Raw genomic sequence first — 57,546 nt, 5'->3', positions numbered from 1 at the left:
TCATCCGGATTGTCCAGCTGGCGATTTTCATCGGATTTTTCAGTCTATGGGAGCTTTCGTCTAGGACGGGAGCCATTGATCCGCTCCTCTTTAGCTCCCCCACTCGTATTTTCAACCTCTTTCTTACGAAGTCAGCGGACGGATCACTCTTCGTGAATACAGGCATCACACTGTTCGAAACGGTTCTTGGATTTATACTCGGGACACTGTTCGGAACCCTCCTAGCCGCCCTGTTCTGGTGGTCGCCATTCGTCTCAAAGGTCATGGATCCGTATCTTGTTATATTAAATGCCATGCCTAAGGTCGCCCTTGGCCCCATTTTGATTGTCGCACTCGGACCGAATATGAGCTCCATTATCGCGATGGGAATCCTCATCTCTGTGATTATTACAACCATTGTTGTATTCACAGCATTCCGGAACGTCGACCAAAATTATTTAAAAGTCATTCAATCGTTTGGCGGATCAAAAAAACAGGCGTTTTTGGAGGTTGTTCTTCCTGCATGCTTTCCTACGATCGTTTCCACTTTAAAGGTTAACGTGGGGCTTTCGTGGGTAGGTGTCATCGTGGGTGAGTTTCTCGTTTCCAAACAAGGGCTAGGATACATGATCATCTATGGCTTTCAAGTATTCAACTTCACCTTGGTGCTGCTCAGTCTAGTCGTGATCGCCTTTTTGGCCACGATCATGTACCAGTTAGTCGAGCAAATTGAAAAAAAACTGATCCGAAGCCGCTAATTAAACCATGCAACAGCAGTCAGACCAGTTCTTTCTCTTTTAAATAGTGTAAACTTTCGAGGAGGACCTGGTCTTTCATCATAAAGCTGAACTTCTTGTCCGTCTGCAAAGCATCCGGAAGCGCTTCAAACAATACAGGTCCATTTGTTTCATAATAACGCTGCTTGATCAGCAGTTTGTCTACGATAGCAAAATAAATATTTTTGACGATGATTCCGCCTTTGCCGTCAACATGATATTGCCCAATGTAACGCAGTTGTGCTACGTGTCCTCCTGTTTCCTCAAACACTTCTCTCACCGCAGCGTCATCCGCTGTCTCACCAGGCTCAACTTTTCCGCCCGGAAACTCAATTCCGCGTCTTGGGTGTTCAGTCAGAAGCCACTGATCCTTAAAACGGCACAGCACCCATACATGCCTAGGGTCTCGTGAAAAAGGATGATCGGTGAACGACAGCTGTACTTGGTTGTCATAATAATCTTTGAAAGTGATAATCTCCATTTTCCTGCTCCATCTGAATCATTTCCTCTATTTTAATTAAGCTACGTCATAAAGTCCAATTTAAGATAGCGTCTGTTACCAATAGTATGGCTCGATTCAGAGCAAAACACACACCTTAATGCACATTTAAGAAAGTGATCTTCCATTGGTTATTTATTCGCTCTGCCCCAGCGGTAATTTCATAGGAACCATACAGGTCATTGTTTACTTTCTGTGACATGTGGTAGGAATCTTCATTGATCTTGGACATTTCAAATTCCTTGCCTTGTTCAAACCATGGTGGAAGTTCAGTCGGTATAACATACAGACTGCCGCCTTTTTCCTGATACAATCCGTTCACATAATACTCAGCTACTTTCTTGCTAGAGATTTCGCTCAGTTCATTCACGAGTTCAGATTTGCGATTATATTTCAGCACCTTATAGTTTTCATCCGTTTCCTGCTTCAGCCTGTTCATAAATTCAGCCGTTATCGCCTCAGGATTAAGTTCAGCCCTTTGGGGAGTATCTTCTGCTATCGCTGTTTTTTCTTGGATTCCGAGTGTATGTGATACATTGGACGAGTCATGAATAATGTTAGGTGACATAACGAACAGAAAAGCGATAATAGCCAAAATCGCAACTAGCTTTTTCAATGAAGTCCACCGCCTTATCATCGTTTTATTACTATAATGTATTCCTTGTCCCACAAGTTCTAAACCCTTTTTTCAAGAAAAAACAGATCATTTCTTAAAATCCAGGAGACTTTCCGCTCTTTCTGCCTGCTTTTCCAACTTCGTAAAGACCTGTTGCAGCAAGTCCTGCAATTGCACCAGACCATATTCTCATTTCCGCTCCCATATTAGCAAAAGGAAAACCAAGCAAACCTGCTGAAATACCTGTAAAAAAGCTGAATAAGGGTATATATTTCTTACGGATCGTAATCGTTCGCTTAGCGAGCTCCACCAAACCCGTTACGAACGGAGCAAGAAACGATGCAAACAGCAGAACGTCCTTCATAGCCTGACCTCCTATTCCAATAAAATGAAAAGTAATGTTTTAGTATGTATTCCCCTTTGAAAATAGGTTTCCTTCTCTTTCATGCAAAGACTTTTAGCCCTCACACGACGAATTTCGACGCATACACTATATTTGTTGGAAATAGTGTTATTCCTTTTGCATTGGAACATACTATGGAAAAAGAATGGAAGACTGGAGTGAATAACATGGGCGAAAAAGATGATTTATATCTTATACAGCTGGAGTCCAATAAAGTCTCTTGGTGGGAATACGCCAGAAAAGTGGCACCACCTAAAAGACCAAACGAATACTTAACCTACTGGTCCTTTCTGAGAAACAAAGGAAAGCTTCCAAGGAGAATTGTTAAAGAAGCAGAATGGCGAATGGAAGCAAGGCGCAAAGGCTTGCTCGATTCTTAAAGAATAACGTTAATTTTAAAAAAATCCCCGCTATCCTTTGGATACGGGGTTTATCGTTTTTAAAGACGGCTGTTATGTAGCTTTTTGTACAGTTTATACAAGTTCTTCGCCTTCTCTTCGTCCATAGAGGTGTTTCCGTTCTCAAGGTCTGTCAGTTCTGCATCCACGATCTCTAACGCGTACCTTTGATTGACCACTGCTTCCACGAGCCACTCTTTTTCCTGTTCTGTTAACCGCAAGCTTTCCATTGCTTTCACCCCTCTAAGCTTTCTTCCTTCATTATACAAGGCAAGCTTCAGAAGTTCTTTACGAAAATTCTGGTAACTTTTAAAAAGTGGTGTTTGTCAGTTGTTGACGAAACAACCATACTTTATCACTACTTGCTTAGAAAATGAGTCCTTCATCCTAACAGATCCTCATCCACGCTGTTGTTTTTTCTCCATTCATTCTCAAGTTCAGACAACGTCCAGTCCTGCAGGTGGCGATGATCTTCCATCCCCATCATCCCTTTATGCAGAAGCTGTTGTATGAGAAAAGCCTTACGTCCTTCAACCGCTTTTCTGAGTGCGCCTTTTTCAAATTCCATGTGCAGTTCACTCCGTGTTTTTTTCTTCAGTATGAACACTATACGAACACGGCATACCTGAATGTTGATGATTCGTCCACATGATGTATTGTCACCATGAAAAAGGCCCCGCCACAAGAGGACAGGGCCAGACGAACAACATTCACGAGACAGATTTTTTCCATTGTTCATATACAGATGACGGAGCGTTCCAGCAAAGCCATGAAACCATTGTCTTGATTCCTTGCTGACTGACATGCCAATATTCATAACGCCTTTTTGACAGATTATCATATATGCCTGATGCGTTTACCCAGCCGTCCATCTAAACCCCTCCTCAAATGATATGAAATACTAATTCTTCCTGTACAATATGCTTCCCTTTTTTTCTTGTTTGCTAACTTGCGACAAAAGGTAACAATAATACAGGAGCTCGTGTTTAATGTGTGTCATTTTAACCAAATTATTCCGAAAGGAGGGGGATTCTTGAATTCATTTTTTTCACAGCCAACTTTACAACTTGCCCAATCACTTATCGGCATGGAGCTTGTCCATGAAAGCAAAGAGGGGATTACTTCTGGCATCATCGTTGAAACCGAAGCCTATATGGGTCCAGAAGACCGTGCTGCTCACTCATATGGAGGAAGGCGGACAAAACGCACCGAGGTGATGTTTGACCAGCCTGGATCCATTTATATGTACTTTATTTACGGCATGCATGTTTGCTTCAACATTGTCTCTGGACCGCCTGGGAAGCCCGAGGCGGTGCTGATCAGAGCACTCGAACCAGTGTCTGGCATAGCGTTGATGGAGAAACGAAGATATTCCAGTTGGAAACGTTCACCTGCTCAAGCAAGAAAGATTATGCATTTAACAAGCGGTCCCGGCAAGCTTTGCCAGGCAATGGGACTTGGCTTGGAATTATACGGCTCCAAAATGAATAAAGGCCCCGTGTTTTTAAAAGAAAATAAAAAAATCCCCGCCAGCATGATTGAGGCAGGGCCGAGGATAAATGTTCATTATGCAGGTGAGGCAGCCGAATACCCATGGAGATTCTGGCTGAGAGGCAGTCCTTATGTCTCAAAAAGCTGACTGCTGCGGCTCGAATAAGTATTCGCTCCTTGTATGTCATCATAAGAAACAGAGTGGGGACGGCTCTCTTGTATAGACTTTAACGTTTCATTTACAGAATAGATCATGGCGATTACCTGGTGCTGTTTGTTTTTTTGCCTGTATTCGAATATCAAATACCAAACAGCTGTATAAAGAGCTGTTTTCAGAAAAAATTCTGCATTTAAAGAGCCATTATGCGCCCATTCGGTTGCATAAGTTAAAAGTACACCTGATAGAAAGGCAGCACTTATCGTAGATAGAAAGGAAGAGCTGAGTGTTCTTCTGCGAGCTTTTAAATACAGAAGAACATCGTTCAGTTCTTCTTGATTAAAACGAAGCAAACGGCTTTTTGCCGCTTTTGCATTATCTATGATTCCTTTTGACGTTTCAAGATCCCATACGTGTGAAAGGAACAGTTTATATTCCGCTGTATTGGAAGAAGGGACGAGCATTTTCTTATGTACAAAATTATGAAGCGAATAGAATTCTACCGCTCTTTCAGCAATGCGCAATAGAAGGAAGAAAACGAGGATGGCTGCTGCAAAACGAAAGGCAAAATATCCTGATAGATGTTCCCCCAATTTATATATGGGATAGAGCACGTCCAATGCTTTAACAGAAAGAAGCTTTAATGTAATTTCGAGAAGTTCAGTCAAACGATCCAAGAAATCAACCCCTGTAATATTCTTCATTAATACTACCATGAACAGCTACCTTTATGGGATAAATTTACTCAGATTTTTACTGTTAGCTCATCTTAATGTATCAACATTTTTATTAACCTGTTCTTTTACACAAGCAAAATAGTTGTCATTTAACGTGAGTTTAAATAAAACCTGGCTGGCTTCAAGCCTTTAACATGGCAGTGTCGAACTCCTTTGCAGTTAAAAAGTTATGCTTTTAAAAGTAAAAATAAATAAAAGCCGCAGAAATCGCTGCGGCTTTTCATTTCATATTATTCATTCATGGCGGATTTAATCTTAGGTGTCTCAATGACGCCATGTTTCTCTTCTGTCTTCGCGACAATTACAGCACACGCTGCGTCACCGGTAATATTAACAGCCGTTCTCATCATATCAAGAAGTCTGTCAACACCGAGAATAAGAGCGATTCCCTCTACAGGTAGCCCAACAGAGTTTAATACCATAGCAAGCATAATTAGGCCGACTCCAGGCACACCTGCCGTACCGATACTAGCTAGGACAGCCGTTAATACGACTGTCAGAAGCTGAACCATTGTCAGGTTCTGATCATAAACCTGTGCGATAAAGATAGTCGCTACACCCTGCATAATCGCTGTTCCGTCCATATTGACGGTGGCACCTAATGGCTGTACGAATCCACTGATAGGTTCAGGTACATCCAGGTTATCCTGAGCCGTTTTCATCGAAACAGGCAAAGTGGCGTTTGAGCTTGACGTACTGAATGCTACCGACATCGCAGGTGCGAATCCTTTAAAGAACCAAATAGGGCTCTTTCGTGCAAATAATGCGATGGAACCGCCATAAGTGACAATACTATGAATCACTAATGCTGCAATGACAATCCCCATATAAAGCCCCATTGCCTTCAGTGCGGGGATTCCTTGTCCTCCGACGGCTGATGCGATAAGCGCGAAAGCTCCATATGGCGCGAAACGCATAACAAGATTAACAAGGAACATCATGATATCGTTCCCTTGCTCCACAAGATCCAAAATTCCTTTCGTTTTGCTGCCAAGCATCGTTAAGGCGAAGCCCACAAAAATCGAGAAAACAATGATTTGCAGCATGTTGCCTTCCGTCATTGCCTGAACCGGGTTAACTGGAATCATGTTCAGCAATGTTTCAGAAACAGGAGGAGCTTCCTCCGCTTTAAATTCTGCACCCGAAGTATCAAACGTTCCCACATCACCTGGTTTAAACGTAAGTGCAAGTGCGATACCAATAATAATGGCTAGCGTAGTTGTTCCTAAAAAGTAGCCGATAGTTTTTGCCCCGATGCGTCCAAGCTTTTTGGGATCTCCCAGACCCGCAGTACCTAGAACAATGGAGAAAAAGACGATCGGCACAACGAGCATTTTAATCAGGTTAAGGAAAATGGTGCCGACAGGTTTCAAGAAAAATTTATCGACTTCCGGAAAAATGCTTGGAGCGGCAAGGTTTAGTATGAGACCTGCTGCGACACCAAGAGCGAGCGCGATTAAGATTTTAGACGATAATTTCATATACATAACCCCTTTCGTATTTTTATACAAATCTGCGAAATTGAGAGGCATAGTGCGCTAAATAAAAACCCCCGAAAATTGAGAGACTTTTCGCGGGTTCACAAGCACATTTAAGGCTTAATCCTTCTCTCGAGAACGCTTACGAGGTTAGCTGTCGGATTAGGAAATGAGAATATCCCCTTTGCAAAAAGCAAATTCATCCCAGGCTTTTAAAGCCGTATTGATTGGTTCCCCCGTTCAAAAATTTGAATAATCATTCAAACTTGACTCAGCGATTGCAGTATGACGTATGTGCTGTCATTTTACCGTTTTTGTCGAATTTTTGTCAAGAATGCTTTTATGTAAACTATTCCCACATCCGCGCGCGTCGCATAGGAAACACTTTCCTATAGGTCTATATACCTTATTACCCCTATAACGAAACATCTATATCGAAAACTGTTAAGAGTATGTGTTTATTAACCGGAGGAGGAAAACATACATGAAAATTGTATTTTACGAAAAAGGCGATCTTAGCATCATAGTAGGTGCATCCCGTCTTAAAGGTGAATTGACTATAGAACAAATTAAAACGGAAAGCGAAAAAAAGGCCAAAGAGCTCGGCAGTCTGTTGGGCCGTGAGATCGGATTTATGATCGATATGAACGGAAAGCTTGAAACCCCGATGGGCAAATAAAAAGAACGGAAAAAGCGGCCATGTCAGCACTTTCTGACATGGCCGCTTTTTTTAAGGAGACCAATGCTTCGCGACCCATGTTCCCATTTTCTCATACCCTCTTGTATTGGGATGGATCGAATCCGAAAAGTATAAAGGCTTCGATATGTTCACGAAAAGCTTTTCTGTCGGAATGTATAGAGATAACGCTGTTTTATCCGCCACCTTTTTGATGGTTTCATTCCATGATTGAATGATGGGTCCATTTTTCGTATCATATCCATCCCCGAAATAGGGATTATACAGCCCCAATATATATAGTTTGGCAGATGGATTTTGTTTGCGGATGATGGCCGTGATATCTGTCAAATTTTCTTCCAGTTTTTTCTCGCCCTCACCCATTTTGTTCAACGGAAGCTTTTTAAAGTTCCACTTGGCGGTTTGCCTGTAGTCGTTCGTACCAATAAAGACAAATACCGTGTCTGCTCTCTGGATCGAGCGGAGAACGGCTCCGCTGCCCAGCTGGTGAAGAAGCTGATCGGACCTCTGACCGCTGATCCCGAAATTATTTAGCGAAACTGGTCTCCCTGTTCTTCTCTCCATCGCATCGGTCACGAATCCAATGTATCCTTTTCTTGAAGGGTCACCCACTCCGTAGGTGAGGGAATCACCTAGTGCGGTAACCCGGATTGGCTCGTCCTTTTTTTCTTTATATTGGCTAAAATATAAACTTCCGAAAAAAAGAGCAGCTAATATTCCTCCGGCAAGCATCCATCTTTGCAATTTGGTCAATTGATACTCTCCAATCGTGCAATTTTTATTGTCTAAATTAAAGCAACAAAATGGAGAAATATCAAGCAAGTATGCTCTTAAAGCCTGTAATCCTCCGGGGATCCTTCATAGTTTTCCCAAAGGTTGGCTTCGTCATAGTCAAACGTGTCTTTTTTTACAAAAATCTGCAGCAAAGCGACCACTCCTCCGCATAACAAAAATGCCGGCAGCAAAGAAATCATAAACAGTCCCATTCAATCCCCCCTTGTCTAACCATATATATTGATGTTCTCCGCCAATTATGAATCACGACTTGAATTAACGGATACATAGCCATTTTGGCTGGCCGGCTGCCGTTTATCTGAATTTTTTAATGTTTAGGAAATGTATACTTAAAACGAATGAAACCAAAGGATTAGGGTATAAAAGGAATGTAGGATTAAAGGGGGAGAACGATGGGCTTTTTATTTATTTTTCTCTATTTCATCATCATAGCGGCCGTTATTGAAATCAACGTCATCATATTCAGACTGACTGGACTTGAAAAAGAAGTCTCTCGCTTCCAAGTGATTTCCATGCTGACTGGAACAGGCTTCACCACAGGAGAATCTGAACTCATCCTCGGACATCCAGTAAGGCGCAGGTTAAGCATGTTTCTCATCTTATTCGGAGCCTTTTCACTGGCCGTTATCATTTCCTCCATTTCGAATATACTCGCCGACGAGTTTCGTTCGCTGGAACTCGCCTTCATTGCAGCCGGTCTGTTCATCATCATCCTTTTTCTGCTCATACCTGCTGTTAAGAAGAAGCTGGAACGGCTATTAAACCAAACGATGGAAGAAAAGTTCGATTTAATTGATTTACCTATACGGGATGTACTTTTAAAAGAAGATAACGATCATTTAACAGAGGTTTACATACATGATGGCTCTCCTTATATCGGAAAGAGCATTTGCGATGTGGAAGAGGAAGGAGATCATTTATCCATTCTTTTTGTGACACGAGGAGATCTGATTATAAAGAAAAAAAAGGAGGCTTCAAAACTTCAGGAAGGCGACAAATTACTAATCTTCGGTGATAGAAAAACGATTGAGGATTTATTTAAAGAGAAGAACGATGAGAAGGACAGTGCGCATTAAGCCGGCTGTCCTTCTTTTTCCACACTATGTTTTATAAAACTGCTGCCTTTTATTTTTTTCGCAGCCGCTTTTTGCTCGGCAGCGATAGCGGACAGTTTCGTCATGGACACTGTACAATCAGAAACATTTAAAAGAACAAGAGAGATGGATGGAACGAAGGGCAACTCTTCTAAGTCCAGCTTTGTTAAGATCTCTTCTGTGAATGGCAGCAGCATTTTATTAAATTCCTCTAGTAAAGCAAGGCAGATTTCATCTGAGCGATGGTTCATCGTGATCATGATAAAATCATCTCCGCCGATATGGCCAGAAAAATCAGATGACGTGCCTGTCGAGTACATGACCTCCTCAATGATACAACCTACTTTTTTAATTAATTCATCGCCTAACGAAAAACCGTAGCAGTCATTAAATTTCTTAAATTCATCTAAATCGGCGTAAATGAGTGTGAATGGCTTTCCTGCCTGCAGTTTGCCATTAAGCTGATTTTTAATTTCTTTATTGCCTGGCATGCCTGTCAGCGGACTCGCATCCTTCAATTTTTCATTATTTAGCGATGTTAAATGGTCAAGGATCATCTGGATTGAAACGGTTCCGATATACCCGTTCATATCATTAACGATAATATAATCATACATTTGTTCCGTATCTCGAGTCACAGCCTTTTGTGCTACTTCTTCAATGGATTCGTCCGTCATGACAACAAGGAACTCTTTATCCATTAATTTAGAGACCGGCTTATCCCAGAACAACGACATGCCATAAGGTTTGGCTAGCTGGCGGTTCAGCTTATCGCGCATCACAAGGCCGACAGGAAAATTTTTTTCCGTTATCACCGCTCCTGCTTCCCCCGATACCGTATCAAGAATGGTGGAAACATGCTTTACCCGTTCATCTGGCCGAAAATCCTGGGAGGTTTGAGCGAGGCTGCCGATGGTCCAATCATTTCGTTTACGAACATCCCCTTTCTCTTTTTTCTTCAAAATCAATTTCTCTGCCTTCTCATCCACTTTCTTAGGAGGAAAAGACGGTTTAGCCAGAAAGAACCCTTGGCCATATTCCACGCCCAAATCGCAAATCATCTTCAGCTCTGCGCTGTTCTCAATTCCTTCAGCAATGACTTTACTGTTCATTCTTTTGGCAAAGGAAACAAACGTCTCCATCATATTTTTCTTAACGATGTTGTTATGTATATCCTGAACGAGTGACCGATCAATTTTGATATAATGCGGCCGCAGCTCGGAAATAGCCTGCAGAGAAGAATACCCTGCCCCTGCATCATCAATCGCAATTTCAAATCCTTTTCTCTTAAATTGATCCAGCGCTTTTTTAACGACAGAAAAATCATGTATTGCTGTTCTTTCTGTAATTTCAAAAACGATGTTTGCATTGTTGAGTCCACATGACTGTACAAAATCCCTCATCGTATCAGGCTGGAAGGCAGGATCAAAGATGACCGGTGCAGAAACGTTTATGAACAATTTCTGTTTCGGCAGCAAAAACAGCTTCCCTCGATGAAGGGCCAGCTCTCTGCATGTTTTCTCCAGTACATATAGAAGGCCTTCATTTTCAGCGTATGAAAACAAATTTAGAGGCTGAGCAAAGTGCGTATCTCTTTGCCCCCTGCTTAACGCTTCATAGCCATATGCTTCTGATGTAGTCAGCGAAACAATCGGCTGAAAATGAGTTTGAATTCGATTGTGGATGATCAAATCCTGAAACGCCTCTTTTAGCTGTCCATTTTCTACTTCCAGCGAATTCAGCTTTGCCTGTCTTAGCAAGAACTTAATTGAAATATAAACTGCTCGTTCTAAAGTGGTCATTCCTTCAGTGAGCAGGATCGTATAGCTTTGATGAAACTTGATCGTGATGCCAGTATGTGAATAATAGTACGCAATCTGTTCGTGAAGGAAAAGGTTAATCTTGCCTACAATGTCCTTAAGCCTTTCGTTCATGTTCAGCCGCTTATCCAATTTCACATAAATGAAAAAATCATCCCCTACAATCCGATGGATGTAAAAGATTTCTGGATGCTTTTGTTTTAATAAACTAAAGGCATGCTCTAAGAGCTGAAGAATATCTCCAGCCTTTTTCAGGCCGTGTTTCCTCTCAATTTCTGTAAACTTAATAATATCCAGATAAATTATGCCAATTTCGTTCTCTTTTACATGTTCAGATAAATGCTTTACCATTTCATTCTGTACTAAGTACTCCATACTAAAGCCCCCTTTTGGATGCTCCTTTCATAGTATCAAAGTACTATTTCCCTTATTGTCTATTATTGTAATTTTTATGTAAAAATAAAGGCTTCTTAAAGTGAAAAAACCTCCTGATGGAGGTTTTCATTAGTGTATGTGTTTGATATGCGGAGGAACAAAAGTCAGTAGCAGAGAGATGATCTTATTGTACTGTTCCGGTGATACATCAATTCCGTCGTTTTCAAGTATTTCTTCTTTCAGCTGAATAATGAAATCGGCACGCTCTGGCTCATATTCATAAGCACAATACTCAATCGTATTCAATAGTTGCAAAAGCTGGTCGTTCCTATTCGTTATATAATATGTAGGTTTCAACCGAAACACCCCCTGGTATTAATTATTAGGGATATATGGTCATTTTCCTACAAAAACAATTCGTCAAATGCCGACATATCTTACTTTTACTGGATAATCAAGCCTTAAAGCCTATTGCAAATGTAAAAACGTGTCGAAAAATAGGTTTAAAAGAGTGTTTTTGTCTATTTATGTGCGTACTAAAAGTTTTAAATGCGTACAAAAATACCACTAATATTTTAGTTGAATAATTTCGATAGAGCAGCAAAGGGGGATGGTGTCTGGTCACTCTCTGGTTTGCTTTGGTAAACGAGCTTCTCTGGCTCAAACATTTTAGATTCCAAATAAGAGGTTGGATTTTTCATCAAGGTAATCTGCTGGAAGATCGTTTTAAAAATTTTAACGGTGTTAATGGCATCATCAAGTGCACGGTGTTTATTCCCATCCTGTGCAGCCCCAATTTTCTCGAGAGCTCTTGATAAACCATAGCGAAAGCCCTTTTCACTTTCATGCAGCATGCTGAAACTGAACTGCAAATCGTTATGATTGACGATCCATTCTGTATTGGTTTGGTGGAACGTTGAATCTGTAATCAAAGCCCACTTATCCTCCGGTCCCCACGAGCATAAATAATAATCATCTGATCCAATCCATCGCCGGAACATCTTTACCGCTTCCTCAAATGACGGAGCGTTTGCCAAGTCTTTGTTCGTGATGCCCGTTAAGCTCGTAATCCGGCTGCTCAGCTGGTCCGCTTTTGGACGGATAAATGTTTGGAACTGTTCCTTCTCCTGAAGCCCGTTCTCCGTCTCCACAACCTTAACGGCTCCAATTTCAATAATTTCTGACAGCCTGTTTGTCATTTCCAAGTCATAAATGATATATTCCACGATTCCACCGCTTTCTCTGCCCGTAACATCTTTACATGTCATATTTTAGTAGAAAAAAGCTGATTAGAGAAGAGGCTAAACGTATTCTCTCTAAAGAATATGTAGCTTAGCGCTGTATATTGCCTGTCATTGCAAAAAGGAGAACCCTTTTCCAGGTTCTCCTTTACAGCCGGTTCGTTGTCTTGCCATGAAAAGAATGTGTATGTCCGCTCACTTCAGTCAGCTGTGCTGATACTAAATGATAATGGCCGCCGCCTCTTAATGGGATTGGCGAACTTGTGTATCCTTTAAATGTGTGGCAATGTCCGTCTTTCCCTTTACATTCTCCTTCAAAATAGTGAATGTGATCATCCATTCCTCCGACCATTGGAGAAGTGCTGATGGCCAGTTCATGAGTATGGTCACTGCCGCCAGATGTTATTGATTGAAATTTATGGATATGAGGTGCCTGCTGCTGCCAATACAATCTTCTTTCCAGCCTTTTATCCAAGAAACTCCCCCCTTTCTAACACATTATTCGGGATGTTGAAACTTCGCTACTGCATTCTTTTCCATTGAGGATTACGGCTATTGCTTGTAAGATAAATAAATAGCACGAGAAAAAATGAAGGATAAGAGGGATTAACATGTTGAATAAGCTCCTAATGCTAGCCCTGTTTGCTATGCTTCTGTCAGCTTGTGAGGATAAGACAGAATCGGCTGCTATAAAGTCTCCCGAGAAGAATGTCAGTCAATCAGAGTCTGAAGCAGGCCGTAAACCTGATTCTGACAAAAAAACAGATGCGCCGTCAGATGAGACCACGGTTGTAGACGAAGAAGATGAAGAACAAACGAAGGTGAACCATGCCCCGCTCTCCAGTGATTACATTATTGCAGCAAGCCAGCTGGCGGGCTTAAATATGCCGGCTGCTGAAGCGTTACTTGGAAAGCCGGAAAGAGAAGAAACCATCCAATTCCGCTATGCAGGAACGAACGACTTTGTGCCTGCGGTAACAAAGCACTATATGAATGGACAGGCAGCGGTTACCTTTGTTGAGAAAACGGCTGCGCGTATCGTGTTCACCCCGAGCGGCCCGATCCCATTTGATGACGAGCTTAGTAAAGCCCTTGAACAGGCAGGCATTCCAGGAGATGCTGAACCTAAAGAAGAAACCGGCACAGCCTCCGTTTTTGAGAATGTAGGCGGTGTTTACTCGGTCACAGCATTTAAAAAAGCCGAATTGGTAGATTACTTGTATATCATCTTAGAAGAAAAATACAAATAGACTCCTTAATTCGTATATAGCGGGCACAGCAGGACAGTGATGCATTACTGTCCTGCACAGAAGAAATTCAGCAAACTATCTATTCTCAGGACAAATAAACTCCTGCTTTGTGTGCTGAAATCCGCACTTGTCCCCGTTTCTCCCATTTTGCTCTTCGCATATAGTATAGGGAGGAGAAAGAAGGCTTCTCACTAGCAATAGGAGAGTGAAATAAGTGGGCAAGTATTATTCTAAGAATTTTACTTTGTACGTTGTGCTGTTCATCCTGCTTGTGATTGTAGGAGCCGTTACTTGTGGCGGCGGCTGCAACTATGGCGGAGTCGTCTGCTATCCAGCGTACGGATATATGAGCGCTTACCCAGGCTACTGGACGTAAGCAGCACACAAAAAGCTCCGTGAAACGTTCAAAAGGTTTCACGAAGCTTTTTTCTTTTTTAGTTTAATTGGCATCTCATTATGAGGTGTACGGTAATAAGAAATTCTGTCAAGAAATTAATGTGCATATAGTGCAGCCGGCTTCCCTCACAATCTCGTGTTTCCTTCTTCTTTCAAACCGAGTGCAGGATAGTCGGCGATGATGGTTACGTTCGGGTGGGTTATTAATGCGGTGGCAGGAACCTTCTCATCCGCTTTGCCTTCAAGCAATATGTTGACCGCAAGCCTTTTACTCTCGCCTGAAGCGAGCAGGAGGATCTCCCTGCTCTTCAAAATGGTTCCGATACCCATCGTGATGGCATGTGTTGGCTGTTTCACGTTCAAAAAATAGCTGGCGTTGGCAGTTAATGTTGACGCGGTAAGCTCTACAACATGTGTTTTGGAAGAGAACGGCGTCATCGGTTCGTTAAACCCGATATGTCCGTTCTGCCCGATGCCAAGCACTTGCAGCTCCACTTCACCAAGCTGCTCAATAACCTTTTCATACCGTTCACATTCCAGCACCAAATCCTCTGCTTCACCATCTGGAAGATGACAGTTTTCCGGCAATATTCCAAGCGGTTCAAAGACATGCTTCTTCATATAAGAATGATAGCTTTCGGGATGCTCTGCTGAAATGCCAACATACTCATCAAGATTTACCGTTCGGACCATTCGGAAAGACAAATGTCTTTCTTTCGCGTTTGCCACCAGCTGCTTATACGTACCAATAGGAGTCCCTCCTGTCGCAAATCCTAGCACAGCATTAGGAACGCTCTGAACTTTGGATTGAATGATTTCTGCTGCCAGACGGCTCATCTCTTCGTAATCTTCAACCGCAATCACTTTCATCTTTCATTCGCCTCCTATTTCATATGCCTTCTTTCCGCAACAATATGTCGCCAGCACGGCTCCATCACTTCGTATGATGGTGAGATCAGCATCTTTTCCTTTGGCAAGGCTTCCTTTTCTATCAAAGATTTGGAGCTCCTTCGCTGGATTCTCACTCGTCATCTTAGCGATTTCTTCAAACGAACAGCCTGTGAACGTGATGACATTTTGAACCGCATCATTCATGGATAATACACTTCCTGCTAATGTCCCATCTGAGAGCATGGCTTTCCCGTCTTCAACCTTAACTGCCTGCCCGCCAAGCGTATACATACCATCACCGAGACATTTCGCACGCATTGCGTCTGTAACGAGGACAAGCTTGCTCGATCCTTTCAGCTTGTATGCCATTTTCACCATCTCTTTGTCACAATGAACCCCATCAGCAATGATTTCAGCCATTATCTCGTCAAGGAGCAGAACGCCGCCTGCGGTCCCGGGGTCACGATGATGGATCCCTCTCATCCCGTTGTATAAATGAGTACCATGTGTCACACCTGCTTCCACACTCTTTACCACCTCGTGATAGTCCGCATCAGAGTGCCCGATCGACGCGATAATCCCCTTACTTTGTAGATAAGAGGCAAGCTCATAGCCGCCTGGTTCTTCCGGTGCGAGCGTAACGAGCTTGACGTGATTTTCAGCCGCTTCATTATAGCGCCGAAACGTATCGACATTCGGAGCAATTATAAAATCCTTCGGCTGCGCACCAGCACGTTTTGGAGAAATAAACGGACCTTCGAGATGAATGCCAAGCAGTTCTGCTTGTCCAGTTGGCTGATTTTTCATATACGCAGCTGTTTTCGAAAGGGCATTCGTGATCACGTCCTCTCGTTCGGTCATCGTTGTCGCAAGAAATGATGTTGTTCCTTCTTTCGGTAGCGCCCGGCTTATTTTATGCAGTGCTTCTTCTGTTCCGTCCATCACATCAGCACCAGCCGCCCCGTGTATATGAAGGTCAATCATTCCAGGCAGCAAAACCGATCCATCAGGTAGATCAACGGCAGCGGTTAGTGGATCAATCGTGTCTGGCTTTTCTTTTCCTACATAGGAAATCGTGGAACCCTCAACTAAAAGCCAGCCTCGTTGCACTCCTCCCTCCATCATCATATCCCCTGAAAATAGAATAGCTTTCGTCATACTCACACTCCCTCTATAAATATTGATTTATCAACGGTTTGAGCCGTTGGTGGGGTGTCTAATAAATATTTTTCGACACCTACGCTAACAGTATTTTTTAAATATGTGATTCAATGACAGGTAGTGGGTACGCTCCGCGGTCACTACTGGATATTTATGGTTGTAGTGTTCATGAGATATGTGATGCACAATGGATCTCTGCGTAGCTTATGATGACGTACCCTCCCATGTCTCTTGGCATCTAAAGTGCCTACATTCCTTCGTTCGGTCTAGTCATAAGGCAGAGGCTGGCTAAGCTCCTTTAGGGACTCGCAGTCGAAAGTGTGTATAATGCCGGCTTCTCCGTGTCATCCTGTTGTCTAATCAAACGAAAATGTTGCCTCAGAAAGCCTCTTCGAGTCTCGAGATGTCCTTCATCATTCGCTCCGCATCAAAAGCCATGTGCTTCGTGCTCATCGCGTGTAAGATTTTCAATAGCTTGCCACATAGAACTACAATGGATTGTTTCTTTCTCAACGGATTGTTACTTCGGTTTGTGTAATAGTCATGCAAGGCCTTAAACGCTTTATTATGGCGAATCATTGGCATCATGACACGGAATAAAACGGCACGCAGCCGCCTTCTTCCACGCTTGGAAATTCGTTTTTGTCCTCTGTGCTGCCCGGAAGAGTTTTCTCTCAGCGTTAATCCCGCAAGTTTAATAAGTTGGCGTGGATTCTCGTAATGTGAGAAGCTTCCGATTTCAGAGAGCAGGTCAATGATGGTAGTATCACCTAGACCAGGCACCGTTTTAAGTCTTTCGTATTCTACAGAAGTTTGTACTAGATCTGTGAGCTCTTGAGTAAGAGCCTCAATCTCTTCTTCGAGCTGGCGATACCGGCGGACCAATGTGGCAATTTCCATACGGGCCATCTTTTGTCCTTCCGTTACGCCGATTGATGAAGAAGCGAGTTCAAATTAATTTGATGGCTTTCGGCCGTTGAGGCGACTTTAAGCCTTCGCTGGTTCGGTAAAGGTCCATAAGTTCCTCTGCTTGCTTTCCTAACACATCATGCGGAAAAGGTGTGTGTTCAAGTGGAGCCAATGCCATTTTTCCGAAAGACGGAAAGACCTGGACAAATTCCGGAAAATACCGGTCTAGCCAACGAATGAGCCGATTGGTGACAGCTCCCTGTTCTTCAACCAAATGAGATCGAAGCGTCGCTCCGACCCGCAGGTCGGCTTCCATGCCTTTAAGGATGCGAGGATAGCTGTAACGCCCGTCCTTTAGAAGACGAGCGATAACTAGGGCATATTTGGCATCATGTTTGGTCGGGAGATTGTCGTCGAGCTCTTTTGATCGCTTTACATGCATGGGATTTGCCATGACTAGGGGAATACCTCTTTCATCAAGGTAGTAAGCCAAGTTCAGCCAATAATGACCGGTAGGCTCTATCCCTACGAGTACTTCTGTCTTGTCATAATCCTTTAAAGCTTGGAGAATTTCCTGGTAGAAGTATTCGAAGCCGTTCATTGTTTGAAAGAAGGGAAAAGACTTCTTAAGCATTCTCCCTCTGTCGTCTACAAAACAGGCATAGTGCTTGCGTTTTGCAATGTCGATTCCAACAACGAGAGTTTGTTCAGTGACTTGATTTATTTTGTGATTTTGAGTAAAATTCACGGTAGTCCTCCTTGGTTCTAAGTTAGGGGTCAATTCGTGCAGATTTGACACCCCATATCATACCAAGAGGGCTTTTTTTTTGTTCAAGTCCCCGAAAATCCTTCTAACAGGAATGCTCCTTTCCCTTAAATTAATGTTTATTAAAACGCATCTTCGTTTTACGTGTCCTCTTCATTCATCCTTTTTCGACAATTATTCACCATTTCTCATCGCATTTCTCGATGTATTTCCCGGGCAATCGCCATCTGTTTCGATGAATCACTTTAGTCCTCTGTAACACCATACCCGTTTTCGCTTCAAACCTGTCATGAGAATAGGTGATCCTGCATTTAAAAAAACGCTTGCAACCTTATGAAGACTTGGTATATACTTTTCCTTGTCAGTACATAAGCTATTTGGGCCCTTAGCTCAGCTGGGAGAGCGCCACGCTGGCAGCGTGGAGGTCGTCGGTTCGATCCCGATAGGGTCCACCAATACATAACATTTACCTCCTTGAGAAATCAAGGAGATTTTTTGCTTTATATTGGCATACTCAACAAAACAATCGCCTCCTAAAGGCCGCAGATGAAGAATTTCAACCTACAATATAAAACTTCATCTTGTATTAATCCAAAAAGACCAAACGCCTGACTAGCCATTTGGTCCACACATGTTTTATTTAAATTATTTTCCAGGATACAGCACTGAAATGGCTTCAGCCTGTCCTGTGCCGTTTTTATTCAGAATCGCCCAAAAGGCTCCGTGAGGTTTAGATAATGCCTGTCCTACATTGTTTTTATCGTACAAATCTTGGCATACGATCAGTTCCCATGGATCATCGAAATCCTGCAAATCCCATCCAGAATGGTGTTCCTGCCATTTCCCACCAGAAAAGCCCCATGCGTCTTTTCCATCAGGATGCTGCTGTGGCATGAATCCAAGCGGTGTAAACAATATCACTTGCACTTTTGCTACTCTTTCCGCCTCTTTTATGAGCATTTTTCCTTCCTCTTTCTTTAGATGTTCAATTACATCGGTGAAAATGACGGTATCTACAGATTGAGCTGGAAAATGCTTGATGATATCCCACGTCGAGTTGATCAATACAAACTCTCGATCCTTTGGCGCATGCTGCTTTAAATGCTGAAGATATTCTGCATAAGGTTCACAGCATATATGAAGTTTCGGCTTGATGTACGGTGTCGGCTTAATGCCGCATCCGATGTCCAAAATAATATTGGTCTGTTTAATTCGAGACGCAGCACAAGTAAAAATCTCACTGCTGCTCACATATTTAATGGAAGGCAATATGATCACATCCTTTTGATAGTGTACTCAACATCTAGCAATCTTGTTCTTGGTCTCCACAAAATTCAGCGTATCCACTATAAGTAAAACGTTACATTTGACTAAATTTTCTAATAACCTACAATGAACGTATACCTATTTATTTGGGGAGGAAAAAAAGATGGGAAAGACAGCAGCAAAGCGATTGCAGCGGCATGAAGTACCTGTTGATCGAACGTGGAAGATAGAAGATTTATTTGTTTCCGAAGAAAAGTGGAAAGCGGAGTTAACCGTGATTGAAGAAGAAGCGAAACATGTGGCAGCGTTTAAAGGCACCTTGCATAAAGGGGCTAATACATTGCTGAACTGTCTCGTCGCTCAAGAAAACCTAACGATGAGGCTCGTTAAGGCGGGAACCTACGCGAGCCTTCAGCAGTCAACTGACGGAACCAACCCTGTCAACCAAGCGAATTCATCTTTGTTTTCGGCTTTACATACAAAAATTTCTGCGAATCTCTCCTTCATCCATTCCGAAATATTGGAGCTCGACGATGATGCTGTTATGGACTATATAAAGCAGGAACCAAAACTTGAGAGCTTCAAAAAAGGATTGCATGAATTGCTGGAAACGAAAAAACACCGCCTTTCTTCTGAAACAGAAGAAGTGCTTGCAGCACTCGGCGAGGTTTACGGCAGCCCTTACAAAGTCTATCAAAGTGCAAAAATCGCTGATATGTCCTTTGAAAATGTACAAGTTTCTTCAGGCAATGAACATCCTGTTTCATTTGCTCTTTTTGAAAGCGAGTATGAATTTTCTCCGGACACGGAAATCCGCAGAAAAACATATGACTCCTTTATTCGCACATTGAAACAGTATAAGAATACAATGGCAGCAGCCTATAGCACAGAAGTAAAAAAGCAGGTCACGCTATCACGTCTGCGAGGCTATGAATCTGTGACGCACATGCTCCTTGAACCGCACAAAGTGACGCTCGATATGTACAACAATCAAATTGATACCATTTATAAAGAGCTGGCCCCGCATATGCGACGGTTTGCTCTTCTGAAGAAGCGTGTACTAGGGTTGGACCGTATGCTTTTCTGTGATTTAAAAGCTCCGCTAGATCCAGAATTCAATCCGAAAACAACTTATGAAGAAGCGAGCCGAATCATTCTTGAATCGCTAAAGGTGATGGGTCCTGAATATAGCGCAATAATGGAAAAAGGCTTCAAGGAACGCTGGGTCGATCTTGCTGATAACGTAGGAAAATCGACCGGTGCTTTCTGCGCGAGCCCTTATGGGTCTCATCCTTATATCCTGATGACTTGGGCAGACAATATGCGTGGAGCATTTACGCTTGCACACGAGTTCGGACATGCCGGACATTTTTACCTTGCCAATAAAAATCAGCGCATCATGAACGTCCGCCCGTCCATGTACTTTGTGGAAGCACCGTCCACGATGAACGAAATGCTTCTCGGACAATATTTACTGAACAAGCATGAAGACAAACAGATGCGCCGCTGGGTTGTCCTGCAGCTGCTCGGAACCTATTACCATAACTTTGTGACACATCTTCTCGAAGCAGAATATCAGCGCAGAGTATATGCGCTTGCTGAGAATGGCGCTGCCCTCACAGCCAAAGTTTTGACTGATCTAACAGGAGCTGTGCTTTCAGAATTCTGGGAAGAGGCAGTGGAAATTGATGAAGGGGCAAAACTCACATGGATGCGCCAGCCGCATTATTATATGGGGTTGTATCCTTACACGTATTCAGCAGGTTTGACGGCTTCTACTGCTGTGGTTCAACTGATCGCTGATGAAGGCCAGCCGGCTGTAGACCGCTGGCTCGATGTGCTTCGTGCAGGAGGAACGATGTCTCCGCTAGAATTAATGAAGCATGCCGGTGTAGATATGTCCACACCGGAACCGGTGAAGATGGCCGTCTCCTATGTGGGTTCACTTATTGATGAACTGGAATCATCATTTTAAGGCATGATATCATGCAAAGAGGGAGTTCAGCAGAACTCCCTCTTTCTTTTACTATTTTTTTGATGCAGCAGTCTGTATCATTCCTTCATACCATTCTCTTTCTGCTTTTGCACTCTTGTCCATTAAGCTCACCGCGATAAAAACGATGGCTGAGAGAGGAAGGGCGTAAAATAACGGATCCACATGCGTCCACGGAAAAGGCAGCAGCGCTGTTTTTGCGAACAAAGCTTGCGAAAGGCCAATCGCAGCTGACTCTTTTACGTGCAGAAAAAGAAAACCAAAAATACTGGCAGCAAAGCCTGTGATGATACTCGCAGCGGCACCTTTTCTTGTAGCGTTCTTCCAATATAATGCACCAATGAGTGCAGGCAAAAAGCCAGCGGCACAAATTCCGAACCAGAATGCGGTTGCTTGAGCGATTATTCCGGGTGGCAAAAGATAAGCTAAAATGACGGCTGCGGACATTCCAATGATTACACCGATGCGGGAAGGATTAAGCTTAGAACCGAACAAGGAATGGACTCCGAGCGTTTTTAATATATCCTGGCCAAATGCAGAAGCCTGCACATGAATCAAGGAGGAAATGGTTGATATAGCTGCGGACAGCAGTGTCATCGTAAATAGATAAATAAACCAATCAGGCATCATTTTTGTAATAAGAATTGGGATCACAAGATCAACGTTTCCTTTTGCCACACTGATGGCAATCTCCCCTGTCGTATTATAAAAGTAGACGTTACTCAACGGTCCGATCACAAATGCTGCGCCCGTCATAAAAAAGATAAAGATACCGCCGACAAGGACAGAGCGGTATAACGCTTTATCGTCCTTGACGGTCATGCAGCGCATTGCAAGCTGCGGCTGAGCCAGGACGCCGATACCCACACCCATAATAATGGTGCTGACCATCGTCCACCATAATGGCGAGCCGGCGGCCGGCATGCTCGTCCACCCTTGATGCCCTTGATCCACTAGCGCTTGCGGGACGAGATCCTTCATTGCGGTGAGTGCTTTATGTCCATCTATCACACCACCTACCGCATCGTAGGCAGCGAACAGGAAGATGGCCATTCCGATCAGCATGACGACAGCGGCAAACGCATCCGTATACATGACCGCTTTAATTCCACCTGTCATGACATAAACGGCGATGACCGCGGCAAGAATGATTAATGCAAGGTTAAAGTTTAAGGATAAGGATTCTTGGAGAAACCTCCCTCCTCCGATTAAAACGATGCTTGTATAAGCCGGCATAAGAAGAAAAATCATAGCGCCTGATAATACGGTGATCATTTTAGATTGGTAGCGCTCTCCCAGCAACGTTGGAAACGTGGTGGCATTTAACTTGACCGAGAGCTTTCTAATCCTTGTTCCAAAAACGGCAAAGGCAACAAAGATGCCCAGTACAATGTTCAAGAACGTAAGCCACAGCAGCCCCATTCCCATTGTTGCGGCAACGCCTCCAAAGCCGACGATAGCCGAGGTGCTGATAAATGTGGCACCATACGAAAGGGCCATTACGGCAGGATGAATATTGCGGCCTCCAACAAGATAATCTGATTCTGTTGTCGTTTTCTTGTAGCCGTAATAAGCCAGCCAAGACATGATTCCCATATAGACGAGGCAAACCGTAAGTAAAATGGTTACGTTCATGGCGATTCATCCCCTCCCTTGTTCCACATCAGAATGCCGAAGATAATACACCCGATCATAGACAAAACAGTCGCAATCCATACAAACGCGATGGTTCCATCCTCCATTCCAAGCATTTCCATCCTCCTCTTCAACCATTTTGTAAGCGCATACAAAATAAATCATTCTGTTACATATCTCATTTTCCGCCATTACGGTATATGTTCTTTTTTTTGTTATATTTTCCTTTATTTGAAGAAGATCAAATGAAAAAAACAGTACTGCAGACCCAGGATTTCACATATTTTTTAATAAGGTTAAAAATTCAACTATGAAGGAGGCTAGTTCATGTCACCATCACGTGTAATGAAGTGGGTAACAGGAGGACTAGAAGCTTTGCTTGGCATACCCGTTCTTGGGGGCACGATTGTCATCAGCCTTGCGTGGACACCGCTTGTTGTCATGTTCGTGCTACATATCATTACCCTTGTTCTGACGAAAAAGGTTAATGGCGCGTCCACTGGAAGCATTCTTGGCATCATTACATCTTGTGTAGGCTGGATTCCATTTGTCGGTATGATCATGCACATTCTCTCCGCTATTTTCTTAATGCTTGATGCGTCTAAGGCTGATAAACCGGTTGAACTAACAGAAACTCTATAGTGTGCGCGAAAGGACGGAAGCCTCTATCAGCTTCCGTCCTTTCATTAATGTGCTGCAGTTTGCTTTTTTTCTTGATATTCTTTATGCGTTCTTCCTTTGAACAGGAATACAACGAGCGAAAGAGAGGCGAACAAAGCAAAATAAAGTGCTATAACTCCCATATTCGCCGCTGCTCCGCTGAAGTCATTGAGTGTTAGAACGGAACGGAATCCTAAGATGCTGTACGTAAACGGCAATACTTCACTTAAATCTCGCAGGTTTTCCGGCAGCATCTCGACAGGCAGGTTCGCTCCAGTAGTGGAAAGCTGAAGCACCGCAAGAGCTAGCGCTGCTAACCGTCCGACATTCCCCCCGAAAGAGGCTAGGAACAGTACAATGGCCGCAAACGTAAGACTTGCTGTTATAGTAAATAAGATAAGCGCTGCCGGATTTGTTACTTGAACTCCAAGTATGACGAAAGCTACAATCAGCATCATGACAGCTTGAACGATGGAGAGCGCTCCCAGCTGCAAAAATTTCACAACAAACCAGTTTGTGCGTGTAACAAAAGGCGGTTTATCAAACTTTAAGAAAAGAGACAAGATCAGGATACCCGCAAAAAGGCCTATCGTCAGTACGTATGGAGCTGTGGAGTCCCGATAATGTTCATACCCGTTTATCTTTTTGCCTTCGAGTTCAACAGGAGAGGCAAACATTTGAACATTCTCTTTCCCGGCATGAACACCTTCCATTTTTTCTGCTCCATTTTTAAGACCATCCGATAGCTTCTCGCTTCCTTCATTCACTTTTCCGGCACCATCGTTTAGCTTCGACGTTCCATCAGCCAGCTTTTTCCACCCTTCATTCACACTGGATGTTCCGCTGCTCACTTTGCCCATCCCGTCATCAATTTTAGTTGCACCAGAGGAGAGCTTTTTCCACCCTTCATCTACTGCTTCATTACCATTTGAGATTTTCGCTGCACCGGCATCTAGCTTTGTAACACCAGAAATAAGAGAGGTCCATCCTGAGTTCACTTTATCATTTCCTGCAGCAAGCTGTGCCGCTCCGAGATCAACCTTTTCCTGCCCTGCAGCAAGCTGGCTGATCCCGTCATGCAGGGCAGCAGTGCCAGGCTGAAGCGTATTTTCTGCTCCATCCGCCACTTTGATAGCGCCTTCATTTAATGCTACCGATTTTGCAGACATACTGCTTAGTCCCGAAGAAATTTCTTTTGCACCGTCAACGATTTGCTGATAATACGGTCCCACGTTTACTGTAGGATTAGCTTTTCGGTATTCTTCTAGGCCAGCTACAAGGCGTGCTGCTCCATCTGCAAGCTTTGCTGATCCTTCCTTCAATTTCCCCGTTCCATCGGCCACTTTCCGGCTGCCCGGCACGAGCCGGTCTCTGACTCCGTCACTCAGGCTCTTGCTTCCCGCCTCTGCTTTCTGAAGTCCTGCAAGCACTTGCCCCGTCCCGTCTTTCAGCTTTTTTGATCCTTTTGCAAGCTTCTCGATGTCAGCTGCGCTGTTATTCAAATTATCAAGAAGAACACCCGTCCCGTTTTTCAGCTGTTTCGTTCCTTCTGCAAGTTTCGTAATATCTCCTTGCTTTGCCGCAAGTGTTTCGGCGAGCTGCCCTGTTCCAGCTTTTAATTGCCCGGCACCATCGGCAAGCTTTGCAATGTCTCCTGATTTTCCAGATACCGATTCGTTAAGTTTCTCCGTTCCCTCATGCAGCTGTGATGTACCGTCAGCCAGTTTCGCCGAGCCATCAGAAGCTTTCTTTATCCCGCCTGCTGCGTCCTCAAGCCCCGAAAAAACTGTCGCCGTATATTGTTCAGTAATGGTATTTGCAAGCTGTTCGCGAATACGTTCTGCAGCTGTTTTTGTGACTTGCGATGCAAGAAAGTTAAGCCCTTCATTTTGTATGTATTCCAGCTTCAGCTTTTGTGGGTTGGGCTCCATCACAGTCGTCACTTTTTCTGAAAAGTCTTTTGGAATACGGATGACCATATAATATTCATTATTCTCAAGGCCCCTCATCGCCTGCCCGGAGTCGACAAACCGCCAGCCAACCGCCTCTCCTTCTCTTAACTTATTGACAAGCTCTTCCCCAACATGGACAGCATTGCCGTTCAATACCGCTCCTTGGTCATCATTCACGACCGCGACAGGAAGATTGGACAGGTTATCATACGGCCCCCAAGTGGCAGACAGCAGGATGCCGCCATAAACAACTGGCACGAGCATCGCGGCAATGACCGATAACAGTATCCCCTTATTCGCCGTCAACTTGGAAAATTCTGTCGAAAGCAAGCTAAGCCATTTCATACAAACACCTCCGAAAAGTGATTTAAATGAATGAACCGCCATTCACATTATTTTCATAATATTCTAACAAAATAAAAAAATCTAGCATACCAGAGAAAATACCCTTTCTGCACTAGTGCTTCCCTATATAAAAAGTATTATCAAATAATATTTTATACGTATTGCTATAGTGCATTTCCATTGTATGGTAAAATACGAATATGAGAGATTAAAAGATTAAGTGTTAAAGATGGGAGAAAAAGATGAAAAAGCTACTTATTACGGGGATTTTATTAGCTGGCACTGCTTCTGCTTTTGCCCTGCCTGCCCACACTTCTGCATTAGACGTTTCATGGTCTTCAAAATGTTCTTCATACGGTGAACTAAAGGTGGGAGTAAATCCAAGCAGGCAGCATGTAAACTGCCTATTAACAGCTGCTGCTCTGGCTAACAGCATACCGCCTGAAGTGTTGAAGTCAGTTGCGGTACAGGAGAATGAAAATTGGGTGCAATATAACAGTGACGGCAGCCCATTCGTCTCGACAGACAATGGCATCGGTTTGATGCAACTGACGAACCAGCCGCAATTTGAAACATCTAAGCTTGAGAATGACCTGACTTACAACATCCAGGCAGGAGCAGAGCATTTGAACAGCATGTATCACGAAAGAACAGATCTGCCAAAAACAACCATCGCCGATCAAAAATTTGTGATTGAAAATTGGTATTTTCCGATCATGGCCTATAACGGAATAAAGCCCGTAAACAGCCCGATTGTTAAAAGCCCCAATTCCCCTGATTATGGGAAGATTAATAGAAAGGCTTATCAGGAAGAAGTGTCCTTAAAAATAGTCAAAAATGAGTACATGGAAAGTATTTCATTAGCTCAGTATCCGTTCACACTCTCCGATTTTGAGTATGATCCAAACAGCGAGCGAAACATCCAATTTACTAAAAAGTTGTATGTTCTCAGCGGAGAATTACATGAGTCCAATTATACGTTTTCTGCAGGGAGCCGAGTGAAGGTAACCGATAACGTGAATGTACGGCAAAAACCCGATACACAAAGCACCTTAATTAAAACATTGACCACAGGAACTGAACTTGTTGTCACTGGTCCTTTCGCGTTCACAGAAAAGATGTCCAATAAGAACCAGTTCGTCTGGTATCCTGTCAAAACTACGGACAACAAGATCAGCGGCTATGTCTCTTCTGCCTATTTAAAGAAAATGCTGATCCGGCCCGTCATCCATGATGTGGATGACAATGATACGTCCATTTCAGGCAGTACCCTGCCAAACTCTGAGGTGACGATACAATTTGGCGCCTCTAAAAAGGTCATCTACACTGACAGTAAGGGAATCTTTAAAACGACCGTGCAGCCGCTCAGAGCAGATACTATTATAACAGCATTCTATAAAGACTCTTTAAACAGACTCAGTCCCTTGGCAGAAACAAGAGTCTTCGATAAAACACCGCCATCCAAACCCATTGTGAATCCGATAAGCTCTATTTCCGTCAAAGTGACAGGAAAAGCAGAAGCTTATTCTACAATTGAGATTAAGTCGGGAAAAACAACCATTGGTAAAGCGAAGACTGATGCATCCGGTAAATTTTCAGCCAGCATCAAAAATCAAGCCGCCGGTTTGACACTTCGTGTGTTTGCAGCAGATGCTTCGGGCAACATCAGCGAAAAAACAGAAAAAGTGATAGCGGATAAAACACCGCCTGTCCGTCCTGTCATCAGCACCACGATAACCACCAAAACGACCACAGTATCGGGTACCGCTGAAAAGAATTCGATCGTGACCCTTAAAGCGGGAAAACATGTTATCGGCACAAAGAAAGCCGATGCTTATGGCAAGTTCAAGATCATTATTAAACCTCAAAAATCAAGAACGGTTATTTTTGGCACAGCGAAAGACGCGGCAGGCAATGTAAGCAGCCCTTACAAAGTAACTGTAAAATAATGAAGAAAGCAGCCTGTTCAACAAAGGCTGCTTTCTTTCATTTACTCTCTCACGATCAGTACGTCACACACCGCGTTACGGGAGATATACTCTGATACGCTTCCAATGAATATCCGCTGCAGGGTGTTCGTTCCCGTTGCACCGCATATGATAAGGTCCGTGCTGTTGAAGGGGGCGATTCCTTTTATGATTTCGACCTTTGGATTTCCCATCGCGATTCGTGTGCGTACATCCTTCACACCGCTCTCGATTGCTCTTATTTTAAAGTCATTTAACAGCTGATCGGCCCACGCTTCTGATTTTTCAATAGACTGCGTCCGCAGCCCGCCTGAATATTCTCTCGGAATGTTAACGCTGCTCTCAATAACATGCGCCAGCATAAGGCTTGCTTCGTTTCTCAGCGCTACAGCCACCGCCCGGTTAAACGCTGTTTCAGCCCCGCTGGATGCATCGACAGCCACGAGAATATTTTTATACACGTTCATTTGAATGTCCTCCTCTCATCAGTTTTCCGGTATCTATAAAGATTATTTTACCCTCGTGCCAACTTCAGCAAACAGACTGTTCAACGTTCAATCAAATATAAACAGCCGGTTGACTGGATGTTCCCATATCAACCGGCTGTTTTTTTGTTAACGCTATGGTTTGACAATCCATTTAGGTCCAAGGACAGTTTGAATACGATAATAGCTGCCATACGAAGCATTCGCTGTATACGTGCCTGGATACAGGCTTGCTGCAGCCATTTTATGACGCGAATCCGGTCTGTCGTACAGCGGGACTTTTACGGAAACAGCTACTGCTTTTTTCAGTGGCGTCAAACGCTTCTCCCACCGCCTGTCGCCTTCCGCAGCCATGTAGAGACCCGCTTTTTTATTACGCATCCATTCTTCGCCAAAAATGGAAACCGGCGGGTTTGTCTCGCCAGGATAAGGAGCAAGCTCGAAAGTGAATCCAGGTCTTTTATAAGCCTGGATGAACCAGTCCTTGTATCCTCCACCGCTTGATAACGATTGATCAGGGGGAATGAGTCGGTAGCCTGTCATTTTAGCAAGGGTGTCCCCCATCAGTTTATCACCGCCATACGTGCCAGCACCGTAATTAAAGTGGTAGAAAAGGATTCGTCCTGCTGTATGATAGGAAGCCGTCACTTCAGGGCTGACCAGGCTCGTCAAGTTGTACGCCGCCTTTGTTTCCGAGGTTTGCAGAGGAGCCGTTCCTTTGTAATCTTTGTAGTATGGAGACTTGGCGTTATTCTGAATCTGCTCCCATCTAGCAGGATACTGGCGGTTCAAGTCGATGCCTTGAGCGTTTGATTTCCATCGCTTAAAGTTGGTGCTGCCCCCATTCATCTTAATCAGGCCGGCATGTGCTGAAGCTGGAAATGCCGCTAATCCTCTCTGCTGAAGTGTCACACCGTCTGGGTTGGTCATAGGGATAAACCAAATGGACGTATTATTAAGTACGTTTGCCACGTTATAGCCGTCCATCACAGCCTTAGCCGTATACTTTTCACTATACTGATCGATCATTTCCATCACTATGTTAGTCGTCAGCCATTCTCTCCCGTGATGCGATGCATTGTACAGCACAGTCGCATCGCCGCGCCCCAGCTTAACAGCCCAGATATCTCGGCCGTATGGTGATTTCCCTAATGAACGGTATTGAACAAGTCCAGGATATTTCTGAGCAAGGGTCTTAATGTTGCTCGTCATCGTTTCATATGTATACGTCTGGTTCGGGTTCACATAGCTTGCCGCACTTGCATTGGCCGAAAAACCCGCGAAACCCGCGGCTGCCGTTATAACAGCCGCCAGTAATTTCCTTCTCATTTTCTCTCTCCCTTACGAACCTACTAATATTTAAATATAGTTAAATTATAGGGGTAATTGATTGAGAGAGCGCATGAGAAAAGTAACCTTTATTATATCAATTGCATTACTTAAAATAGTAGGATACTCACAGACGGCGCTGCTTTCTTATAGTGACATAAAGAAATTCGGCTGAGGTTAGGTCACCCTTAGTTGGGCTTATACTTTTTCCTAACCTTATTTCAAAAAGCAACAAAGATTGTGAAAACATCCAAGTAAAAAAAGAATGACCACTTCGGACATCCTTTTTCCAACATCTTCTCTTTATAGATTTATGCTTTCAATCGCTTTTTTTACGTTGGCATGTACAATGATCGTGGAAAAATCGATCCCCGCTTCAACCACTCTTGCTGCCAGTTCTGTTCGAATCCCTGTTACGACGACCTCAATACCCAGCAGCCTCAGCACATTATAGACATTAAAGATATGGCCAGCGACTTCTGTATCAATGGTAATAATTCCAGAAAAATCAATGATTAAGTATTTTATTTTTAGAGCTGGAATCTTAGGAACAACCTTATTAAGCAGATGTTCTGTCCGATGTGAATCGATTGCTCCTATTAAGGGCAAAACTGCAATCGCATCTTGTATAGGTACGATTGGAGTAGAGAGTTCATTAATTTCCTTCTGGGCGTTCTTAATCAATTCTTCTGTTTTCCGTTCAAATGCAAACACTGTTTCATTGATGCTGAGGTCAAGCATATGGTTTACCTTTTTCAGGATGGTGACTACTTCTATTGTTTCAAGATGAAATTCATTTCCAAGCTGCATGATAAAGTCTGAGAAAACAAGCCGAGTATCAGGATAGCGAATGAAAATCTCAGAAATTCTTCCAGAAGAAGAAGCGGCGCGTTCTCCGTTTACCTTGCTCCATTCTATCAGCTCAGCAGGTGCCGATTCACTTGTCTGATAAATGGAATCTCCCAGAAAACGCAAAAAATCCACATACATATCTTTGGCTAGATTCACCTCGTGCTTAGGAACTTCAAAGCCAAATTTCATAATAATAAGATCAACGAGCTCAGCAGCAAGGTGCTCGGCGTTGTCATTTAAATAGGCGGCAACAGTTTGCATGGAATTCGTGCTTTTCACTCTTCGTTTCCTCCATTTTCTCCATATGCCTGTCTTGATATGGTATCTTCTTACTACATTAACATATGGGCATTTTAAAAGACATTGATTTTCTGCAATATCAATTTATAAAGGAGGATGCCGTGTCTCGCCCAAGCTCGATTCAACAACAGCCTGCTATCCTTACCGCTTCCAACCATAGATTCCGAGTGAGCTCCCCCGCCAGGACTGGCTGGCAAAGTGAATAACCTTGCCCTGCCCACATCGACGTCATTTCTGGCTGATGCTGCAAGGCACCCGTTTTACGAATATCCACTGTTAAATAGTGCTGAACCGGATACGGCAGGATATCAGACATCTCATCCAGTTCATCCATTAAAGATGTTTGGATGCCTCTAGCATACTTGCCAGAAAAGCTTTTCGTCAGCTTAGTCGGTGCATCGCCCTTGAGAAGCATCTGTTTATGAACAGCAGAAGCACCACTCTCCTCAGCGGTTAAATAAGCTGTACCAAGTATGACTCCCGCCGCACCTTGCGCCATCGCATCAGCTACTCCTCTTCCGTCCATGATGCCTCCCGCTGCAGCTACAGGAATGGAAACTCGTGATGTTATATGAGAAACAAGCTCAGCCATGCCGGTCAGCTCTGTAAGAGGGTATCCTATAAATGTACCGCGGTGTCCGCCCGCTTCACTGCCCTGAGCGGCTATTGCATCCACGCCCGCTTTTTCAAGCAAAACCGCCTCGTTAAGGCTAGTAGCTGTAGCCATAACGGTGGCTCCCTGCTTCCTGAGCTCATTCATAATGGACGGTGAAGGAGCTCCGAACGTAAAGCTGAAATGCTTACATCCAGCATTCAGAGCCGCATACACTTGATCTTCAAAGGTGAATTCAGGAAGTGATAGTATCGTGTTTTCTCTTAACCCCATCCGCCTTCTTAGTTGATTCAGCTTATTGATCATGGTGGTGTACGATTCCTCACTAAACGGAACCTTTTCTTCAGGAAGAAATAAGTTAACCGCAAACGGTTTACTGGTTTGCTGCTGAACAACCTGAATTAATTCTACGATTCCGGCTGGTTCACTGTAGCCAGCACCAATCGTCCCGAGACCTCCTGCTTCGCTCACAGCAGCTGCAAGCTCGGCCCCAGCTGGGCCTCCTGCCATTCCCGCCTGAATAATAGGGATGCTGATGCCGTACAATTCTTGAATGCGATGATCCACTGACACTCACCACCAAATTGTTTTATAACTAACGTACGATAACTGCCGGCCATTTACCAGCCTAACGATGCGTTGAATGGGACATCCTTCTTCTGAATAGATTGACTATATACGAAATGGAAAAGGAAGGGGGAGTATCGTTTGAAGGTTCGTAAAGCTATTATTCCGGCAGCAGGGCTCGGCACTCGGTTTCTTCCTGCCACTAAAGCACAGCCAAAGGAAATGCTGCCCATTGTGGACACGCCGGCAATCCAATATATCGTAGAAGAGGCCGTTGCGTCAGGAATTGAAGATATTATGATTATTACCGGACGCGGAAAACGGGCGATCGAGGACCATTTTGATGTATCGTATGAATTAGAAGAAACCCTGAAGCAACGAAAAAAAAACGCGATGTTAGACAATATCAAGCGCGTTTCTTCCATGGCTCAAATCCACTATATCAGGCAGAAAGAACCAAAAGGACTTGGCCACGCAATAAGCTGTGCGCAAGCATTTATCGGAAACGAGCCTTTTGCCGTTTTGCTCGGTGATGACATTGTGAAATCAGACGTTCCATGCTTAAAACAGCTTCTGAATGTATATGAACGGTATAACACTTCCGTTGTCGCCGTTCAGCAAGTATCCCCTCAGCACGTATCAAAATATGGGATTATCGCTCCTAAAGGCAGCCCGGTAGACGAGCAGCTGACCTATATTGAGAGGATGGTAGAAAAGCCTTCGCTTCATGAGGCACCGTCAAATCTTGGCATTATCGGCAGGTACATCCTCCGCCCTGATATTTTCCCTATACTGGGAACACTCGAAGCTGATAAGAGCGGTGAAATTCAGCTGACTCAAGCGCTGAACAGCTTAAACATACTGCAGGCTGTGCTAGCTTGTGAAATCTCAGGAACCCGTTTTGACGTTGGCGATCCAGAAGGCTTTATCAAAGCTACCTTGCACTTTGCATTAGAGCGGGAAGACCTTTCTTCAGAATTAGTGCAGCTTATGGAGCAGCTGCTCACTATCCGAAAAATAGCCGTACCGTAGTTGTCTCCACGGTACGGCTAACACTTCCACTCAAACCATCTAGAAACTGGCAACGACCCTCTTAGGCTGAATTCTTTTTAAAAGTGCTTTCTTTTGCTTCTAACCCTGTATTTCATATACTCATGCCGCTTTAGTGTTTGCGGCTCTAACAGGTTATCCTCAATTAAAAATTTGGGCCTCCGTTTCACTTCTTTAAAAATCTTTCCAATATATTCCCCGATCAAACCGAGGCTTAAGAGCTGGACACCTCCTATAAACCAGATAGAAGCCATGATGGACGTCCAACCTGGCACCGTATTACCTGCTGCCTTTTGGATCAATGGATACGCTCCAGCCCCTGCACCAAGAATGAGAACGATGGCCCCGCCTGCCGTAATGAGCCTGATCGGTTTAACTGTAAAAGAGGTTAAGCCATCCAATGCAAACGAGATCATCTTTTTAAGAGGATACTTGCTTTCTCCTGCAAGCCTTTCCTTTCTTTCATATGTCACAGTGGCCGTTTTAAAGCCGACTAAAGGAACAATCCCTCTTAAAAACATGTTCGTCTCTGTATATTTAAGCAGATGAAGCACCGCTCTTTTACTCATCAGCCTAAAGTCTGCATGGTTGAACACCAGCTCGATTCCGAATCCATTCATCAGCTTATAATAAGATTCCGCGCTGACTCGCTTAAACCAGGTATCCTTATCCCGCTTGCTTCTAACACCATAGACCACTTCATTGCCTTCATGAAACTTATGAATGAACTGTGCGATCACGTTCACATCGTCCTGCAGATCGGCATCAATTGAGATGATGCAATCTGAGCATTCGGCTGCTGCTTCCAAACCTGCTAATAAGGCGTTCTGGTGTCCAACATTCTTAGCAAGCTTGACGCCTTTTACTTTATTGTCTTTTTTCGCCTTTGTTTCAATAATCGCCCATGTATGGTCAGTGCTGCCGTCATCTACGAATAATAAACGGCTATCCTTTGATATGGCCTTTTCTAAAACGAGACGATCCATAACCTTCAGCAGCTCTGACATTGTGTTCAAAAGCACGTCTTCTTCGTTATAACAAGGCACGACGATGGTCAAAATCGGTTTCATGAAGCACCTCCAGCATGGCTTACTTCTGTTCGATATAAATAGATTTTCCACGGAGAGGACGGGCTATGAAATATTTTTTCAAGCACAAGATGATTCTTTTGGGCACTTTGAATTTCTACAGCGGATACTAGATACTCTCCTCCTAGTTCTGCAAACGCATTAGCATCAAAAGAAAGGTCTTGGATTGAGACACCTGAATCCTTCGTGAGCAAGTAGTTTTTCCCCAATTCTTTTGAGAACACATAGCATCGGCCGCCCCACTGGTCAAAATACTTTCTAAGCAAGGGGCTTTTTTCTAGCTCTCCTTTAATCACCCGGCGAAAGGAATGCTTATATTCCAAAGGATAAAAGTTGTTGTACGTATCAAGTGTGTAAAACCCATTGTACTGGGCAATCGCGGGATGAAGGCCTACACTGGCCATACGATAATCTGCTTTTGGCTTTTCTATGTATTCTTCTATTTCGTTAAACAATTCGACGCTATAAAATTCTTTGAAGGAAGGCTGCTTCCATATTCTGTACACTATTTCATCGTTAAAGGCGAAGAGGACAAGCAGCTGCAGAAAAAGGCATTGATAAACAAATCCGCTCCAAATGCCTTTTCGCTTGAGCAATATAGAGAGGGCTACTGCGAAAAGAACATAAATCACAAGCGGCCTCAGAAAATGAAATCGTGCAAAATTAAACGTGTTCAATAGTGCTATTTCATTCTTTAGAGGCTGCCATCCTTTAAAGAACCAGAAAGCATACCATGCCGATAATAATGCATTCAGCGTCATCAGCCATATAAACAGGCTTCTAAATCTATTGTAGCCGGTCCCGCCTGCCCTCCCTCTTTTCCATAGGAAGAATGCGGCATACCCCCATACTGGCAGGATGACTAATGTATGCAGCGTCATGACATGATTATGCCCTACTAGAAAATTCTTCAAAAAGAGCCGGATCGTTCTTGGGAAGCTAAGCTTTGAAGCCAGAAATTCATTCCGGCTTGAAGGTGCTTCTGTTAGAACCAATGACAGCAAAAGACGGTACTCGATCAAGGCGAACAAACATGTCATAAGAAGTATCGCGGTCAAGAGCTTTAAGTTCGTTCTTTTGAACCGGAGCAAGTCATACAGCCATAAGCAGCCTGCTCCACATAAAAAGAAGAACATGCCAAGTACAAAGCTCGAATAAAAAGGGACAAGCAGAATCACGGACCACTCTTTCAAAGTGGATCTTCCTTCCCTAATATTCAAAAATGCCCACAGCACAATGGGCTGTCCCAGCGTGCTAAGCATCCCTGATGGCCAAAACGGTGTCAATGCAAAGCAGAGTGATGTTCCAATCGTGATAAGAGAGCCCTTCTTCTCTTTCAGCACATGATGCTTCAGCAGCAAATACATGCCAGCAAAAGCGACCAAACGCACGATAGCTTGGCTGATCGCATAGGCAGTCATGGACGGAAGAAAGTAATGAAGCCACACAAGCAAGTTAAATTCATTTCCAAAGGTGTTGCGGGGCAGGCCATTAATCACTTGGGGAATAACCGCATCAATCGGCCCTAGAATCTGCCCGCTCTCTTTTAATACTTTATACCAAGCCACATTCGAGTCTAAGTTGTCGTGAATCCGGACGTGAGCGTTTTCGCCTAACAAAAATAAAGGAGATAAATAAAGAACGAGAAGAAAACATGCGGCATACAGCGCTACATTTTCATGATGTATCCACTTTCTCATAAGTTCCGCCACTCCTCCGTCTCCTGTTCTTTTTAATGGTTAAGATGGCTGATTTAGAGCTCGCTTAAACACGTCTGAACATTTTGAATCATTTTACTTTAATGTTTGTTAGTAATCGCTTACAACCGCTTGCCTATGCATCTGAACAGAATTTTACAGTCCATCGTGTCATCAGGCTTTCACTTGAACGAAATTTCTGTTTTTGGTAGGTTAGTTAACCATAGCGACGTGCGGCTGTTTTACACACATAAAAATTATGAAAATCAGAAAAACTAACGTGTGTCATTTTTTATGATTTGTTAGACAAAAGGAGAGATTAGGTGCAATTAGAAGTTATCATTTCACTTACTGTTTATATGATCGGCATGCTGCTGATCGGATATTGGGCTTATAAGAAAACAACAGATTTGTCAGATTACATGCTTGGCGGACGCGGTCTCGGCCCTGCCGTAACCGCTTTGTCGGCTGGTGCATCCGATATGAGCGGATGGATGCTGATGGGGCTGCCTGGCGCCATGTATGTCGACGGTTTCTCAAGCATCTGGATAGCTGTCGGCCTCACTATTGGAGCTTATTTAAACTATATCTTAGTCGCTCCAAGGCTTAGAACGTATACAGAGGTGGCTGATGATTCCATCACCATCCCAGATTTCCTTGAAAATCGATTTAAAGACCGGACAAAAATTCTTCGCATGATATCTGGTCTTGTAATCATCGTGTTCTTCACGTTCTACGCTGCTGCCGGACTCGTTTCGGGCGGACGTCTGTTTGAAAGTTCGTTTGGTGTAGATTATACAACCGGCATGCTTATCACCGGCGGTGTTGTCGTCGCATACACACTTTTCGGTGGTTTTCTAGCCGTCAGCTGGACAGACTTTGTGCAAGGGTGCATCATGTTCATCGCGCTCGTGCTTGTTCCGATTGTCGCATTCACGGATGTTGGTGGTGTGCAGTCCACTTTGGATGAAGTTCGAAAAGTTGATCCTTCTTTATTGGAATTCTTTAAAGGAACGTCCGCGATCGGCTTGATCTCCATGCTTGCATGGGGACTCGGGTATTTCGGCCAGCCGCATATTATCGTCCGTTTCATGGCGATTACCAGCATTAAGGATTTAAAAACAGCACGTCGTATTGGGATGAGCTGGATGATCATTTCTATTGCAGGAGCTCTGCTGACAGGACTCGCGGGTATTGCGTGGTTCTCACAGAAAAATAAAGAGCTCGCAGATCCAGAAACCGTCTTTATCGAGTTTTCAAATATCCTGTTCCACCCGCTCATTACAGGCTTCTTGCTAGCCGCTATTCTAGCCGCGATCATGAGCACGATTTCTTCACAGCTTCTCGTCACATCGAGTGCTGTAACAGAAGATTTTTACAAGCAGTTCTTCCGCCGTAATGCGAGCGATAAAGAACTTGTGCTGACTGGAAGACTTTCCGTTTTGACAATCGCTGTCATCGCAACGCTCATGTCTCTTAACCCGAGCGAAACAATTCTGACACTCGTAGGATATGCTTGGGCAGGATTTGGCTCTGCATTTGGCCCTGCTATTCTTCTAAGCCTATTTTGGAAACGAATGACGAAATGGGGTGCTCTCGCCGGCATTATTGTTGGTGCACTGACAGTTATTATCTGGGTTCAGTTCCCAGACCTCAAAGCGGATATTTATGAGATGATTCCAGGCTTCTTCTTCAGCCTTATCGCCGTCATCATCGTCAGCTTAATGACGAAAGAGCCGTCTGATAAAGTGACGGACACATTTGAAAATATGCAGGATACGTTAACAGAAGAAACGAAATAAGTATAAAGCTGTCCATAATCTGGGCAGCTTTTTTGTGCTCGTTCATTGTAAAATCCGTTTATCATTCGACAATTTTTCCGTAATTGTGCGTTTACTGGTTTAGAAAACAACGACAAGGGAATAGGCTAAATAGTTATTCTAAATAAACAGTTGGAACTATTTCACACGAAACACATAGGTCTTTAGATAGAAAAAACAAAAAAGGGGCTACTGCAATGGGAGAAAAACAGCTTTATTTGAGCAGGCTGGGTCTTTGGATGGAGAATCACAACCTTCAGTCTGACTGGCTTGCGTATCAATCCGGCGTGAAAAAATCAACCATTGATATGCTGGCGCGCACCGGATATAAGAAACCGAACATGCTTGTTATGAGAAAAATATACAGTGAACTAAAAAAAATCGATCATACGATTAAATTAAGTGACTTTTGGGACGTTCAAACAATCAAATAACATTTTCCGAATATTCAAAAGGTTTTCTGTTCCTATTTGTCGAATTAGAACGTATTGCAATGAAAGGAGCAGGACAATGAAGATTAAATCCAATTTTATACCAAAGGCAAAAGTTAACTATGTAACAAGCAGCATGCCAATCAGCGAAGCGCGGCAAGCACTCATACAATCAGGATACCGCTGCATTCCCGTACTGGATGACAACGAACAGCGTTTTGAAGGTTTGATATATAAGGAGACCATCTCTGATTATATAATTGAAGAGAAAGGCTCTTTGAATGATGCCGTTCTGACCCTTGCCAAAGATAAAGAAGCATCTGTTTCAGAAGAAGCCTCTTTTCATAAAGTACTGTTCTCGATCCGACGGCTTCCTTTCCTAGCCGTAACCGACGAAAAGGGCAATTTTTCAGGAATTGTCACGCACGCCAAGGTGATGGACATTCTTGAAGATTCCTATGGCCTGAAAGTAGGAGGCTATTCCATAACGGTTTCAACGACAGAAGGTAAAGGATCTCTTATGAAGCTGTTTTCCGCAATCAGTGATGAATATAACATTGAAGGTGTCTTTACACAGGATACAGGCAGACAGTTTTTAAGAAGAATCGTCATTACGTTTAATAGAACCGTTACCCTCCAGCAAATTGAAGAACTTGTCCCTAAAATAGAGGGCAACGGGTTTAAGGTTGCTGAGATAGAAGATTTAAGGTCATTAGCTTCTGTAAAATAATCGATAGAAAAGTCCCTTATCTAGGGGCTTTTTTCATTTTGGAGGTTTTTTGTGAAAGGAAAACGGCTTGATTCCACTTTTAGCGCTGAGAGCCCTGCGCCAGCCTGTTTCTGCAGACCATTAACCTAACTTCATTAAACTGCCCAAACTTTAGGTTTGCTCTACAGCTTATCGGGAAAACTAGCAGAAGAAAGCGTGGTGCAGACCTTGAAAAATAAAGATAACCCTCAGCGTCAATATTACTTTCCCGCACAAATCGTAGAATCCTTTATTAGAGAAGGAAAAGAATCGCTGCAGACTTCAGGGCTCGCACAGCTGATTCTTTCCATCATGGCAGGAGCATTTATCGCCTTTGGTGCCCTTGCGTCTGTTCTTCTCTCACTTGATGTGAAAAGCACCGGCATGTTCAACCTCTTGTCAGGCATCGGCTTTGCGATCGGATATGCGATGATATTTTTGTCAGGGTCCATTCTCTTTACTGAAATTAATGTGCTTTTGCCAAGTTATATACTTCAGTCTAAATATTGGATCAGCAAAAAGGTTCTCCAGTTTTGGGCAGTCTGCTATATCGGGAATTTTATCGGTGCGTTATTTGTCGGTTTTTTACTCAATCTCTCTGGTTCCCTTTCTCCCGATTTCTATGATGGACTCCTTAAATTTATGGAAAAGAAAATGCAGTTTACAGACCGCGGTGCCTGGGGCATCGCGCAAGTATTTTTTTCTGCTATCCTTGCCAACTGGCTTATCGGGATCGCCGCTGTTCTGGCCACCGCCGCACGTGATGTCGTAGGAAAAATACTTGGAATCGCCCTTCCTGTTATCATATTTGAGGCAGGCAACTTTCAGCATGCTGTAGCGAACATGGGGTATTTCAGCATAACGGTGTTGGAGGGCTTTGAATACAGCTGGTGGGAGTTTATCTTGCTGAACCTTTTTCCTGCAACCCTTGGCAACCTGTTAGGCGGCGGATTGCTCGTTTCCTTGTTGCTCTCTTTTGCTTTTAAGGAAGACATCGACACGGAAATGATTCAGGAAGAAGAAGACGCAGCCGAACATTCTCTTGATAACAAATGACCGTTTTATTTGCGAGTGCCAACCCACATCTTTATTATGGAGACGAATACAGCAGAAGGAGTGATAATGAGTGAACGACCTGCATAATGAACAAATCGTGCTTTCGGCAAGACCTAACGGAATGCCGAATTCTGAACATTTCAGAACAGAATCTATACCTGTAAAAGACCCTGAGAACGGGGAAGTCTTGCTGAAAACCTTGTATATTTCCGTGGACCCCTATATGAGAGGGCGCATGAACGACAGAAAATCCTATGTTCCGCCCTTCGCCTTGAACGAACCGCTCTCTGGCGGAATCGTTGCACAGGTTATCTCTTCTCGATCCACTGAGCTAACGGAGGGAGACATCGTGATTGGAAACCTCCCTTGGCAAAAATTCATCACTGCACCTGACGCTTCCTTAAGGAAGCTTGATCCTGACTTGGCACCCATCTCTGCTTCTCTCGGTATACTCGGCATGCCCGGTCTTACTGCGTATTTTGGATTACTGGATATTGGTGACCCTAAGCCTGGAGAGACGGTCGTTGTGTCAGGGGCAGCAGGTGCTGTTGGAACAGTCGTCGGGCAGCTTGCGAGGATTAAAGGCGCTAGAGTTGTCGGCATTGCTGGATCTGACGATAAGCTTCACTACCTGAAGAATGAACTGCAATTTGATGAAGTGATCAATTATAAAACGGAGAATGTGCGGGATTCTTTAAGTAACACTTGTCCCGATGGTGTTGACGTATATTTTGATAATGTAGGAGGTGACATTTCAGACGCTGTGTTGTCCCTGATCAATAAAGGAGCAAGAATCGCTCTTTGCGGGCAAATATCCCTATACAACCTGGAAAAGCAGGATCATGGTCCTCGCATGCAAGGACAGCTGTTAATCAATTCTGCCTTAATGAAAGGTTTCATCGTGAGTGATTATGCACAACATTTTGAACAAGGAGCCATGGAGCTGGCGAAGTGGCTGAAGGAAGGAAAATTAACGTACAAAGAAACCATCGTTGAAGGCTTTGATCAAACGCTGCGTGCGTTCACAGGCCTTTTTACGGGAGATAATATTGGCAAGCAGCTTGTTAAAGTCGCTGATCCTGATTAATGAAAAATGAAACCTGTGGAGTTCCGCAGGTTTTTTTCTTTATGCGTTGCAGGCTCGATTACGGTACAATTTAATCAAGACAACTTTAGGAAGGTACCTATGACTATCAGGAGAGCGTATGCGGCCATTATAAGCAGTGCCATTCTTTGGGGAACGATTGGATGGTATGTCCATTATTTAAGAGAGGCTGGATTTACAAGTCTGCAGATTGTATGGCTGCGAGCAGCAGCAGCGGCACTCTTCTTCTTTTTGTATGCCATCATTCAATTCAAAGCTGTGCTGCGTATTCAAATTCGCGACATGAAATATTTTTTCGCCACTGGCATTTTGAGCATTACATTTTTTAATTGGTGCTACTTTACAGCCATCCATGAAACATCGGTCGCGGTTGCTGCGGTTCTTCTTTATACAGCACCGGTCTTTGTTATTCTGTTATCGCGCATTGTCTTCAAAAGCCCGATCACTAAACGAACACTTGCGGCTCTTCTTGTGACGGCTGCTGGCTGCTTGTTCGTTTCAGGTGTGATGGAGAGCTCATCCTCCGTCACGATATTTGGTATCTTCACTGGTCTTGGTGCGGGATTAGGCTACGCCTTGTATTCCATTTTTGGAAAAGCTGCCTCTGTGCATCATTCACCCCTCACTATCAGCTTTTATACATTTTTAGTAGCTGCAGCCGGTCTGCTTCCGTTCGTCCAGGCTAATGACATGGTTCCACTGCTTCTGAACATAAAAACATGGTTTGTTATTGCAGGACTTGGGTTATTCCCGACCGTGCTAGCTTACTATTTATATACGAGCGGCTTGAAGCATGCCGACCCTGGCGCTGCTTCGATCCTGTCAACGGTTGAACCAGCTGTCGCTGCGATGATGGGAATCTTCCTATTTAAAGAACAGCTTTCGTGGCTGCAATATTCGGGTATTGTATTCATCCTGATTGCCGTCATCCTGTTAAGTGACAGAAAGAAAAAGCATTCAATAGACGCAGCAGCGTGAAAATTCCTTTAGTGTAGAGAAAAAGGATCATCTGACGGCCTGCAGGCCGTCAGATGATCCTAAGGAAATAATTTTGTTGGAAGAAGGATGGTCACCTCTGTGCCCATTCCTTTCTTACTAGAAAATGTAATGCTGCCGTGATGGTTCTCAATAATCTTTAACGAGACCATCAAACCGAGTCCGATACCTTTTTCCTTGTTGGAATAAAACGGTTCACCTAACCTCGCAAGGCGTTCCTCACTAATCCCTATTCCTTCGTCTATAACTTTTATATAGACGAACCCTTTACGTGTCTCACCTGTCTCTACCTTGATTTTCCCTCCGCACATCATGGATTCAATCGCATTCTTCAACACGTTGATCAGCACTTGTTTAATCTGGTTACCTTCACATAAAATATCAGGCACTTCATTCAGATGGCTTTCAAATTGCACATTATTTAAATTGGCTTCAGAATCAAGAAGCAAAATGGTCTGTTTAATAAATTCATTGACGTTTTTATAATGAAAAAGCGTGTTCTGATGCGGCTTGGCCAAGATGAGAAACTCATTAATAATAGATTCTATCCTGCTTAGCTCGGTCAGGATGATATCACTGTGAAAAGGGTCCATATCAGAACGAAGAAGCTGAATGAATCCTTTAATGCTTGTCAGAGGGTTGCGAATTTCGTGGGCAATGCCAGCGGCCAACTCTCCCACAACAGTGAGCTTGTCAGACTTTCGCAGCAGTTCTTCTTTTTCCTTAAGCTCCGTTATATCTTCGGCAATTCCTGCTACACGATACACTCTTCCATCTTCATCATAAATCGGAAACGCCCGGCAGCGGATCCAGCGAATGGATTCATCATGTCTTACAATCCGATATTCAGCCATGCTCTCACCCTCGGCCATCTGCAGAAGCCACTCATTTACAGAGGCTTCATCCTCTGAATGGATATGGCTGAAAACAGATAAGAAATCACTCTGCGCTTCGATTCCCCAAATTTTGTTGAACGCTGGATTCATATAAATGGGCGTATGGTCAGGATAATGATTCATCCAAAATACGTCTTTCGCGTTATCCGAGAACTGCCTGAATCGTTCTTCGCTCTCGAGCAATCCTTCAGCCATCTTTTTTTGCTCTGTTATGTCTCTGGAAACACCAACAATACCCGTCAGGTGTTCTTTAGAATTCTTAAGAGGAGAAAGCATGGCTTGGTAGTATTTTTTTCCGAATCTGTCTTCTTTAGACCACTCGTATATTTGCGATTGACCGGTAAGAGCCTTGTAGCATGCTTCTTCGTGTCCTTGAGCTAGCTCCGTTCCATAAACTTCTCTTAAGCTTCTCCCAATAAAATATCCTGGATCTACTCCATTTTTCTGCATCCACTTTCCATAAACTCCTGTATGGCGTAAATCCATATCCAATGTGAACACGGTGTCATCCATCGAATCAACGAGGGTACGGAATCGATGCTCAGAGATTTTCAAAGCTTCTTCCGTCTTTTTTCTTGCCGTAATATCAACAAGTGTGATGACTACCTGCTTTACAACGCCGCCTGGACAATAAATGGGCTTCGTGCTGATCAGCAACCAGAAAACATGCTCACCAGAACCCATCCTTTCCATTCCCAATTCCAAACCCTCTATACATTCCCCCGTAGATAGAGTCCTTTGGGATGGCATCTGTTCAAAGGCTACCGCTTTTCCTTCACTGTCTATCATGTTGTAACAGAAGTGGCTGTGACATTTTCCGATCACCTCTTCTTTTTTATACCCAAACATTCTGCACACCGCATCGTTGGCGTGTGTAATAAGATTATCTCGGTTGATCACGATCACTCCACTTGCAACCGCCTCGTATAATAAATCCATAAAATCCTGTTTTTTTGTCAAATCTGTGTTTTGCACCAACTTCAACATCCTGTCTTTATGTCCATTTTTTTCAATTTTACCACATTTGGAAACCGCATTTGTTTCGATGAAAGATTTTTCTGCTTTCCTTTTTCCTTAAAAAGGGTATAGATTCGTACAAGCTCTGAATAGAGTAGTGAAAAGGAGGTTTCGTCTATGCTGATCTTACTCGCAGGGATATCTTTCATAGCGGTTTATTATATGTCACGATCACTTAAACCTACTCTTCGCTGGAGCATATGGGGTGCAGCTATGCTCATTTCCGTCGTCTTCCTCTCCATTCTTTATGTGAAAAGCGGAACCAGCGGATATATCTTTTGGGCTCAGATGAATTTTCTTTTATTCGGTACAGTTTCCTTGGCTGGAACCTTGTACTTCATATGGTTTTATTACCAAAATATGACCCTTCCATTAAAAATAACGCTCATCGTTGCAGCCGCCCTTTTATTCTCTTCCGCTATTGTGATCACCCATGCTGCCATCCCGATATTCCTGTATACTCCTTCGCAGCAGTAAGTTTTAAAAAATAGAGCTGATGCGTTTCAAGTCAGCCTGCGTTGCGGTTTTCTAACCCTTTTGACTAGGACGAGAATTCTCACAGTCTATAAAAAAACTGTATGAAAGGATAATGATCCCCTTCATACAGTTTATTTTTTGTCTTCCATCGTAAGCAGTTCAATTACTTCTTTCACGATGGCTGAAACCTTCTTATTGATTAATTCGCTGCCGTGCTTGACTTTGGCCTTTTGTATCAATGCCACTAATTCTTCATCATATTCGATAAGATCGGCATCTTCTTCCGCATCATTGTATAAGTCAATCATTGCATCCAGCCCCTCTTGCATCCTATCAATAGCATCGCTGTATGTTTTTCGATCTTTCTCACTATATTTCAAATCGCATCACCCATTATCAGCTTATCCAAATTACGGCTCATCAAACAAAATCATGACTATATAACCTGTCCTAATTGTTTAGGTTGATTTATAATAATTTGGTTAATATTTTCTTTAGAATAATATTTTTACATATTAAATTGTCAACAAGGAGGATCAAACCATGACTTCGCTTCAGCGGACACGATCAGATGGCTGCGAGAGCTACCCGGATGCAGCAGAGACTGCTCACAGCATCAACCAGGCTCGCACCAAGAAATCCGCTGCTTTCCAGCATATTACCGATGAAATCTATCACCTGAAAAGAAAACTTATGGAATGCGGCATCACATATGAAATGCTTGTTCGCAAATCACCCGTTAAGCGTGAAAAAATTGAAAAAGCGGCCAACATTGCAGCCTCTCTCGCTCATGCAGACGAAGATTGTGAACGATTTCTGCAGCAAGGGGTCTATAATGGTCCACTATTCATGAAAAGGTTTGTTTCCCGATATAGGCCGTACATAATCGCACTCATTTTCATTCAAAAAGATGGATGCAATCATTTATTGGAGTATCTTCCAAAGCAGGAGGGCATTTTCTCGTGAGTAAAGCAATTATAGTAGAATTGAATAAACATCACGCTATCGTGCTAGCCGAAGGCGGATCATTTATTAAGGTCAAGCGAAAAAGTGATTATTGGACAGTGGGACAGGAGATTGATTCGGAAAGCCTGGTTACTGCCAGCCGCCCTATACTTCCGCTGTTTAGCTGGAAAGCCGGATTTGCTGGGGCTGCAGCGGTCCTTCTTTTATTTTTCCAGTTTTTCTACCCGTTCACAGGAGAGCAGGTATACGCTTCCGTTTCCATGGATATGGAACCTAGTATCGAATTAGAAATTAATAAGGATCTGCAGGTAATAAATATGATTGCCTATAATACACAAGGTGAGGAAGTCCTGCGTTCTTTGAAAAATTGGGAAGATAAGAAAATCGCTTATGTAACGAAGGAGATTTTCGAAATAAGCAGTAAATCCGGATTTGTTAAACCACATCAAGAAGTGTTGATTACAACGACCATCACGGAAGACATCAGCTATACAGAAGAAAAGAAATTAAAAAACCATGTGAACAGCCTGATGCAGCAGGAGGCGAAGAAACAAAATCTTGAAATGACTTCCATTGTGCTGTCTAAAAAGGAGAAAATGAAAGCGGAGAAATATGGCATCTCTCCTGGTCAATATGCTATTTTGAAAGCTGCAGAAGAAAAAGGACAGAAGATGAACACAAAGGATGTTCAAAATCAGTCACTTGAAAAAATCGCCCAAAAAGTTGGTCCAGTGAATGAGCTGTTTGATGATCAAGCACCTATGCGGAAAAACAAGCAAAACACCGGCCAAAATAATAAGATAGAGCATAAAAACGGCATACCTGAAAAAGAAGCCCAAGTTTCTGGTCATGCATCGAATGATCAACGTGAGAAGCAAGCTGTTACAAACGAAAAAGAAATTCCTGCAGATAAACCGAAACAAAAAGACAGCAAGGATAATGATTCTAGCAAAGGAAAAACAGTCGAAAAGCCTGAAGAAAAAAACAGCGAACTTCTGATTGAAAAGCAGCCTGCCGTAGAAAAAACAGAAGAAAACGTGCCGCAAAAGGAGATGCCTTCTGAGCGGATTGAAGAAAAAGAACAACGGTCTGAAGCAGGATCAGCAGTTGTGCCTGTTGTTTCCGTAGAAGAGGTATCCTCTTATGCCTCTGTAAATAATGAGGTGGATGCTAATGAAATGATGAACCTTCCTTATAATAAAGCCTCTTAAAATAAACCGCCTGGGTTTCCCCAGGCGTTTTTATTTTAGTTGCTAAAAGAAAATGGCTGCCAACGTGCCTTACGCGTCAGCTTTAGCTGAGCGTATCCTTCATTACGATACTTTTTGACTGCGTCGATGATCATCTAAAAAAAGTGATGCTTTCTTATAATGCTAAAAATACGAACGTCTAACCATCATTGAACTTGGAAATAGTGAAGGATAGGGAGGGGATAAAAGTGCGGAAACTATATACTAGTTACTTGCGGCTCCCTATGCTGTCCAGGCTGCTAGCCATCATTATTGTGATTATTTCACTCGGTGCTTGGATAGCAAGAATCGCTGAACCGCAGACATTCCCTACTTACTTTGAAGCGTTCTATTGGACTGTTATCACAGTTGGTACGGTAGGATATGGTGATTATGCTCCGAGGACGACAGCAGTCAGAATCACGGCCATGATTCTTGTCTTTTGGGGAGGCGCTTTTTTAGCTTTTTTCACCGTTCATCTCGCATCTTCAGTAGTGAAGAAACAGCAAGGACTATTGGAGGGGAAAATGGCATTCATGGAGAAAAACCATTGCATTATTGTAGGCTGGAACGAGCGGACGAAGGAAACAATCATGGCTTACAGAACGAACCAAACAAACGTTAAAAGCATGGTGCTGGTGGATTCCAGTTTAACGGAGAATCCGCTGTATCATGAGGGAATTCATTTTGTAAAAGGCTCACCTGTCATCGACAGCACTTGGATTCAAGCGGGTATTGACCAGGCGAAGCTGATTCTCATTACAGCCGATCAAAGCTTGTCAGAATCTGATGCAGATATGCAGACTATTTTAAGCATACTTGCTGCAAGAGGGCTCAATCCCACTATTGAAATAGCAGCCGAAATCTTGACGCCAGAACAAGAAGCGAACAGCAGACGTGCAGGTGCGGATATTCTTATCCAAACGTCTCGAATCACTTCACAGGCGATGACAGCCGTTCTGGGGTCCGGTACAGTTGACCGTAGAACATAGGAGTAGTGTGCTTGCTACTGCTCCTAGTACCGGACCCCATAATAACACCATAATGACAAAGTTATGTCAGCAATTTATTTTCAGCTTGCAGGAGAAGGTCTTTTGCGATTTTTACCCATTTATGGTCGATCGATGCATCTGGATCCTGTGGTTCAGAAAACTGATTGAAGCTTCCTGAAAGATTTCCTGTAGATGCATGGTCATCCAGTCCGACTTGATATTTATGTGCCAGCAAGAATGGCTGGTCGAATTGTACCGTTGTATTTTTTTGTTCAAGCTCTCCGTCCACTACATGAAATGGAAGTCGCAGGAAAGTATACCCTACTTCATCATCAAGCTTATAATCGAAGTATCCGTGATCATACTCCCACCCTCCGCCATATGAAAACCCTAGACTTTTCAGTGCTTCTTCTGCTTCGTTCAACGCAAACCATTCATTTTCTATTCTGCTATTTAACGGCTTCACTATGCTCACTCCCTATTTTAATTGCACTCCCTTATATCCTAACCAAATAAAAAGAGCCTTACGCACGAATGCATAAAGCTCTGAGGTCTACTATTTAAGAATTCAAACGTTTTTCAAGCTCTTCTTTTTCTTTCTCATATCCCGGTTTGCCTAGAAGCGCGAACATGTTCGCTTTATACGCTTCTACGCCAGGCTGATCAAACGGATTCACACCAAGCAAGTACCCAGAGATCGCACATGCTTTTTCAAAGAAATAAACCATATAACCGAAATGATATGGTGTCATTTCTGGAATATTGACGATCAAGTTCGGTACACCGCCATCAGTATGAGCAAGAAGTGTTCCTTCAAACGCTTTGTTATTGACGAAATCCATGGACTTTCCTGCAAGGAAGTTTAAGCTGTCAAGGTTTGCGTCGTCTTCTTCGATTAAGATCTCCTCACGTCCTTGCCCAACAAGGAGAACCGTTTCAAACAGGTCACGACGCCCTTCTTGTACATACTGACCCATTGAATGGAGGTCGGTTGTGAAGTCAACTGCAGCCGGGAATATACCCTTCAAGTCCTTCCCTTCACTTTCACCATAAAGCTGTTTCCACCACTCTGATACAAAATGAAGACCAGGCTCGTAGTTCACCATCAGTTCAATCGTCTTGCCTTTATTGTACAAGGCGTTTCGAACAGCCGCATATTGGTAAGCCGCGTTCTCAGAAAGCTCCGGCTTGCTGAAGTCTTCCGCTGCCTCTGCAGCACCTTTCATCATCGATTCAATATTTACACCGCTCACAGCGATTGGGAGAAGCCCCACGGGTGTAAGAACAGAATAACGTCCGCCGACATCGTCAGGAATAACAAACGTTTCATATCCTTCTTTATCTGCAAGCGTTTTTAATGCCCCACGAGCTTGATCGGTTGTCGCATAAATGCGGCGGCGAGCTTCCTCTGCCCCGTATTTTTCTTCTAAGAACTTGCGGAAAATGCGGAAAGCAATAGCTGGTTCCGTTGTTGTTCCTGATTTGGAAATGACGTTAACCGAGACATCTTTACCTTCTAGCACATCAAACAGTTCTTTGACATATGTAGAAGAAATGTTCTGACCTGCGAAGAACACTTGTGGTGTCTTTCTTTTTCCAGAATCGAGCAGGTTATAAAAGGAATGATTCAGCATCTCAATCGCAGCTCTCGCCCCTAAATAAGAGCCGCCAATACCCACTACGATGAGAACATCTGAATCGCCTTTTATCTTTTCAGCAGCCGATAGAATACGGCCGAATTCCTCACGGTCATAAGCTGAAGGAAGATCAACCCAACCTAAGTAATCACTGCCTGCACCTGTTTTGTCATGAATGGCTTGATGCGCTGCTTTTACCGCGCCAGAAAGATTGTTTACTTCATGCTCTCCAATAAAGGAAAGCGCTTTGCTGTAGTCAAACGTTAGCTTGTTAGACATATACGAACCTCCCAAGTTCACTTCTATCTACACTTTATCGGATGAAGAATGCCAAATCAAGAAAACGTCGTTTTGTAAACGGTTACTTTAAAATTGTTGTAATATTCTCAAAAACGCACCGCTATAGACAAGCCTTTTCGTCATTCCGAGTTGACCTTTTACTTCGTTCGTTAGCTTTTTGAATGCGTCGAATTCCAGGACTGTTAAAAAGCTTTGCTTTCTTAAAGTAGAAAAAAAAGCGCGACGTTCAGCGCTTTTTTAAGGTCATTTTTTGAGTGCTATCGAGAGTTTTTTAAAAAACTTCTTTCATATAAACTGCATGGAACCAGAATATTATAAGGAACGCTTCAAAATGCTGAGCACGTCTTCTTTTTGCAGTGATTGAAAGTTGCCAAACTCTCCGCGTGCCATGGCTTTGTCTGCAATGATATCCAGCTTGCTGTCATCGATGTCATAATCGGCGAGTCGATTTGGTGCACCAAGCGATGTCCAAAATGCTGAAAGACGGTCGATTCCTTCCAATGCGATGTCTCTGTCATCTTTCCCCTCTTGATCTACGCCAAAGACACGAATGGCCAGCTGCTTAAAGCGAGAGACGTCAGTGTCCACATTGTGGCGCATCCAGTTCGGGAACAAAATAGCCAGTCCACCCGCATGTGGGATGTCGTATACAGCCGATACTGCATGCTCGATGTTGTGGCTTCCCCAGTCTCCGCGTGAACCCATAGATAGAGTACCGTTCAATGCAATTGTTCCATTATATAGAATGGTTTCACGTAGCTCATAATTCTCCGGGTTTTCAAGTAAGGCAGGAGCTGCTTCCATTACTGTCAATAAAACGGACTCTGCAAATCGATCCTGCAGCGGCGTATTTTTCGCGTGGTGAAAATATTGTTCAAGAACATGAGACATCATGTCCACAATGCCGTAAATCGTTTGATCTTTTGGAACAGTATACGTATTCACTGGATCTAAAATTGAAAATTTAGGGAACACGAGCGGGCTTCCCCAACCATACTTCTCTTGTGTTTCCCAGTTCGTAATGACGGAACCAGCGTTCATTTCTGATCCTGTTGCTGCAAGGGTCAATATGGTACCAAACGGAACAGCTTGTTTTGGCTCTTCTTTTTTCAAAATGAGATCCCAAACGTCTCCCTCAAATGGAACGCCGGCTGAAATCGCCTTAGTACAATCGATGACACTTCCTCCCCCTACAGCGAGAATGAAGTCTACACCATTCTCGCGGCTAAGTTCAATGCCTCTTTTTACTGTAGAAAGACGAGGATTAGGCTCTACTCCTGAAAGCTCCGTTACCTGAGCACCCATCTTTTGAAGTTCTGCTGTGACTTGATCGTAAAGTCCGTTTCTTTTGATGCTGCCTCCGCCATAAACAAGCAGCACGTTCTTGCCGAATGGCTCCATTTCAGCGGCAAGCTGGGAGATCTGGCCTTTGCCGAATATTAGGCGAGTTGGGTTGTAATATGTAAAATTATCCATTAGTATCCCTCCATATTCTTTATGCCTCGTATTATGGATGATTTGCAAAGTGAAGTAAAGTAATGCGCTCATTCACAAATTTTGACGTTTTTCGACTGATGTATAACCTTTTTATAAAAAATGTATAAAAAAATCGATAAAGGATGTTTCACATTTGAAAATGATGGGAAAGGTATAAATGAGTCACAAGAAAGACAAGCTATAATTGTTTATACTATTTTATTTTAAGGAGGTTTTTCTGTGAACGGATTACAGCGTTTTGCCCTTGCATTAGTCATTATTGGTGCGGTTAACTGGGGATTAATCGGATTCTTTCAGTTTGACTTAGTGGCAACGATCTTTGGTGGCCAAGATGCCGCATTGGCAAGAATCGTTTACGGTTTAGTTGGCCTTGCAGGTCTTTACTGCTTAACTTTGCTCTTTAAGCCATCTGCAGAAGTATCTCGCGAAGGTCATGCAGATCATAACCGTATCTAATGTTTTACTGGAAACTTTGCTGACGCCATAACCTTTGCGCCAGCCTTCACGCACAGGCACATTGGAGGATAACGTGTTGCACGTCAAGTTGATCACCTTGCAAAACGTTATCCTTTCTAAGTGCAAAAAAGAAGAGCGTTCCCGCAATCGGGAACGCTCTTCTTTTCCATTACTTCTTCAGGCGCTTGTTAAGCTGTGCTTGACGGTCCGTTGATTCTTTTAACCAGTCCTTTAGCTTTGCTTCAAGTGTGTTAAAGCCTTTGCTGCTGTCTTGAGCTGCGGCAGCTGGCTTTTTGCTTCCTCCGCCAAAGTTTGGACGGCGCTCTTTCTTTGGTGCTGCTGCAGGTGCTTCTTGAGTTTGACGGATAGAAAGAGAAATTTTCTTGCTGTCTTCGTCAATCGATAGAACTTTAACCTGAACAACATCCCCTGTTTTAAGAACATCATTAATATCTTTAACAAATCCGTGAGAAACCTCAGAGATATGAACGAGTCCTTGTACTTGGTCATTTAGAGCGACAAATGCGCCAAATGGCTTGATGCCTGTAACTTTACCTTCAACAATACTTCCTACTTCAAAATTCATGAAAACACTCCTAACTATTTTTTAACCTGTTAAGTATAACACAAAGCTTTATGAAAACAAAAGGCAAATACAGCGCGGTTTAGTGAACAAACACAGGTTTTCCTGCTTTTTCATCCGTGTTAACCCATTCGTTGCCAAACGTGTATACATTTTCTACATTGATTTGGTGCCAAAGCATAAACATGAGGACTGTCCAGAGCTTTCTGCTGTAATCCCCTTTTCCGGCACAATGGTCTTCTAGCATCTGCAAAATAACCTCTTTATGCAAGTATTGATCTACAGCGCTGACTTTAATGAGCTGTTTTGCCCACTCGTACAGTTCATTCTTCAGCCAATGTCTGATCGGAACAGGGAATCCGAGCTTTCTGCGGTATAGGACAGAATCTGGAACAATGCCTCTCATGGATTCACGTAGTGCATATTTGGTCGTTCCATTCGCAATGGTGATTTCCGGATCCAGGCTCTGTGCAACCTTGAACACTTCTTTATCCAAGAACGGCACTCGCAGCTCAAGTGAATGCGCCATCGTCATCTTATCCGCTTTTACGAGGATATCGCCTCTCATCCATGTATGAAGGTCAATATACTGCATTTTATGGACATCATGAAAATCCTTCGCGTTGCTATACAGCGGTCGTGTTACATTCTGGTAATTATACACAGAACGGTAGTCTTTCAACAGCTTGCTCTTCTCCGCCTCTGTAAACATTTTAGCGTTGCCGATATACCGTTCTTCAATGCTCATCGCCCCGCGCTCGAAGAAGCTCTTTCCTTTGACACCCTCTGGAAGGATGGAGGCGACCGCAGCAAGACCTTTAGAAATCCCCTTCGGCAGTGCAGAGAGATGCCTCAATGAATGAGGTTCATTGTAGATATTATACCCTCCGAACAGTTCATCGGCTCCCTCACCTGATAGAACGACCGTTACGTGCTTGCTCGCTTCTCTAGCCACAAAGTATAGTGGAACTGCGGCTGGGTCTGCCACAGGATCATCCATATGCCAGATGATCTTTGGAATTTCTCGCATGAAATCTTCAGGAGTGACAAGGTAATGAATGTTCTCAACGTTTAATGATGCCGCTGTCTGAACCGCTACATCAATCTCGCTGAACCCTTCTCGTTCAAAGCCGACCGTAAAAGTCTTCAATGAAGGATGAAGTTCGCTCGCCAGTGCAACGATTGTGCTTGAATCGATTCCGCCTGATAAAAATGCACCAACCGGAACATCTGAACGCATGTGCATTTTTACGGAATCTCTCATCACATCGCGAATCTCTTGTTTCGCCATTTCAAGCGATTTTTTTACAGGTGTGAATGCAGGCTTCCAATATGGTTTGATTTCCATTTTGCGGCCCGCTTTTTTTGTAAAATAATGGCCAGGTTCCAGCTTCTTTATGCCTTTAGTCATCGTATCGGGCTCTGGAACAAACTGATACGTTAAGTAATGATGAAGTGCTTCCATGTTGACAACTTGCTCATTTTTCACATGTGTGATGCTTTTCTTTTCAGAAGCGCAATATAGAGCATCCTCATCCTCAAGGTAGAAAAACGGCTTGATGCCGAACGGATCTCTTGCTCCGAATAGCTGGCGCTCCTCTTTATCCCAGATCAAGAACCCGAACATTCCTCTCAGCTCTTTGACAGCATCTTCTTTTTTAGCACTATATAAAGCCAGTATGACTTCAGTATCAGAATGTGTTTTGAACGTATATCCATCCGCTTCTAGGTCTTGTCTGATTTCTACATAGTTATAGATTTCTCCGTTAAAAATAATCCAGTATCGGTCATCTTCATAGGAAAGAGGCTGTTTGCCCGCTTCAAGATCAATGATGCTCAAGCGGCGAAATCCAAACCGCACATATTCATCTACAAAGAATCCGCTGTCATCCGGCCCGCGGTGAGTAATCAAGTTGGTCATGTTCTTTAACTGCTGAATGTCATCTTGCTCCGCTGTTTCAGGAGCGTTCATCATATATCCAATAAAACCGCACATTTAGGTTCCTCCCATTTAAAACAATCTCGCTTGTTAAATATTGTCCAGTTTTGCCATCTGAAGGCACTCTTGCCTTATTTTTCTGATGGAACAAATCTCATTATAACTCGCGTGAAATACGATAACTATACTTTTTATTCAAATAATAAAAAACAAATATTACGTACTAGTTTTGTCGTTATTGTGGGGGTAACCGTTACATTTTTTTGATCATACCATTTCGTTCGGATCGAGTGCTTTATCTGCCATCTCTTGTGTCAGCCATCCTTTAGCGACGACCGTTTCTTTGAGCGTCTGCCCCGTTTCTATACTTTCTTTCGCCACAGCTGCCGCTCGTTCATAGCCGATGTGAGGATTAAGCGCTGTAACAAGAGAAATGCTCCTTTCAAGCCAATAATCTGTCATCTTTCGGTTGACCTCCAACCCTTTTAAGCACTTTTCGGTAAAGACCCGCAGGCCGCTGCTTAAAATTTTAATGGAGTGAAGAACATTTAATCCAATAACAGGCATCATCGCATTGATTTCCAGCTGGCTTCCTGATGCGGCATGTGTAATGCATGTATCGTTGCCAATCACTTGGCAGCAAATCATATAAAGGTTCTCCAGGATGACCGGGTTGACTTTCCCGGGCATGATGGAAGAACCCGGCTGTACAGCAGGCAATACCAGCTCAGCCAGCCCTGTCTGCGGCCCGCTGCTCAATAAACGGAGATCACTTGAAATTTTCATAAGATGTACAGCGCTTTCTTTTAGCAATGAACTTATCCTCATAGCACCGTTCGTATTTTGCATGAAGGTGTAAGGCTGTTCTGTCTTATTAAATGGCAGGTTAGTGAGCCTGCTGATTTCATTTATTGCCTTTTCTGCGTAGTCTGGATGTGCGTTAATGCCCGTACCTACTGCATTTCCACCTAGACCAAGTGCATACAGTTCCTTTTCTGCCGCTTTGATCGAGTTATACATCTGTTCAAGGCTTCCGCGGTAACCAGCAAATTCGCTTCCTAGACGAATCGGCACCGCATCTTGAAGATGGGTCCTGCCCGCCTTGATGACATTATGGAACTCGTCTTCTTTCTGCTTTAGGACATGAAGTGTTCCTTCAAGCGCAGGGAAAAAATCCTCTCGAAGTGAAAGAACAGTTGAAATGGCAATGGCAGTAGGGATGGTATCATTAGTTGATTGCGCCATGTTCACATCGTCGTTCGGATGGACGATGTGGTAATCCCCTTTCTCCCCGCCAAGCTTCTCGGAAGCGATACTGGCGATTACCTCATTTGCGTTCATGTTTTGCGAAGTTCCTGCCCCCGCCTGATAGGCATCAACAACAAACTGATGATCCCATTTCCCTTCCATGACTTCTTTTGCTGCATCCATGATGGCTGTACCTTTTTTCTCATTCAGCATCCCGCACGACGTATTCGCCGATGCTGCACTGTATTTAATCATAGCCTGGGCTTTAATAAATACTGGCGGAAGCTTTTGTCCGCTGATCGGAAAATTTTCCACCGCCCTTTGCGTCTGTGCTCCGTAATAGGCTTCGATTGGGACACGCACTTCTCCAAGTGTGTCTTTAGCCGTTCTATACTTTTCCATCTAACCCGCCCTTTCTTAGATTACATTCTTCGTTTCTGCCACTGTTTATGTTATTTTGCCATCTTTTTTGTATTCCCGAATTATTTAGGGTTGTATCATCTTTCTCTCTTTTTCAAAAGTTCGTTCGTTGTATCAGAAAGCATGAAAAAGGAGGCTGCGCATTTTACTCCAGCCTCCTCGCCTATTTTTGCAGGTTAGTTTACCTTATCTATGTAAGGCAATCACTTTAGCAGGTTCCTTTTTAATGTAGCGGTGTTCAGTCCGATACCCGGCTTTTTTTTGTTTCAAGAATGTGGCTTTTGAGATTGGCCTTGGTCTTGACCACGCAAGAGAACAAGGGTTTTGCCAGGAATCGTGGGTGATCAGCTCCGTTTTAAAGTAATAGCAGTTTCCACTTAAATATTCCTCGCATATATATAGCACGGTCTGTCGGCTGTGCATCGCATCTACTCTCCATTTTTTGTATCAGTATACCCATTTCAACTTAACCCATTCACGTCTTGTCAGTCATCAGGTCTTGCGTTTAAAGACAGCCTGTTTTTTTATCCATTTTAAGAACTCGGAAAAAAGAGCTTGAAGCTCGGGAGAGCTTCAAGCTCTTCTTCATTTATCTTGTCGTATACCACCAGAATCCACCAAAGATCAGGATGAGAATCAACAAGATAATCGCTACCGCCCAGCCCCAGCCCCAGCCATATCCGCCGCCACCATATCCGTATCCACCATACGGATAGCATAAATAGGCGCTATATGGATAATATGGATAAGCCATTCTGTCTACCTCCTTCAATCTTTTGCGTCCTTGCTCATTAATAAAATATGTTGTAAGAGGGTAAAGAGGAATAGAGACAAACGCACAATTTATGGATGGGCTTTTAAAAAATTACCAATGTAACGCTAAGACATTTTGGGAAAAATAACAAAAATGACTGTTATCTTTTCGACTGGAGGGATTGATTTGCAAGCTGAAATCCATAGCCATGACTTCACCCCATCCTGCCGGGTGACGGTTAACGGCGTGAATCTTCATTATGAGTTATACGAAAACAAAGCCGATCGTAACGCAGAAACGATTATTTTAATCCATGGTTTCCTGTCGTCCACCCTAAGCTTTCGTAAACTCATTCCGCTTCTCACGGAAAAATATCATGTATACGCGTTGGACCTTCCTGGATTTGGCCAAAGTGAAAAATCCCGCACGTTTGTTTACAAGCTAAGCAATTATGGAGAACTGATCATTGATTTTATGGAGAAGCTCGCCATCAATCAAGCAATACTCATCGGTCATTCAATGGGAGGACAGGTTTCTTTGCATGCTGCGAAACATTGCCCTAAAAAGATAAAGAGACTCATCCTTCTTGGCTGCTGCGGCTATGTGAAACGCGCGAGCCGGTCTGTTATTTGCTGCTCTTATATTCCTTTCTTTTCTTGGGGAATGAAAACATGGGTGCTTCGAAAGAATGTAAAAGAAAATTTACTTGCCGTTTTGCATGACTCAAAGCTTGTTACGAAGGAACTCATTGAAGGATACCGCAAACCACTGACCGAAGAGGGCTTCTTTCATTCACTCATCCGGCTTTTACGGCAGCGTGAAGGGGATATGGAACGAAAGGATTTACAAAGCATCCAAACCCCTGTACTCATGATCTGGGGACGTGAAGACAAAGTGATGCCCGTGAAAACAGGCTATCGTCTGCAGCATGACCTTCCGGATGCGAAGCTGATCGTGTACGACGATTGCGGCCATCTGCTCATGGAAGAACGCCCTGAGGACATTGTAAGAGAAACGGTTTCATTTATAAACGGTGACCAGCACGTACCTTATTCCGAGCCTAGTTAATGAAGAACACCGAGTCATTATCTTTGCAAAAAAATGCTTTCCAATAGTTATAGAAAACTGGGCTGACGACATGCCTTCAGTCAGCCTTAGTTGCCCTTATACTGATATGAACGAAGCTGTCAATTTGGCCAGCTTCAATAGAGGGAGCGTTTATAGCTTCCTCTATTGTTGTATTTAAGGTTG

At 43.4% G+C, this 57,546-nt stretch carries 58 protein-coding genes, 1 tRNA gene, 1 pseudogene and 1 riboswitch (1 of these 61 only partly in view); of the genes and pseudogenes, 24 read left to right on the top strand and 36 right to left on the bottom strand.

What is annotated here, in order from left to right; all coding sequences use genetic code 11:
- Window positions 1-737, top strand: the 3' portion of a protein-coding gene (locus ACFQPF_RS16715) for an ABC transporter permease (RefSeq protein ID WP_379751300.1). It extends 58 nt beyond the left edge of the window; 737 of the gene's 795 nt are visible here — the last part of the coding sequence; its start codon lies beyond the left edge, outside the window; its stop codon occupies window positions 735-737.
- A gap of 19 nt (window positions 738-756) precedes the next feature.
- On the opposite strand, the gene ytkD is transcribed toward ACFQPF_RS16715, so the two are convergent.
- The 3 genes from ytkD to ACFQPF_RS16700 all read right to left on the bottom strand — a co-directional run bounded on the left by ytkD (window position 757) and on the right by ACFQPF_RS16700 (window position 2,234).
- Window positions 757-1,230, bottom strand: a complete 474-nt coding sequence (ytkD, locus tag ACFQPF_RS16710; protein ID WP_379751298.1) for an RNA deprotection pyrophosphohydrolase — start codon at window positions 1,228-1,230, stop codon at window positions 757-759.
- 121 nt (window positions 1,231-1,351) lie between these two features.
- Window positions 1,352-1,870: a hypothetical protein gene (locus ACFQPF_RS16705; protein WP_379751060.1), complete on the bottom strand. Its 519-nt coding sequence runs from the start codon at window positions 1,868-1,870 to the stop codon at window positions 1,352-1,354.
- Window positions 1,871-1,964: 94 nt separating this feature from the next.
- Window positions 1,965-2,234: a holin gene (locus ACFQPF_RS16700; RefSeq protein WP_379751058.1), complete on the bottom strand. Its 270-nt coding sequence runs from the start codon at window positions 2,232-2,234 to the stop codon at window positions 1,965-1,967.
- Between the two features lie 206 nt (window positions 2,235-2,440).
- On the opposite strand from ACFQPF_RS16700, the gene ACFQPF_RS16695 reads away from it, so the two are divergent.
- Window positions 2,441-2,653: a hypothetical protein gene (locus ACFQPF_RS16695; protein WP_379751056.1), complete on the top strand. Its 213-nt coding sequence runs from the start codon at window positions 2,441-2,443 to the stop codon at window positions 2,651-2,653.
- Window positions 2,654-2,712: 59 nt separating this feature from the next.
- Here the strand turns inward: ACFQPF_RS16695 and abbA are convergent, their stop codons facing one another.
- The 3 genes from abbA to ACFQPF_RS16680 form a co-directional block, all read right to left on the bottom strand.
- Window positions 2,713-2,901 (bottom strand): antirepressor AbbA, encoded by a 189-nt coding sequence (gene abbA / locus ACFQPF_RS16690; RefSeq protein ID WP_379751054.1) that lies wholly within the window; start codon window positions 2,899-2,901, stop codon window positions 2,713-2,715.
- Between the two features lie 152 nt (window positions 2,902-3,053).
- On the bottom strand, window positions 3,054-3,239 hold the full coding sequence (locus tag ACFQPF_RS16685; protein WP_379751052.1) for a Fur-regulated basic protein FbpA: 186 nt from the start codon (window positions 3,237-3,239) through the stop codon (window positions 3,054-3,056).
- Between the two features lie 142 nt (window positions 3,240-3,381).
- Complete coding sequence (locus tag ACFQPF_RS16680) at window positions 3,382-3,543, bottom strand: hypothetical protein (RefSeq protein WP_379751050.1); 162 nt, start codon at window positions 3,541-3,543, stop codon at window positions 3,382-3,384.
- 161 nt (window positions 3,544-3,704) lie between these two features.
- Between ACFQPF_RS16680 and ACFQPF_RS16675 the strand changes: the two genes are divergently transcribed.
- A complete protein-coding gene (locus ACFQPF_RS16675; protein ID WP_379751048.1) occupies window positions 3,705-4,310 on the top strand; it encodes a DNA-3-methyladenine glycosylase in 606 nt (201 codons plus the stop codon).
- Here ACFQPF_RS16675 and ACFQPF_RS16670 read toward each other — a convergent pair.
- Entirely contained in the window at window positions 4,292-5,035 is a 744-nt protein-coding gene (locus tag ACFQPF_RS16670) for a hypothetical protein (protein ID WP_379751046.1), read from the bottom strand. The two genes, ACFQPF_RS16675 and ACFQPF_RS16670, sit on opposite strands and share 19 nt — an antisense overlap.
- Window positions 5,036-5,286: 251 nt before the next feature.
- Window positions 5,287-6,537, bottom strand: coding sequence for a dicarboxylate/amino acid:cation symporter (locus ACFQPF_RS16665; protein WP_379751044.1), 1,251 nt, complete (start codon window positions 6,535-6,537; stop codon window positions 5,287-5,289).
- 121 nt (window positions 6,538-6,658) lie between these two features.
- Window positions 6,659-6,821: riboswitch (cyclic di-AMP (ydaO/yuaA leader) on the bottom strand.
- 197 nt (window positions 6,822-7,018) lie between these two features.
- Between ACFQPF_RS16665 and ACFQPF_RS16660 the strand changes: the two genes are divergently transcribed.
- Complete coding sequence (locus ACFQPF_RS16660) at window positions 7,019-7,213, top strand: hypothetical protein (RefSeq protein WP_379751042.1); 195 nt, start codon at window positions 7,019-7,021, stop codon at window positions 7,211-7,213.
- A 51-nt stretch (window positions 7,214-7,264) separates the two neighbouring features.
- Here ACFQPF_RS16660 and ACFQPF_RS16655 read toward each other — a convergent pair whose 3' ends face one another.
- On the bottom strand, window positions 7,265-7,984 hold the full coding sequence (locus ACFQPF_RS16655) for a GDSL-type esterase/lipase family protein (protein WP_379751040.1): 720 nt from the start codon (window positions 7,982-7,984) through the stop codon (window positions 7,265-7,267).
- 77 nt (window positions 7,985-8,061) lie between these two features.
- Complete coding sequence (locus tag ACFQPF_RS16650) at window positions 8,062-8,217, bottom strand: hypothetical protein (protein WP_379751038.1); 156 nt, start codon at window positions 8,215-8,217, stop codon at window positions 8,062-8,064.
- A 201-nt stretch (window positions 8,218-8,418) separates the two neighbouring features.
- On the opposite strand from ACFQPF_RS16650, the gene ACFQPF_RS16645 reads away from it, so the two are divergent.
- Window positions 8,419-9,102 (top strand): TrkA C-terminal domain-containing protein, encoded by a 684-nt coding sequence (locus tag ACFQPF_RS16645; RefSeq protein ID WP_379751036.1) that lies wholly within the window; start codon window positions 8,419-8,421, stop codon window positions 9,100-9,102.
- Here ACFQPF_RS16645 and ACFQPF_RS16640 read toward each other — a convergent pair.
- The 4 genes from ACFQPF_RS16640 to ACFQPF_RS16625 form a co-directional block, all read right to left on the bottom strand.
- Window positions 9,099-11,315, bottom strand: a complete 2,217-nt coding sequence (locus tag ACFQPF_RS16640; RefSeq protein ID WP_379751034.1) for a GGDEF domain-containing protein — start codon at window positions 11,313-11,315, stop codon at window positions 9,099-9,101. The genes ACFQPF_RS16645 and ACFQPF_RS16640 overlap by 4 nt on opposite strands.
- 129 nt (window positions 11,316-11,444) lie before the next feature.
- Window positions 11,445-11,672, bottom strand: a complete 228-nt coding sequence (locus ACFQPF_RS16635; RefSeq protein WP_379751032.1) for a hypothetical protein — start codon at window positions 11,670-11,672, stop codon at window positions 11,445-11,447.
- 218 nt (window positions 11,673-11,890) lie between these two features.
- The gene (locus ACFQPF_RS16630; RefSeq protein ID WP_379751030.1) at window positions 11,891-12,541 is read right to left on the bottom strand and encodes a 3'-5' exonuclease; all 651 of its coding nucleotides are present in this window, start codon (window positions 12,539-12,541) and stop codon (window positions 11,891-11,893) included.
- Window positions 12,542-12,704: 163 nt separating this feature from the next.
- On the bottom strand, window positions 12,705-13,031 hold the full coding sequence (locus tag ACFQPF_RS16625) for a YmaF family protein (protein WP_379751028.1): 327 nt from the start codon (window positions 13,029-13,031) through the stop codon (window positions 12,705-12,707).
- Between the two features lie 136 nt (window positions 13,032-13,167).
- Between ACFQPF_RS16625 and ACFQPF_RS16620 the strand changes: the two genes are divergently transcribed.
- Window positions 13,168-13,806, top strand: coding sequence for a hypothetical protein (locus ACFQPF_RS16620; RefSeq protein WP_379751026.1), 639 nt, complete (start codon window positions 13,168-13,170; stop codon window positions 13,804-13,806).
- A gap of 214 nt (window positions 13,807-14,020) precedes the next feature.
- Entirely contained in the window at window positions 14,021-14,182 is a 162-nt protein-coding gene (locus tag ACFQPF_RS16615; protein WP_379751024.1) for a YjcZ family sporulation protein, read from the top strand.
- Window positions 14,183-14,328: 146 nt separating this feature from the next.
- On the opposite strand, the gene nagB is transcribed toward ACFQPF_RS16615, so the two are convergent.
- From nagB to ACFQPF_RS16600, 3 genes and pseudogenes are all read right to left on the bottom strand, one after another.
- On the bottom strand, window positions 14,329-15,072 hold the full coding sequence (nagB, locus tag ACFQPF_RS16610) for a glucosamine-6-phosphate deaminase (protein WP_379751022.1): 744 nt from the start codon (window positions 15,070-15,072) through the stop codon (window positions 14,329-14,331).
- A gap of 3 nt (window positions 15,073-15,075) precedes the next feature.
- Entirely contained in the window at window positions 15,076-16,251 is a 1,176-nt protein-coding gene (nagA, locus tag ACFQPF_RS16605; RefSeq protein WP_379751020.1) for an N-acetylglucosamine-6-phosphate deacetylase, read from the bottom strand.
- Window positions 16,252-16,632: 381 nt separating this feature from the next.
- Window positions 16,633-17,911: pseudogene (locus tag ACFQPF_RS16600) on the bottom strand (IS110 family RNA-guided transposase).
- Window positions 17,912-18,308: 397 nt separating this feature from the next.
- Here ACFQPF_RS16600 and ACFQPF_RS16595 point away from each other — a divergent pair.
- Window positions 18,309-18,384, top strand: a tRNA-Ala gene (locus ACFQPF_RS16595).
- A 190-nt stretch (window positions 18,385-18,574) separates the two neighbouring features.
- Here the strand turns inward: ACFQPF_RS16595 and ACFQPF_RS16590 are convergent.
- Window positions 18,575-19,198 carry a methyltransferase domain-containing protein gene (locus ACFQPF_RS16590; RefSeq protein ID WP_379751018.1) on the bottom strand — a complete coding sequence of 208 codons (624 nt, stop codon included), beginning with the start codon at window positions 19,196-19,198 and terminating at the stop codon, window positions 18,575-18,577.
- A 160-nt stretch (window positions 19,199-19,358) separates the two neighbouring features.
- Here ACFQPF_RS16590 and pepF point away from each other — a divergent pair, with 160 nt between their 5' ends.
- Window positions 19,359-21,170, top strand: a complete 1,812-nt coding sequence (gene pepF / locus ACFQPF_RS16585) for an oligoendopeptidase F (RefSeq protein ID WP_379751016.1) — start codon at window positions 19,359-19,361, stop codon at window positions 21,168-21,170.
- Between the two features lie 51 nt (window positions 21,171-21,221).
- Here the strand turns inward: pepF and ACFQPF_RS16580 are convergent, their stop codons facing one another.
- Together ACFQPF_RS16580 and ACFQPF_RS16575 are read right to left on the bottom strand one after the other, a co-directional pair.
- A complete protein-coding gene (locus tag ACFQPF_RS16580) occupies window positions 21,222-22,823 on the bottom strand; it encodes a sodium:solute symporter family protein (protein ID WP_379751014.1) in 1,602 nt (533 codons plus the stop codon).
- The gene (locus ACFQPF_RS16575; RefSeq protein WP_379751012.1) at window positions 22,820-22,939 is read right to left on the bottom strand and encodes a symporter small accessory protein; all 120 of its coding nucleotides are present in this window, start codon (window positions 22,937-22,939) and stop codon (window positions 22,820-22,822) included. Before ACFQPF_RS16575 ends, ACFQPF_RS16580 begins: the two co-directional genes overlap by 4 nt.
- A gap of 211 nt (window positions 22,940-23,150) precedes the next feature.
- Here ACFQPF_RS16575 and ACFQPF_RS16570 point away from each other — a divergent pair, with 211 nt between their 5' ends.
- Window positions 23,151-23,465: a hypothetical protein gene (locus ACFQPF_RS16570; protein WP_379751010.1), complete on the top strand. Its 315-nt coding sequence runs from the start codon at window positions 23,151-23,153 to the stop codon at window positions 23,463-23,465.
- Between the two features lie 44 nt (window positions 23,466-23,509).
- On the opposite strand, the gene ACFQPF_RS16565 is transcribed toward ACFQPF_RS16570, so the two are convergent.
- Window positions 23,510-25,780 carry a YhgE/Pip family protein gene (locus ACFQPF_RS16565; RefSeq protein ID WP_379751008.1) on the bottom strand — a complete coding sequence of 757 codons (2,271 nt, stop codon included), beginning with the start codon at window positions 25,778-25,780 and terminating at the stop codon, window positions 23,510-23,512.
- Between the two features lie 242 nt (window positions 25,781-26,022).
- On the opposite strand from ACFQPF_RS16565, the gene ACFQPF_RS16560 reads away from it, so the two are divergent.
- Window positions 26,023-27,729 (top strand): Ig-like domain-containing protein, encoded by a 1,707-nt coding sequence (locus tag ACFQPF_RS16560; protein WP_379751006.1) that lies wholly within the window; start codon window positions 26,023-26,025, stop codon window positions 27,727-27,729.
- Window positions 27,730-27,770: 41 nt separating this feature from the next.
- Here ACFQPF_RS16560 and ACFQPF_RS16555 read toward each other — a convergent pair whose 3' ends face one another.
- The 4 genes from ACFQPF_RS16555 to ACFQPF_RS16540 form a co-directional block, all read right to left on the bottom strand.
- A complete protein-coding gene (locus ACFQPF_RS16555; protein ID WP_379751004.1) occupies window positions 27,771-28,214 on the bottom strand; it encodes a universal stress protein in 444 nt (147 codons plus the stop codon).
- Between the two features lie 153 nt (window positions 28,215-28,367).
- A complete protein-coding gene (locus tag ACFQPF_RS16550) occupies window positions 28,368-29,561 on the bottom strand; it encodes a M14 family zinc carboxypeptidase (RefSeq protein ID WP_379751002.1) in 1,194 nt (397 codons plus the stop codon).
- A gap of 303 nt (window positions 29,562-29,864) precedes the next feature.
- The gene (locus ACFQPF_RS16545; protein ID WP_379750999.1) at window positions 29,865-30,692 is read right to left on the bottom strand and encodes an STAS domain-containing protein; all 828 of its coding nucleotides are present in this window, start codon (window positions 30,690-30,692) and stop codon (window positions 29,865-29,867) included.
- A 142-nt stretch (window positions 30,693-30,834) separates the two neighbouring features.
- A complete protein-coding gene (locus ACFQPF_RS16540; RefSeq protein ID WP_379750997.1) occupies window positions 30,835-31,893 on the bottom strand; it encodes an NAD(P)H-dependent flavin oxidoreductase in 1,059 nt (352 codons plus the stop codon).
- A gap of 141 nt (window positions 31,894-32,034) precedes the next feature.
- Here ACFQPF_RS16540 and galU point away from each other — a divergent pair, with 141 nt between their 5' ends.
- Window positions 32,035-32,925 carry a UTP--glucose-1-phosphate uridylyltransferase GalU gene (gene galU, locus ACFQPF_RS16535; protein ID WP_379750995.1) on the top strand — a complete coding sequence of 297 codons (891 nt, stop codon included), beginning with the start codon at window positions 32,035-32,037 and terminating at the stop codon, window positions 32,923-32,925.
- A gap of 77 nt (window positions 32,926-33,002) precedes the next feature.
- On the opposite strand, the gene ACFQPF_RS16530 is transcribed toward galU, so the two are convergent.
- Both ACFQPF_RS16530 and ACFQPF_RS16525 read right to left on the bottom strand, forming a co-directional pair.
- Entirely contained in the window at window positions 33,003-34,013 is a 1,011-nt protein-coding gene (locus tag ACFQPF_RS16530) for a glycosyltransferase family 2 protein (RefSeq protein WP_379750993.1), read from the bottom strand.
- The gene (locus ACFQPF_RS16525; RefSeq protein ID WP_379750991.1) at window positions 34,010-35,731 is read right to left on the bottom strand and encodes a DUF6044 family protein; all 1,722 of its coding nucleotides are present in this window, start codon (window positions 35,729-35,731) and stop codon (window positions 34,010-34,012) included. Before ACFQPF_RS16525 ends, ACFQPF_RS16530 begins: the two co-directional genes overlap by 4 nt.
- A gap of 320 nt (window positions 35,732-36,051) precedes the next feature.
- Between ACFQPF_RS16525 and putP the strand changes: the two genes are divergently transcribed.
- From putP to ACFQPF_RS16495, 6 genes are all read left to right on the top strand, one after another.
- Window positions 36,052-37,530, top strand: a complete 1,479-nt coding sequence (putP, locus tag ACFQPF_RS16520; RefSeq protein WP_417398450.1) for a sodium/proline symporter PutP — start codon at window positions 36,052-36,054, stop codon at window positions 37,528-37,530.
- Between the two features lie 215 nt (window positions 37,531-37,745).
- On the top strand, window positions 37,746-37,982 hold the full coding sequence (locus ACFQPF_RS16515) for a hypothetical protein (protein ID WP_379750989.1): 237 nt from the start codon (window positions 37,746-37,748) through the stop codon (window positions 37,980-37,982).
- A gap of 76 nt (window positions 37,983-38,058) precedes the next feature.
- Window positions 38,059-38,709 (top strand): cyclic di-AMP binding protein CbpA, encoded by a 651-nt coding sequence (gene cbpA / locus ACFQPF_RS16510; protein ID WP_379750986.1) that lies wholly within the window; start codon window positions 38,059-38,061, stop codon window positions 38,707-38,709.
- Window positions 38,710-38,907: 198 nt separating this feature from the next.
- A complete protein-coding gene (locus ACFQPF_RS16505; RefSeq protein ID WP_379750984.1) occupies window positions 38,908-39,783 on the top strand; it encodes a formate/nitrite transporter family protein in 876 nt (291 codons plus the stop codon).
- Between the two features lie 79 nt (window positions 39,784-39,862).
- Window positions 39,863-40,870 (top strand): NADP-dependent oxidoreductase, encoded by a 1,008-nt coding sequence (locus ACFQPF_RS16500; RefSeq protein WP_379751294.1) that lies wholly within the window; start codon window positions 39,863-39,865, stop codon window positions 40,868-40,870.
- 99 nt (window positions 40,871-40,969) lie between these two features.
- Window positions 40,970-41,866, top strand: a complete 897-nt coding sequence (locus tag ACFQPF_RS16495; RefSeq protein WP_379750982.1) for a DMT family transporter — start codon at window positions 40,970-40,972, stop codon at window positions 41,864-41,866.
- A 59-nt stretch (window positions 41,867-41,925) separates the two neighbouring features.
- Here the strand turns inward: ACFQPF_RS16495 and ACFQPF_RS16490 are convergent, their stop codons facing one another.
- Entirely contained in the window at window positions 41,926-43,755 is a 1,830-nt protein-coding gene (locus tag ACFQPF_RS16490; RefSeq protein ID WP_379751292.1) for a PAS domain S-box protein, read from the bottom strand.
- 159 nt (window positions 43,756-43,914) lie between these two features.
- Here ACFQPF_RS16490 and ACFQPF_RS16485 point away from each other — a divergent pair, with 159 nt between their 5' ends.
- Window positions 43,915-44,274 carry a hypothetical protein gene (locus ACFQPF_RS16485; RefSeq protein WP_379750980.1) on the top strand — a complete coding sequence of 120 codons (360 nt, stop codon included), beginning with the start codon at window positions 43,915-43,917 and terminating at the stop codon, window positions 44,272-44,274.
- 131 nt (window positions 44,275-44,405) lie between these two features.
- On the opposite strand, the gene ACFQPF_RS16480 is transcribed toward ACFQPF_RS16485, so the two are convergent.
- Window positions 44,406-44,582, bottom strand: coding sequence for a hypothetical protein (locus ACFQPF_RS16480; protein ID WP_379750978.1), 177 nt, complete (start codon window positions 44,580-44,582; stop codon window positions 44,406-44,408).
- 235 nt (window positions 44,583-44,817) lie between these two features.
- On the opposite strand from ACFQPF_RS16480, the gene ACFQPF_RS16475 reads away from it, so the two are divergent.
- The 3 genes from ACFQPF_RS16475 (at window position 44,818) to ACFQPF_RS16465 (ending at window position 47,461) form a co-directional block, all read left to right on the top strand.
- Complete coding sequence (locus ACFQPF_RS16475) at window positions 44,818-45,240, top strand: hypothetical protein (RefSeq protein WP_379750976.1); 423 nt, start codon at window positions 44,818-44,820, stop codon at window positions 45,238-45,240.
- Window positions 45,237-46,451: an anti-sigma factor domain-containing protein gene (locus ACFQPF_RS16470; protein WP_379750975.1), complete on the top strand. Its 1,215-nt coding sequence runs from the start codon at window positions 45,237-45,239 to the stop codon at window positions 46,449-46,451. The genes ACFQPF_RS16475 and ACFQPF_RS16470 overlap by 4 nt, the downstream gene beginning before the upstream one ends.
- A gap of 227 nt (window positions 46,452-46,678) precedes the next feature.
- Window positions 46,679-47,461, top strand: coding sequence for an ion channel (locus ACFQPF_RS16465; protein ID WP_379750973.1), 783 nt, complete (start codon window positions 46,679-46,681; stop codon window positions 47,459-47,461).
- Between the two features lie 61 nt (window positions 47,462-47,522).
- On the opposite strand, the gene ACFQPF_RS16460 is transcribed toward ACFQPF_RS16465, so the two are convergent.
- The 3 genes from ACFQPF_RS16460 to ACFQPF_RS16450 all read right to left on the bottom strand — a co-directional run bounded on the left by ACFQPF_RS16460 (window position 47,523) and on the right by ACFQPF_RS16450 (window position 50,874).
- On the bottom strand, window positions 47,523-47,927 hold the full coding sequence (locus tag ACFQPF_RS16460) for a YugN-like family protein (RefSeq protein ID WP_379750971.1): 405 nt from the start codon (window positions 47,925-47,927) through the stop codon (window positions 47,523-47,525).
- A gap of 94 nt (window positions 47,928-48,021) precedes the next feature.
- The gene (locus tag ACFQPF_RS16455; protein ID WP_379750969.1) at window positions 48,022-49,377 is read right to left on the bottom strand and encodes a glucose-6-phosphate isomerase; all 1,356 of its coding nucleotides are present in this window, start codon (window positions 49,375-49,377) and stop codon (window positions 48,022-48,024) included.
- Window positions 49,378-49,710: 333 nt separating this feature from the next.
- Window positions 49,711-50,874, bottom strand: a complete 1,164-nt coding sequence (locus ACFQPF_RS16450; protein ID WP_379750967.1) for an iron-containing alcohol dehydrogenase — start codon at window positions 50,872-50,874, stop codon at window positions 49,711-49,713.
- A gap of 240 nt (window positions 50,875-51,114) precedes the next feature.
- Between ACFQPF_RS16450 and ACFQPF_RS16445 the strand changes: the two genes are divergently transcribed.
- Complete coding sequence (locus ACFQPF_RS16445; protein ID WP_379750965.1) at window positions 51,115-51,351, top strand: DUF378 domain-containing protein; 237 nt, start codon at window positions 51,115-51,117, stop codon at window positions 51,349-51,351.
- Between the two features lie 169 nt (window positions 51,352-51,520).
- On the opposite strand, the gene yugI is transcribed toward ACFQPF_RS16445, so the two are convergent.
- The 4 genes from yugI to ACFQPF_RS16425 all read right to left on the bottom strand — a co-directional run bounded on the left by yugI (window position 51,521) and on the right by ACFQPF_RS16425 (window position 56,295).
- The gene (gene yugI, locus ACFQPF_RS16440; RefSeq protein WP_379750963.1) at window positions 51,521-51,937 is read right to left on the bottom strand and encodes a S1 domain-containing post-transcriptional regulator GSP13; all 417 of its coding nucleotides are present in this window, start codon (window positions 51,935-51,937) and stop codon (window positions 51,521-51,523) included.
- 79 nt (window positions 51,938-52,016) lie between these two features.
- Window positions 52,017-53,930 (bottom strand): asparagine synthase (glutamine-hydrolyzing), encoded by a 1,914-nt coding sequence (gene asnB / locus ACFQPF_RS16435; protein ID WP_379750961.1) that lies wholly within the window; start codon window positions 53,928-53,930, stop codon window positions 52,017-52,019.
- A gap of 210 nt (window positions 53,931-54,140) precedes the next feature.
- Complete coding sequence (locus ACFQPF_RS16430; RefSeq protein ID WP_379750959.1) at window positions 54,141-55,523, bottom strand: class II fumarate hydratase; 1,383 nt, start codon at window positions 55,521-55,523, stop codon at window positions 54,141-54,143.
- A 607-nt stretch (window positions 55,524-56,130) separates the two neighbouring features.
- Window positions 56,131-56,295, bottom strand: coding sequence for a sporulation protein YjcZ (locus tag ACFQPF_RS16425; RefSeq protein WP_379750957.1), 165 nt, complete (start codon window positions 56,293-56,295; stop codon window positions 56,131-56,133).
- A 186-nt stretch (window positions 56,296-56,481) separates the two neighbouring features.
- Here ACFQPF_RS16425 and ACFQPF_RS16420 point away from each other — a divergent pair, with 186 nt between their 5' ends.
- Window positions 56,482-57,363: an alpha/beta fold hydrolase gene (locus ACFQPF_RS16420; protein WP_379750955.1), complete on the top strand. Its 882-nt coding sequence runs from the start codon at window positions 56,482-56,484 to the stop codon at window positions 57,361-57,363.
- Window positions 57,364-57,546: the final 183 nt, after the last annotated feature.

Origin of the sequence: Fictibacillus iocasae (genome assembly GCF_042665465.1) — a bacterium.
GTDB lineage: Bacteria > Bacillota > Bacilli > Bacillales > Fictibacillaceae > Fictibacillus > Fictibacillus iocasae.
The sequence above is the reverse complement of the archived record's forward strand: the minus strand, read 5'-3'. Positions and strand labels throughout refer to the sequence as shown.

Excerpts from the sequence above, each read along its gene's own strand:
- ACFQPF_RS16700 (WP_379751058.1), bottom strand. The coding sequence starts at position 2,234 with ATGAAGGACGTTCTGCTGTTTGCATCGTTTCTTGCTCCGTTCGTAACG.
- ACFQPF_RS16695 (WP_379751056.1), top strand. The coding sequence starts at position 2,441 with ATGGGCGAAAAAGATGATTTATATCTTATACAGCTGGAGTCCAATAAA.
- abbA (WP_379751054.1), bottom strand. The coding sequence starts at position 2,901 with ATGGAAAGCTTGCGGTTAACAGAACAGGAAAAAGAGTGGCTCGTGGAA.
- ACFQPF_RS16685 (WP_379751052.1), bottom strand. The coding sequence starts at position 3,239 with ATGGAATTTGAAAAAGGCGCACTCAGAAAAGCGGTTGAAGGACGTAAG.
- ACFQPF_RS16680 (WP_379751050.1), bottom strand. The coding sequence starts at position 3,543 with ATGGACGGCTGGGTAAACGCATCAGGCATATATGATAATCTGTCAAAA.
- ACFQPF_RS16670 (WP_379751046.1), bottom strand. The coding sequence starts at position 5,035 with ATGGTAGTATTAATGAAGAATATTACAGGGGTTGATTTCTTGGATCGT.
- ACFQPF_RS16665 (WP_379751044.1), bottom strand. The coding sequence starts at position 6,537 with ATGAAATTATCGTCTAAAATCTTAATCGCGCTCGCTCTTGGTGTCGCA.
- ACFQPF_RS16660 (WP_379751042.1), top strand. The coding sequence starts at position 7,019 with ATGAAAATTGTATTTTACGAAAAAGGCGATCTTAGCATCATAGTAGGT.
- ACFQPF_RS16650 (WP_379751038.1), bottom strand. The coding sequence starts at position 8,217 with ATGGGACTGTTTATGATTTCTTTGCTGCCGGCATTTTTGTTATGCGGA.
- ACFQPF_RS16645 (WP_379751036.1), top strand. The coding sequence starts at position 8,419 with ATGGGCTTTTTATTTATTTTTCTCTATTTCATCATCATAGCGGCCGTT.
- ACFQPF_RS16640 (WP_379751034.1), bottom strand. The coding sequence starts at position 11,315 with ATGGAGTACTTAGTACAGAATGAAATGGTAAAGCATTTATCTGAACAT.
- ACFQPF_RS16620 (WP_379751026.1), top strand. The coding sequence starts at position 13,168 with ATGTTGAATAAGCTCCTAATGCTAGCCCTGTTTGCTATGCTTCTGTCA.
- nagB (WP_379751022.1), bottom strand. The coding sequence starts at position 15,072 with ATGAAAGTGATTGCGGTTGAAGATTACGAAGAGATGAGCCGTCTGGCA.
- nagA (WP_379751020.1), bottom strand. The coding sequence starts at position 16,251 with ATGACGAAAGCTATTCTATTTTCAGGGGATATGATGATGGAGGGAGGA.
- pepF (WP_379751016.1), top strand. The coding sequence starts at position 19,359 with ATGGGAAAGACAGCAGCAAAGCGATTGCAGCGGCATGAAGTACCTGTT.
- ACFQPF_RS16580 (WP_379751014.1), bottom strand. The coding sequence starts at position 22,823 with ATGAACGTAACCATTTTACTTACGGTTTGCCTCGTCTATATGGGAATC.
- ACFQPF_RS16575 (WP_379751012.1), bottom strand. The coding sequence starts at position 22,939 with ATGCTTGGAATGGAGGATGGAACCATCGCGTTTGTATGGATTGCGACT.
- ACFQPF_RS16570 (WP_379751010.1), top strand. The coding sequence starts at position 23,151 with ATGTCACCATCACGTGTAATGAAGTGGGTAACAGGAGGACTAGAAGCT.
- ACFQPF_RS16565 (WP_379751008.1), bottom strand. The coding sequence starts at position 25,780 with ATGAAATGGCTTAGCTTGCTTTCGACAGAATTTTCCAAGTTGACGGCG.
- ACFQPF_RS16560 (WP_379751006.1), top strand. The coding sequence starts at position 26,023 with ATGAAAAAGCTACTTATTACGGGGATTTTATTAGCTGGCACTGCTTCT.
- ACFQPF_RS16555 (WP_379751004.1), bottom strand. The coding sequence starts at position 28,214 with ATGAACGTGTATAAAAATATTCTCGTGGCTGTCGATGCATCCAGCGGG.
- ACFQPF_RS16550 (WP_379751002.1), bottom strand. The coding sequence starts at position 29,561 with ATGAGAAGGAAATTACTGGCGGCTGTTATAACGGCAGCCGCGGGTTTC.
- ACFQPF_RS16530 (WP_379750993.1), bottom strand. The coding sequence starts at position 34,013 with ATGAAACCGATTTTGACCATCGTCGTGCCTTGTTATAACGAAGAAGAC.
- ACFQPF_RS16525 (WP_379750991.1), bottom strand. The coding sequence starts at position 35,731 with ATGAGAAAGTGGATACATCATGAAAATGTAGCGCTGTATGCCGCATGT.
- ACFQPF_RS16515 (WP_379750989.1), top strand. The coding sequence starts at position 37,746 with ATGGGAGAAAAACAGCTTTATTTGAGCAGGCTGGGTCTTTGGATGGAG.
- cbpA (WP_379750986.1), top strand. The coding sequence starts at position 38,059 with ATGAAGATTAAATCCAATTTTATACCAAAGGCAAAAGTTAACTATGTA.
- ACFQPF_RS16495 (WP_379750982.1), top strand. The coding sequence starts at position 40,970 with ATGACTATCAGGAGAGCGTATGCGGCCATTATAAGCAGTGCCATTCTT.
- ACFQPF_RS16485 (WP_379750980.1), top strand. The coding sequence starts at position 43,915 with ATGCTGATCTTACTCGCAGGGATATCTTTCATAGCGGTTTATTATATG.
- ACFQPF_RS16480 (WP_379750978.1), bottom strand. The coding sequence starts at position 44,582 with ATGATTGACTTATACAATGATGCGGAAGAAGATGCCGATCTTATCGAA.
- ACFQPF_RS16475 (WP_379750976.1), top strand. The coding sequence starts at position 44,818 with ATGACTTCGCTTCAGCGGACACGATCAGATGGCTGCGAGAGCTACCCG.
- ACFQPF_RS16455 (WP_379750969.1), bottom strand. The coding sequence starts at position 49,377 with ATGTCTAACAAGCTAACGTTTGACTACAGCAAAGCGCTTTCCTTTATT.
- ACFQPF_RS16450 (WP_379750967.1), bottom strand. The coding sequence starts at position 50,874 with ATGGATAATTTTACATATTACAACCCAACTCGCCTAATATTCGGCAAA.
- yugI (WP_379750963.1), bottom strand. The coding sequence starts at position 51,937 with ATGAATTTTGAAGTAGGAAGTATTGTTGAAGGTAAAGTTACAGGCATC.
- asnB (WP_379750961.1), bottom strand. The coding sequence starts at position 53,930 with ATGTGCGGTTTTATTGGATATATGATGAACGCTCCTGAAACAGCGGAG.
- ACFQPF_RS16430 (WP_379750959.1), bottom strand. The coding sequence starts at position 55,523 with ATGGAAAAGTATAGAACGGCTAAAGACACACTTGGAGAAGTGCGTGTC.
- ACFQPF_RS16425 (WP_379750957.1), bottom strand. The coding sequence starts at position 56,295 with ATGGCTTATCCATATTATCCATATAGCGCCTATTTATGCTATCCGTAT.